At 44.1% G+C, this 56,911-nt stretch carries 48 protein-coding genes, 1 pseudogene and 1 riboswitch; of the genes and pseudogenes, 15 read left to right on the top strand and 34 right to left on the bottom strand.

Features of this window, described 5'->3' with window-relative positions:
• Positions 1-67 precede the first annotated feature (67 nt).
• On the bottom strand, positions 68-391 hold the full coding sequence (locus tag EPX21_RS08540; protein ID WP_134089242.1) for a hypothetical protein: 324 nt from the start codon (positions 389-391) through the stop codon (positions 68-70).
• Positions 392-838: 447 nt separating this feature from the next.
• Here EPX21_RS08540 and EPX21_RS22655 point away from each other — a divergent pair, with 447 nt between their 5' ends.
• The 5 genes from EPX21_RS22655 (at position 839) to EPX21_RS08525 (ending at position 4,449) form a co-directional block, all read left to right on the top strand.
• A complete protein-coding gene (locus tag EPX21_RS22655) occupies positions 839-1,012 on the top strand; it encodes a hypothetical protein (RefSeq protein WP_166670714.1) in 174 nt (57 codons plus the stop codon).
• Between the two features lie 37 nt (positions 1,013-1,049).
• Positions 1,050-1,142: riboswitch (TPP riboswitch) on the top strand.
• Between the two features lie 73 nt (positions 1,143-1,215).
• Positions 1,216-1,365, top strand: a complete 150-nt coding sequence (locus tag EPX21_RS22650) for a hypothetical protein (RefSeq protein ID WP_166670713.1) — start codon at positions 1,216-1,218, stop codon at positions 1,363-1,365.
• Positions 1,362-2,201 carry a bifunctional hydroxymethylpyrimidine kinase/phosphomethylpyrimidine kinase gene (gene thiD, locus EPX21_RS08535; protein WP_134089241.1) on the top strand — a complete coding sequence of 280 codons (840 nt, stop codon included), beginning with the start codon at positions 1,362-1,364 and terminating at the stop codon, positions 2,199-2,201. Before EPX21_RS22650 ends, thiD begins: the two co-directional genes overlap by 4 nt.
• Positions 2,202-2,364: 163 nt before the next feature.
• Complete coding sequence (locus EPX21_RS08530; RefSeq protein ID WP_134089240.1) at positions 2,365-2,787, top strand: VOC family protein; 423 nt, start codon at positions 2,365-2,367, stop codon at positions 2,785-2,787.
• 54 nt (positions 2,788-2,841) lie between these two features.
• Positions 2,842-4,449 carry a response regulator gene (locus tag EPX21_RS08525; protein ID WP_134089239.1) on the top strand — a complete coding sequence of 536 codons (1,608 nt, stop codon included), beginning with the start codon at positions 2,842-2,844 and terminating at the stop codon, positions 4,447-4,449.
• A 17-nt stretch (positions 4,450-4,466) separates the two neighbouring features.
• Here EPX21_RS08525 and EPX21_RS08520 read toward each other — a convergent pair whose 3' ends face one another.
• The 17 genes from EPX21_RS08520 to EPX21_RS08440 form a co-directional block, all read right to left on the bottom strand.
• Positions 4,467-6,614, bottom strand: a complete 2,148-nt coding sequence (locus EPX21_RS08520; RefSeq protein WP_206106033.1) for a GH92 family glycosyl hydrolase — start codon at positions 6,612-6,614, stop codon at positions 4,467-4,469.
• A 488-nt stretch (positions 6,615-7,102) separates the two neighbouring features.
• Positions 7,103-7,483 carry a helix-turn-helix domain containing protein gene (locus tag EPX21_RS08515; RefSeq protein WP_134089237.1) on the bottom strand — a complete coding sequence of 127 codons (381 nt, stop codon included), beginning with the start codon at positions 7,481-7,483 and terminating at the stop codon, positions 7,103-7,105.
• Between the two features lie 218 nt (positions 7,484-7,701).
• Complete coding sequence (locus EPX21_RS08510) at positions 7,702-9,288, bottom strand: PepSY domain-containing protein (protein WP_134089236.1); 1,587 nt, start codon at positions 9,286-9,288, stop codon at positions 7,702-7,704.
• Positions 9,289-9,295: 7 nt separating this feature from the next.
• A complete protein-coding gene (locus tag EPX21_RS08505) occupies positions 9,296-9,574 on the bottom strand; it encodes a hypothetical protein (protein WP_134089235.1) in 279 nt (92 codons plus the stop codon).
• Between the two features lie 454 nt (positions 9,575-10,028).
• A complete protein-coding gene (locus EPX21_RS08500) occupies positions 10,029-10,493 on the bottom strand; it encodes a 3-oxoacyl-ACP synthase (RefSeq protein WP_134089234.1) in 465 nt (154 codons plus the stop codon).
• Positions 10,494-11,027: 534 nt separating this feature from the next.
• The gene (locus EPX21_RS08495) at positions 11,028-11,414 is read right to left on the bottom strand and encodes a helix-turn-helix domain-containing protein (protein WP_134089233.1); all 387 of its coding nucleotides are present in this window, start codon (positions 11,412-11,414) and stop codon (positions 11,028-11,030) included.
• A gap of 235 nt (positions 11,415-11,649) precedes the next feature.
• A complete protein-coding gene (locus EPX21_RS08490; RefSeq protein WP_134089232.1) occupies positions 11,650-12,513 on the bottom strand; it encodes an AraC family transcriptional regulator in 864 nt (287 codons plus the stop codon).
• 36 nt (positions 12,514-12,549) lie between these two features.
• Complete coding sequence (locus EPX21_RS08485) at positions 12,550-12,978, bottom strand: DUF983 domain-containing protein (protein ID WP_206106032.1); 429 nt, start codon at positions 12,976-12,978, stop codon at positions 12,550-12,552.
• Between the two features lie 522 nt (positions 12,979-13,500).
• Complete coding sequence (gene xth / locus EPX21_RS08480; RefSeq protein WP_134089231.1) at positions 13,501-14,277, bottom strand: exodeoxyribonuclease III; 777 nt, start codon at positions 14,275-14,277, stop codon at positions 13,501-13,503.
• A gap of 127 nt (positions 14,278-14,404) precedes the next feature.
• Entirely contained in the window at positions 14,405-14,902 is a 498-nt protein-coding gene (gene tpx / locus EPX21_RS08475) for a thiol peroxidase (RefSeq protein ID WP_134089230.1), read from the bottom strand.
• A gap of 272 nt (positions 14,903-15,174) precedes the next feature.
• The gene (locus EPX21_RS08470) at positions 15,175-15,807 is read right to left on the bottom strand and encodes a gluconate 2-dehydrogenase subunit 3 family protein (RefSeq protein WP_134089229.1); all 633 of its coding nucleotides are present in this window, start codon (positions 15,805-15,807) and stop codon (positions 15,175-15,177) included.
• A gap of 6 nt (positions 15,808-15,813) precedes the next feature.
• Positions 15,814-17,550 (bottom strand): GMC oxidoreductase, encoded by a 1,737-nt coding sequence (locus EPX21_RS08465; protein ID WP_134089228.1) that lies wholly within the window; start codon positions 17,548-17,550, stop codon positions 15,814-15,816.
• A 161-nt stretch (positions 17,551-17,711) separates the two neighbouring features.
• Positions 17,712-18,473, bottom strand: coding sequence for a phosphate ABC transporter ATP-binding protein (locus EPX21_RS08460; protein ID WP_134089227.1), 762 nt, complete (start codon positions 18,471-18,473; stop codon positions 17,712-17,714).
• Positions 18,470-19,312, bottom strand: coding sequence for a PstA family ABC transporter permease (locus EPX21_RS08455; RefSeq protein WP_134089226.1), 843 nt, complete (start codon positions 19,310-19,312; stop codon positions 18,470-18,472). Before EPX21_RS08455 ends, EPX21_RS08460 begins: the two co-directional genes overlap by 4 nt.
• On the bottom strand, positions 19,305-20,195 hold the full coding sequence (gene pstC / locus EPX21_RS08450; protein ID WP_134089225.1) for a phosphate ABC transporter permease subunit PstC: 891 nt from the start codon (positions 20,193-20,195) through the stop codon (positions 19,305-19,307). The genes EPX21_RS08455 and pstC overlap by 8 nt, the downstream gene beginning before the upstream one ends.
• Positions 20,192-21,142: a PstS family phosphate ABC transporter substrate-binding protein gene (locus tag EPX21_RS08445; RefSeq protein WP_134089224.1), complete on the bottom strand. Its 951-nt coding sequence runs from the start codon at positions 21,140-21,142 to the stop codon at positions 20,192-20,194. Before EPX21_RS08445 ends, pstC begins: the two co-directional genes overlap by 4 nt.
• Positions 21,139-21,513, bottom strand: a complete 375-nt coding sequence (locus EPX21_RS08440) for a helix-turn-helix domain-containing protein (RefSeq protein ID WP_134089223.1) — start codon at positions 21,511-21,513, stop codon at positions 21,139-21,141. The genes EPX21_RS08445 and EPX21_RS08440 overlap by 4 nt, the downstream gene beginning before the upstream one ends.
• 225 nt (positions 21,514-21,738) lie before the next feature.
• Here EPX21_RS08440 and EPX21_RS08435 point away from each other — a divergent pair, with 225 nt between their 5' ends.
• Entirely contained in the window at positions 21,739-22,125 is a 387-nt protein-coding gene (locus EPX21_RS08435) for a helix-turn-helix domain-containing protein (RefSeq protein ID WP_134089222.1), read from the top strand.
• Positions 22,126-22,143: 18 nt separating this feature from the next.
• Here the strand turns inward: EPX21_RS08435 and metQ are convergent, their stop codons facing one another.
• The 7 genes from metQ to EPX21_RS08400 all read right to left on the bottom strand — a co-directional run bounded on the left by metQ (position 22,144) and on the right by EPX21_RS08400 (position 33,949).
• A complete protein-coding gene (gene metQ / locus EPX21_RS08430) occupies positions 22,144-22,953 on the bottom strand; it encodes a methionine ABC transporter substrate-binding lipoprotein MetQ (RefSeq protein ID WP_305037090.1) in 810 nt (269 codons plus the stop codon).
• An 8-nt stretch (positions 22,954-22,961) separates the two neighbouring features.
• Positions 22,962-23,618: a methionine ABC transporter permease MetI gene (gene metI, locus EPX21_RS08425; protein WP_134089220.1), complete on the bottom strand. Its 657-nt coding sequence runs from the start codon at positions 23,616-23,618 to the stop codon at positions 22,962-22,964.
• The gene (locus EPX21_RS08420; protein ID WP_134089219.1) at positions 23,611-24,645 is read right to left on the bottom strand and encodes a methionine ABC transporter ATP-binding protein; all 1,035 of its coding nucleotides are present in this window, start codon (positions 24,643-24,645) and stop codon (positions 23,611-23,613) included. Before EPX21_RS08420 ends, metI begins: the two co-directional genes overlap by 8 nt.
• 136 nt (positions 24,646-24,781) lie before the next feature.
• Complete coding sequence (locus tag EPX21_RS08415; RefSeq protein WP_240768610.1) at positions 24,782-27,223, bottom strand: serine hydrolase; 2,442 nt, start codon at positions 27,221-27,223, stop codon at positions 24,782-24,784.
• Positions 27,220-29,325 carry a prolyl oligopeptidase family serine peptidase gene (locus EPX21_RS08410; protein ID WP_134089218.1) on the bottom strand — a complete coding sequence of 702 codons (2,106 nt, stop codon included), beginning with the start codon at positions 29,323-29,325 and terminating at the stop codon, positions 27,220-27,222. Before EPX21_RS08410 ends, EPX21_RS08415 begins: the two co-directional genes overlap by 4 nt.
• 39 nt (positions 29,326-29,364) lie before the next feature.
• A complete protein-coding gene (locus EPX21_RS08405) occupies positions 29,365-30,786 on the bottom strand; it encodes a SusD/RagB family nutrient-binding outer membrane lipoprotein (RefSeq protein WP_240768609.1) in 1,422 nt (473 codons plus the stop codon).
• Between the two features lie 10 nt (positions 30,787-30,796).
• The gene (locus tag EPX21_RS08400; protein WP_134089217.1) at positions 30,797-33,949 is read right to left on the bottom strand and encodes a SusC/RagA family TonB-linked outer membrane protein; all 3,153 of its coding nucleotides are present in this window, start codon (positions 33,947-33,949) and stop codon (positions 30,797-30,799) included.
• 289 nt (positions 33,950-34,238) lie between these two features.
• Between EPX21_RS08400 and EPX21_RS08395 the strand changes: the two genes are divergently transcribed.
• From EPX21_RS08395 to EPX21_RS08380, 4 genes are all read left to right on the top strand, one after another.
• Complete coding sequence (locus tag EPX21_RS08395; RefSeq protein ID WP_134089216.1) at positions 34,239-34,481, top strand: hypothetical protein; 243 nt, start codon at positions 34,239-34,241, stop codon at positions 34,479-34,481.
• Positions 34,482-34,717: 236 nt separating this feature from the next.
• Positions 34,718-35,980, top strand: coding sequence for an NAD(P)/FAD-dependent oxidoreductase (locus EPX21_RS08390; RefSeq protein ID WP_134089215.1), 1,263 nt, complete (start codon positions 34,718-34,720; stop codon positions 35,978-35,980).
• A 100-nt stretch (positions 35,981-36,080) separates the two neighbouring features.
• The gene (locus EPX21_RS08385) at positions 36,081-38,036 is read left to right on the top strand and encodes a M1 family metallopeptidase (protein WP_134089214.1); all 1,956 of its coding nucleotides are present in this window, start codon (positions 36,081-36,083) and stop codon (positions 38,034-38,036) included.
• A 339-nt stretch (positions 38,037-38,375) separates the two neighbouring features.
• Positions 38,376-39,650: a BamA/TamA family outer membrane protein gene (locus EPX21_RS08380; RefSeq protein WP_240768608.1), complete on the top strand. Its 1,275-nt coding sequence runs from the start codon at positions 38,376-38,378 to the stop codon at positions 39,648-39,650.
• A 41-nt stretch (positions 39,651-39,691) separates the two neighbouring features.
• Here the strand turns inward: EPX21_RS08380 and EPX21_RS08375 are convergent, their stop codons facing one another.
• The 3 genes from EPX21_RS08375 to EPX21_RS08365 all read right to left on the bottom strand — a co-directional run bounded on the left by EPX21_RS08375 (position 39,692) and on the right by EPX21_RS08365 (position 43,950).
• A complete protein-coding gene (locus EPX21_RS08375) occupies positions 39,692-39,907 on the bottom strand; it encodes a DUF2905 domain-containing protein (RefSeq protein ID WP_134089213.1) in 216 nt (71 codons plus the stop codon).
• Between the two features lie 80 nt (positions 39,908-39,987).
• A complete protein-coding gene (locus tag EPX21_RS08370) occupies positions 39,988-41,481 on the bottom strand; it encodes a gluconokinase (protein WP_134089212.1) in 1,494 nt (497 codons plus the stop codon).
• A 174-nt stretch (positions 41,482-41,655) separates the two neighbouring features.
• Positions 41,656-43,950: a S9 family peptidase gene (locus tag EPX21_RS08365; protein ID WP_240768606.1), complete on the bottom strand. Its 2,295-nt coding sequence runs from the start codon at positions 43,948-43,950 to the stop codon at positions 41,656-41,658.
• Positions 43,951-44,188: 238 nt separating this feature from the next.
• On the opposite strand from EPX21_RS08365, the gene EPX21_RS08360 reads away from it, so the two are divergent.
• A complete protein-coding gene (locus EPX21_RS08360; protein ID WP_134089210.1) occupies positions 44,189-44,386 on the top strand; it encodes a hypothetical protein in 198 nt (65 codons plus the stop codon).
• Between the two features lie 35 nt (positions 44,387-44,421).
• On the opposite strand, the gene EPX21_RS08355 is transcribed toward EPX21_RS08360, so the two are convergent.
• From EPX21_RS08355 to EPX21_RS08340, 4 genes are all read right to left on the bottom strand, one after another.
• Positions 44,422-44,643, bottom strand: coding sequence for a hypothetical protein (locus tag EPX21_RS08355; protein WP_134089209.1), 222 nt, complete (start codon positions 44,641-44,643; stop codon positions 44,422-44,424).
• Between the two features lie 63 nt (positions 44,644-44,706).
• A complete protein-coding gene (locus tag EPX21_RS08350) occupies positions 44,707-45,708 on the bottom strand; it encodes a hypothetical protein (RefSeq protein WP_134089208.1) in 1,002 nt (333 codons plus the stop codon).
• Between the two features lie 100 nt (positions 45,709-45,808).
• Entirely contained in the window at positions 45,809-46,585 is a 777-nt protein-coding gene (locus EPX21_RS08345) for a LytTR family DNA-binding domain-containing protein (protein WP_134089207.1), read from the bottom strand.
• Positions 46,560-47,618: a sensor histidine kinase gene (locus EPX21_RS08340; protein WP_134089206.1), complete on the bottom strand. Its 1,059-nt coding sequence runs from the start codon at positions 47,616-47,618 to the stop codon at positions 46,560-46,562. Before EPX21_RS08340 ends, EPX21_RS08345 begins: the two co-directional genes overlap by 26 nt.
• 284 nt (positions 47,619-47,902) lie before the next feature.
• Here EPX21_RS08340 and EPX21_RS08335 point away from each other — a divergent pair, with 284 nt between their 5' ends.
• On the top strand, positions 47,903-50,275 hold the full coding sequence (locus EPX21_RS08335; RefSeq protein ID WP_134089205.1) for an FtsX-like permease family protein: 2,373 nt from the start codon (positions 47,903-47,905) through the stop codon (positions 50,273-50,275).
• A 9-nt stretch (positions 50,276-50,284) separates the two neighbouring features.
• On the opposite strand, the gene EPX21_RS08330 is transcribed toward EPX21_RS08335, so the two are convergent.
• The gene (locus EPX21_RS08330; RefSeq protein ID WP_134089204.1) at positions 50,285-51,649 is read right to left on the bottom strand and encodes a sulfatase-like hydrolase/transferase; all 1,365 of its coding nucleotides are present in this window, start codon (positions 51,647-51,649) and stop codon (positions 50,285-50,287) included.
• A gap of 254 nt (positions 51,650-51,903) precedes the next feature.
• Here EPX21_RS08330 and EPX21_RS08325 point away from each other — a divergent pair, with 254 nt between their 5' ends.
• The 3 genes and pseudogenes from EPX21_RS08325 (at position 51,904) to EPX21_RS08315 (ending at position 56,394) form a co-directional block, all read left to right on the top strand.
• Complete coding sequence (locus EPX21_RS08325; protein WP_134089203.1) at positions 51,904-52,938, top strand: LLM class flavin-dependent oxidoreductase; 1,035 nt, start codon at positions 51,904-51,906, stop codon at positions 52,936-52,938.
• Between the two features lie 166 nt (positions 52,939-53,104).
• Positions 53,105-54,040 (top strand): endonuclease/exonuclease/phosphatase family protein, encoded by a 936-nt coding sequence (locus EPX21_RS08320; RefSeq protein WP_370450945.1) that lies wholly within the window; start codon positions 53,105-53,107, stop codon positions 54,038-54,040.
• 45 nt (positions 54,041-54,085) lie between these two features.
• Positions 54,086-56,394, top strand: a pseudogene (locus EPX21_RS08315) (GH92 family glycosyl hydrolase).
• Positions 56,395-56,455: 61 nt separating this feature from the next.
• On the opposite strand, the gene EPX21_RS08310 reads toward EPX21_RS08315, so the two are convergent.
• A complete protein-coding gene (locus tag EPX21_RS08310; RefSeq protein WP_134089202.1) occupies positions 56,456-56,815 on the bottom strand; it encodes a hypothetical protein in 360 nt (119 codons plus the stop codon).
• Positions 56,816-56,911 lie beyond the last annotated feature (96 nt).

The following is a 56,911-nucleotide window of genomic DNA, read 5'->3' as shown; positions in this document are numbered from 1 at the left end:
CTATTTATGCCAAAGTAACACTTCTTAACATGATGCTTTTCCTTGTATTCATTTTTAAAGTTTCAAACTAACGATCTGTTTGCGTACGGATGGTCGTACCTTTAACAGCAATAGAAACACCCGGAAGAGGAATATTCTGCCCGTCGACTACCCTGCCGACAATCCGATCTTGAACGGCGTCTGACACGTGGACAGCTAAGGTTTGGCGGTTGCCGCTGTTCTCAATAGCCGAGCCCGTAAAAAAGCTACACATTAAAAGAGCAGCCAAGGCTGGACAACGAGCGTTTCTAACGATAAGCGGAGCCTTCCTAGACTTCCGCCCGAGCGAAGCTCCTCCTGTTGAAGCGTAAGGATTCCTCACATACGCTGTTAGTTTGGATAAATGCATCATGTTCTTGTTTAGGGTTTGGCAAAATCAGCGATCGATTGATTGAAAAAAGTAAGGTAAGCCGCAAAAAAGCAACAAAACTCAAATAACAAGCATTAAAAATCGCTAACCGCGCCGTTGTTTTGTTATATTTTTAATAAGGCTGGCAAATATATACCAAAAATGAACAAATCAAAATAAGTTTTTAATAAAAAGTGAAACGAAACCCTATTTTTGTTAAAAAATGTAGATTACAACGGACGAAACGGCCCGCTGACAGGTGAGAGAAACAACCCACTATACCTCATCATTCCTTATTACTTTTCCCCTCATGCACAGCATAGCGGTATTTGTTTCCACTTCAACGAACGCTATGATAACATTGCCTTAAAGATTTGCTAAAAGAAACTTTGAACTTTTGTAACGACTACTTAGCCTATTTATTGAATTTACAAGTGTAGGTATATCAACATGCAAACAACCACAAAAGATTTATCGGAACTATTGAAGGCGCGCGATCAAATGATGGCCGCGATTGCTTTAAACAAAAACAAAACGCTTCAGACCCCGCTATTGCAAAACACAAAACGGCCGGAGCAGTTTATTTCCGTAACTGCGAAAGAGCATCCAACGCATTATCCGTAAAACGGCTTGGGACTTTCGCCGAATAGTTGTACATTCGTAGTGGCTTTAGGGGTATTCTGAAAAGAATTGAGAGAGTCCCTTTGAACCTGACCCGGTTAATACCGGCGTAGGGAAAAGTATTCATCTACAGGTAGCTTATATTGTACCTTTTCAAATCCCAAAGGAACCTGCTTTAGCCATATGTATATCTTCAGCAAAACAACATGGAAAAGATTCTTTGGAAACAAGCTATCCAAACCGTTAACCAGCAGTCACTGCTGGTTCATACCCTTGCCGAGTTTCTGGTACTGAATAATACACCCGGTGTCTTCGGAGCTGTTTCGGCCTCGAACTTAAATGCAATCGTAAAATGAGGAAGGCCTATAAATATCCGACTGTATTGACCATTGCAGGGTTCGACGGAAGTGGCGGGGCGGGTATACAAGGGGATATAAAAACGATCTCCGCCTTGGGTTGTTTTGCCACATCCGTACTAACGGCACTTCCGGTCCAAAACACGCAAGGTGTAAAATCGATTTATCCGATTCCATGTCAGGCAGTAGACGACCAGCTGACCACTATATTGGAAGATATATTTCCTGATGCAATAAAAATAGGTATGGTACATACCGGAGCGCTTGTAGAAACGATTGTAGAAGCATTCGCACAACATCCAAAGGTACCGCTTGTTTTTGATCCGGTGATGGTGGCCACTAGCGGACATCGCTTGATAGAGAGTGAAACGATAACGACCATCGTTGACAACTTATTCCCGATCGCAGATCTTATTACCCCAAATATCGATGAAGCCGCTGTATTGGCAGAGATGCCAATCCGGACGCCAGACGACATGTATGTTGCCGGCGAAAAAATACGAAGACTGGGATGCAAAGCCGTATTGCTGAAAGGCGGACATTTGGATTCGGACACGATCACTTCCTTATACTTCGACCACAATGGTCATGTGCACGCTTATGACTCTTCAAAACTTCAAACCAACAACACACACGGTACCGGGTGCACGCTGTCGTCCGCAATCGCCAGCTATTTGGCACAAGGGCTTTCGATGCACGAATCGGTCACAGCCGGACTCGCTTATACCCACCAGGCCATTATGAACGGAATGGATGTGCTGACCGGAAGAGGAAACGGCCCATTAAATCATTTTTTTGATCCGCAGCAATCAATAAAAACGCGCTTGTATCAATAAGCCCGAAGACACCACGCATATTGTCTTAAACGCCCCCTATAAATGGCATAAAGCACCTCTCTTTGCTATCAAAAAGAGTGGTACTTTTGTCATACAGCTGCAGGACAGGAAGGGAGCGGCTAACCGACAATTACAGATTGTAACACATAAAATCATCCAGGTTATGAAATTAAATCCTTATTTAAACTTCGACGGACAAGCGGAAGAAGCGTTCAAATTTTATCAGTCGGTATTCGGCGGAGAACTGTTTATCCAAAAGATGAAAGAGGCGCCGGGCACCGAAAGCCTACCAGAAAACGAACAAAACCTCGTGATGCACGTTTCTCTTCCCCTAGGTGACGGCCAATTTATAATGGCATCCGATTGCGTAGCCTCGAGGGGGCAGCGGTTAGCTGTAGGGAATAACAATTATATATCTATTTCGCCGGATAGTCGTGCAGAAGCGGAAAGACTATTTAACGGCTTATCTGCCGGTGGAGAAGTGGAGATGCCTTTAGCCGATATGTTCTGGGGCGATTATTTCGGTTCTTTTGCAGATAAATTCGGTGTGTGTTGGATGATCAATTATAATGAAGCCGGAAAATAGACTTTCCGGCAAGATATCTGGCCGCGATAGAAACCTTCGAAAGCCAGCATTGTTATGGTTAAAACAGATCGGTTCACCATGGCGAAAAAATGGCTTCCTACCATCGGGCAAAAGCGACTAAATAAGATCAGCGAGGATTTAACAGAACAACTAGAAACACCTGATAAAACGGATACCTCAAGTAATGATGGAAAACGCCCTTTTGTTCTGTTTGCCGACGACGATGTAAACATGCGGGATTATGTTCGTTTTCTACTAAAAGCAGATTATGAAATCCTCACCGTGGAAGATGGAGTCGCGGCCTTAGAGGTAGCACGCACAAGGCCTCCGGATCTGATTTTAACCGACGTGATGATGCCCCGAATGAATGGGATGCAGTTATTGGAGGCACTTCGCGGCGATCCACAGACACAAGATATACCCGTTATCTTACTTTCGGTGCGCGCGAACGAATCGACGAAAATAGACAGCTTTGATGCCGGGGCTGACGATTACCTGGTGAAACCCTTCACGGCGCCGGAGCTGTTGGCGCGAATTAAAGCGCACATTAAGCTGCGAAAAATACGAAATCAGGCATACCATGCGGTCAAAGAGAGCAAAGAGCTCTTTCAATCGGTTTTTAATGGTGTTCCCAACTCCATTTCGGTTTACAAAACGCTTTATCATGCGGATGGCACGATTGATAATTTCGAAATGTTTTTAGTCAATGATTTGATGTTAAAGTCATTAAATCTGCCCAAAGAGGAGATTGTCGGCAAACGCTACAGTGATTTGTTCCCCAATACATCCAAGCTTGACATATTGGATCTATTTAAGGAAGTCATATATACCGGCCAACCAATCGATTTCGAACGTTGGTATGTGCAAAACGGAGCGAATAGGTGCTTTCGGTTTAAGGCAAGCAAACTCCACGATCTGCTGATCGTAATAGCCGACGACGTCACTTTGCGCAGAAAGGCGAAGATAAAAAGTGAACAGATAAGGGCCAAGCAATTAGAGATGGAGGAGCGGCAGCAAAGAGAAATTTTTCGGGTGACGCTCCGCACACAGGAAGAAGAGAGGCGACGCATTTCCGAAAATTTACACAATGGCCTTGGCCAGATGCTTTTTAGTATTAAGCTCAACCTTGACGCGATAGACTTGAAAAATGCCAAAAGGCCGATGGAGGAAAACATCGAAAAACTAAAAAATGCCGAATCGCTTCTAGCGGATTGTATTCGCGAAAGCAGACGCATTTCGCATGAGTTGATGCCCACCGTTCTGGAAGATTTCGGACTAAAAACAGCCATTGAAAATATCTGCAGCCAGCTCTCCGGGCCGTGTATTTTCAAGCCTGAGGTCGAAAAAATCCCGCCATCGGTAGATAAAGAAATTGAGTTGGCGATTTTTAGAATTGTGCAAGAACTAGCCTTGAATATTGTGAAACATGCGCAGGCAACAGAAGCTTCCATTAAGATTTTCATCCGAAACGATCACCTCAATATAATCGTTTCGGATAATGGTATCGGCTTCGATATTCACAAACAGAGCAGTAATACCACGGGTCTTTCTACGATAAACAATCGCATCAACCTGCTCAAAGGGAGTCTCTATGCCGCGTATACCACGGGCAAAGGCACCGAAATAAGAATTGTGCTTCCGATCAAAGTCGATCCAGTGTAAAGACTACTGTACACCGACTATCTTTTCGTTTCAATTTCTATTTCACCGCCATTAATAAACAAGTCATGCGATACGAAATATCCCTCATTCAGCTGATTATTCACTTTGATCGTCTGTAAGGCTCTCCCCTCACCAACCTTCTTTATCATGAGTACTTTTCCGTCGTTTCTATGCCATTTCACCTCATCAAAAAGCGGCACCGTAACCAAGTAGTTGGGATCTGTTGCCGAATAGGTGTATAATCCTAAAGCGCTTAAGGCATACCATGACGACATCTCTCCGGCATCATCCATCCCGCAGAGCGCTAAACCCTCGTCGCCGATCCCGTAAAGGTTATTAAGAATATAATCAACGATTCGCTGCGATTTTTCGGGTTTGCCGACAAAATAATAAGCAAAAGGCGCTTCGTGGTCGGGCTGATTACCGTGACAGTACTGCCCAATCATTGTTTCTACATTTCTAGCAATATAGGATGGATTCCATGGAACTGAAAATAAGGAATCCAATTTAGCTTCGAAAGCTTTCTCTCCACCATACAGCGAAATCAGTCCCTCCATATCGTGTGGGGCGAAGAAAGACACCTGCCAAGCATTGGCTTCCCTATACATATATTCGTAATAAGGATATTGCGGATTGAAGGGGTCGATCCAGTCGCCGTTTTCCAATCTGCCCCGCATAAACTTGGTAGTAGGATCAAACACGTTTTTATAGTTTTTCGACCGGGCCATCAAGCGCTTATAATTCACATCGTCGCCCAACCTTTTCGCCAGTTGCGCGAGGGAGTAGTCGTCGTATGCATACTCAAGGGTCTTGGAAACCCCTGCTCTTCCTTTTGTTTCTACATGCGGGTTCTTTATGTCAGGATCGGATATATAGCCTTTCTGTATATATTCGTCAATATATGGACGTGCGCCGCCAGAAACATCGGCATTTCGCAGCAACAGCTTATAGGTTGCTTCGACGTCGAAATTGTCGATTCCGCGTAAATAAGCGCCGACAATAGAGGAAGCACCGTGGTCTCCATGGAAGAATGTCGGTATGAAGCCTGTTTTATCTCCCACATCTTTCATGGATTTAATGACATCGAGGGCCACCTGCGGAGAGAGCAGGCCTAAAAGTACATCTTTATTTCGATAGGTGTCCCACAGAGACGGCTCGGTGTAATAATTGAAGTCTGCACGAACTACCGCTCCTTTTGCATCCCTAAACTCTTTATTCACATCACTGCGTAAGGCAGGCCATAACAATGATCGGTATAAACATGAGTAGAACATTTCCTTCTGCTTTTCAGAGCCGCCTGTTACCTCTATTGCCGACAGCTTTGTTTCCCATTGCTCTGTAGCCTCCTTTCGAACTTGGTCAAACGATTTGTCGGCAATTTCCGCCAAAAGGTTTTGCTTCGCGTTTTCGACACTCACGAACGACAAGCCCAACTTGAGCGCTACGGGAGCGCTGCTACCGTTTGCAAGGTGGACGATGGCAAAGCCCTTTCCTTTTTCAGGCTGGTTCTTCTCGAGCTTTTCAACGTCCGTATTGAGTAAAGCATAAAAGTAAATGCGTTCCCCTGTTTGCTGAAAGCCTTGCAAGGTGCGCTTATCAATTTGTTCGATTTGCCAGTCGGACACCCTATTATTCGCTTTAGCGAGATCAAAAAGTATCTGCCTATTGGTGTTGTTTTTATATTCGTACTGATGGTAGCCGCACCGAAGTGTAGTACTCAATTTAACGTCCACCTCATAGTCGTCTAGATATACCTGGTAATAGCCCGGGGCAGCTTGTTCCCGTGCATGCGAAAAGCTCGAACCAAAAGAACCGTTTGCGTTTGACAGAGGAAGTACCGGTACGTTACATAGGTTCCAATGCCCCTTGTTCGTATGGGTAAAACCATAAATAACAGAATCCTCGTATTCGTAACCCGCTCCGGAACCATATTCCGTTATAGGACTTAATTGGACCATTGCATTTGGCAATGACGCTCCCGGAAAAGTAAGTCCGGCCCACGACCTCCATCCATCGGGGAGTTCATAACCCAGAATCTTCGGATCTGTAAGCGGGGCTGTCCCTATAAAAGGATTCACGTAGCGGGTATAGGCTTGTTTTGTTTGACTTTTACCTAAAAGGGCATTTGAGAATATAATCAGTGTAAGAATTACTAGGTTTTTCATTTGGCGTTTCATTAGCATAAATTGTTTTTAAATGGCTGGCAGACCCCGCCTACCGTAAGCAATTTGGAGGGTTTGTTCATTTTCTTTCGTGATTGGCAGTCCATATAGGTCTCATTTTTTATACTTGGCTCTCCAAATATATAGATTCCGTTTGGGAACTGCACTATCCATTTAGAATTACTTAATCGATTTAGCACGGGTTATATGATTTACAATCACAGTTCTACAAATTGGAAAACTTCCATCCCTCATCATCGGTATAAGTGACGCTTACTGATGCAGAGAAAGGCCAATGGCAGAAAAAAGAAAAGCCTTCAACCGGGGAGATTGAAGGCTTTATTAACCAATTATAAACCTAAATTATGATAGCACAAATCTACGCCATCGTTGGCATCTGTGCAAGGCTGTTAACATATTTTAACATTTAACCGTTCAACTCGCAAACGGGGGCTGTATACATAGCGCTGTGACAGCTCCGTTATCGCTATTTAGTAGGTAGCATAGGACCTAGAGCTTAAGCTCGCAGACTGGTCGGCAAGGATTTGGTTATATTCTTCTAACAAACTGATATACTTATCTTTCCAGTAGTTGATCTTTTCGATTTCTTCTATCTGCGGCGTAGCTGTAAACTTACCGCTGTTAAATGCCTGCTGAAACTCTTCGGAGGAAAAAAGCTCAGGAAACTCATTTGAAAAGTCGTGTTTTAACACACAGCCAATTTTAAAGATGATATCTGCTTTCAGTTTCGCTTGACTGAACCAATTATAGATCGACCGTCTATTCACCTCCATCATTCGGGCAAGTTCACTGATACTATAACCGTTTCGTCTGATCGTTCTTTCAATTATTTCACCGTAATGCTTATTCATCGTTTTCTCTTTTATTTGGTAGCTAAATTTCGATCCAAAGAAACGAGAGAAAAATGATACAAGCTAGAGGCTTTTTCACAAAAAGGCACAGGGTTTTTCCTGTTTTTCAATCAAAAGAGAGAATAACTGTATGGAAAACATCTTGCTCAACATATTTTCGCAACAGACGCGAAATATGTAACGGACTATTTTTAAGACAGTCGGCAGAACACGCTGTCTTATGCAACTTGATTAACGGAATTACGCTTTTTAATTTTTACAAAAGCGAAAAGAGCTGCTAATCCTAACGCCAACCAAAGTAAATCAACCAAAAAGATATCGGTAGCACGTCTACTCCATGTACTCCAAATCCAGTTTCCCGCAAAAAAGCCATTAGCAACCGGCACCAACAGCGCTAATACACCACCCAGCAATAGGGTTTCGCCGTTAGTGCGTCTGAGATTCTTCCGCACGATATAATAAAGCGCAAGGACCAACCAGCTGTAGAAATAAATCTGGTAGATCACTGTTTGGTTTACGTTATCAAGGGCTTTGATCAAGATAAACGAAAAGGCCGTCACGGGCAACATGGTTAAGCATACCGCTAAAAAGATGTTGGACAGCCAAAAATTAAATTTCCGTTTATGGTTTGCTACGCTATTCTTGTCGCGTGCCACCAGCCAGATTAAAATGCCGGAGATGATCACTATACAACCTGCAACGCCTAAGATAAAATTCACAATTTTCACAAAATAGCCCCCATAGTCTCCCAGATGCAACCGATATATAAAGCTCTTAACCGCTCCTATATAAGTGGCATCGTCGTAAGGCGAGCGATGCTTCAATATATTGCCGGTCTTCATTTCGTAGATAATTAGGCCGGTTCCAGCGAAACTTCGCTTGTGATCAGCTTCCGATTCGATCGCTAAACGCATCCCCTCATCGCCGTAGCTTTTTATAGTTATTCGGTTAAGGGCAGCGCCGGGCCACATTTCCTGCGTACGCTGGATGTATGCCGGAATGTCGGGAACTTCGGTTAAAGGTTTTCCTGTAAAAGGCGCTTCCACCGCGGCGGCATATTCCAAATCCTCAAAAACCTTTTCCATATTGCCTTTATAAAGCAGCCGGCTGAAGGGGCTAAGAAAAACCGTATTCACTATTAAAATAATACCGGTGAGCGCGAAAACGAATTGAAAAGGGAAACCGATTACGCCTAAAACCGTATGAAGATCCGTCCATATTGTTTTCCATTTGGACCACGGTCTGAATAGAAAGAAATTCGAAACCAATTTATCCCAATGCAACAATAGGCCGGTAATTAACGCGAATAAAAAAAGGAAGGCTACAAGTCCCGCGATCAAATACCCGACCGGATAGCCTATATTTACGGGTATGGCTTGATTGAGCTGCGCTAAAAAGTGTAGGCGATACAGAAACTCCCCCATATCATACGATTCGGCATAACTTGTTTCCTTTTTTTTACTAAAATCGTACCCGAAATAGGCACGCTCATTTGCTTTCGGATTATGAACAGTATCTTTTGAAGTCGCCATATTGACATAACAAAGATGGCTACCCGGATAAAAGTAAAAATTAATGTCGCGCCCCGCCAGGTTGTATTTTGAATCCAGCGAATCTAATAGTGAGTCGTAGACCGGCTTTTGCATCCCATTTTCCACAGCCGATTTATTACTTTGCCAAGCACTGATTTCATCCTTAAAAAAAGAAAAGGAACCGGCAAAGAAAATAACATAAAGTACAGACGCGATGATAATCCCGCTGATCGTGTGTGTATGGAAGTAAATATTATAATTCCTGTTCTTCATAACCAAGTTACTTTAGCAGATAGGGTAATAAGAAAGATAGCGTTAACAATAGATAAATTACCCAGGGCTTCCACCACGATTTAGCGAGGAAAGCAAACAGCAACAATAGCGCCCATACGACATAACCTATCACCGCTCCGGTTATAATCACGTTCTTTTTCTCAAAAAAACAGGTCAACATCAGGAAAAAAGAGATCATTACAGCGTATCCGCCAAAAAAACCGGCGGTAATTTTCATCCAGCGTTGCCATGGGGATGACGTTAAGTATTTCTTATTGGCAGGCATGTTAAAAAACAAAGATTTCGAAAGCAATTAAACAACAATAAAATACGAGAAGATGGCGCAAACGGACATAACGCAGTGGAGATAATACTACGATGAGGCTGCCACAGGCCATCAATACCAATACGATGCTAAAAATGCCCGATCCCACTCCTAATTGCCAAATGAGCAAAAACGAAGCTATCAGGGTTAAAAGCAAACTGATTGCACGAGTTAACCAGATTCGTTGACTGAAATAAGCCAACAAGCGCGGTTTATCTTTGAGCACCACACGTTCAGAAAGATTATATAGAAGGTAAAAAGCTATAAAAAGCAAAAGAAACACCGTACTGTACATAATCGTTTACCATTATTATTAATTAGATTGATTATAAACAATGCAAAGGTAAACAAAAATGTCTCTTTGGCAAGAGCACGCAGCTAGTTTCATTTACAAAAATAAATCTTCTTGATTCGCTTATACTATCGCTAGGACACGATAGCTTCTTTTATTAAAGCTGAGGTCACTTCCCACCGTTTTTCCCAGTAGAAGTTGTCCAACCGGGGAAGCTGGAGAAATAACAAAAAAACTAGCCGCTGCTGTTTCTACCGTAGCGAGCGCGATCGCTACAAAAAACAAGCCAGCACTTGTTTCTACTATACTTCCTAATTGGATAGTTTCGTTTGTCGACGGTACAGGCACCGCGTCTAACTGATATTTCAATTTGTTTGCCTCGGCTAATTGCCGCTCGTTTCTTGCAATCTCCTGCTGCATCATTTCGCGGGTCGTCTCGTATTTATCCCCCGCACTGCTCTTTGTATCATCCTTTGCGGCGTCTTTTGCATTTTGAATGGCCTGTTCTGCATGCCGGATCCGTTCTTCCACCACTTCCCGGCAGCGCGCATACAATGCTGCTCTTTCTTCTTTTAAATTTTTCTCCATTAGCAATCTTGGAATCTCAACTTTTTGAACTTGGGGAATGCGATCGACCCCGACTAGCTGTTGACTAAGACGCTACCCGTTTACGAGTTCATGGATGCTTGCGTTGCAGATCGCATTTCTCCGCTAATATAAGGCTTTGGGATCAAATTTTTCTTTCTTGGGAAGATCAGGATCAATAGGACGGGGTAAAGACGCCACCCTAAGAGCGCATAATAAAAAAGGCATACCGGCTGGAGGCAAGCCAAAAATCCCGTTTTTGACACTGAGAGCTACAGTAAACCTACTGAAACTGTACTAAACGGTACTGCTTTGACACTGCTTTCACACAGGAATGGTACTAGGTTGACACTGCTTTCACACAGGAACGACACAGGTTTGGTACTACCTTTGCTATACCTTAGTACTTCTATGACACTGGGATAGTACCTCTCCTAACCGGTTGGATGAACGAACCAGCACCCTAAATATTAAAGTTGAATGCCATTAGTATGCCCCGAAATAAAGGCACCACATTGCTGCCGATGAAGTTGCCAGCTAAAGTCCAGACATAGACGCTGTTCTTGTGTTGCCGCTCTTTACTGACAGAATCTGATTATATTCTTCCAATAGATTGATGTACTTATCTTTCCAATAGCTTACTTTTTCGTGCTCTTCGTTTAGAAATCGTACCTGTAGCGTTTTCTTCGTATCGTTGAACACCTTCTGAAACTCATCTGAGGAGAATAGCTCAGGAAACTCATTGGAAAAGTCGTGCTTTAAGGCACAACCGATTTTGAAAATGATATCCGGCTTAAACTTCGGCTGGTTAAACCAATTGTAGATCGATCTTCTGTTAACTTTCATTAGTCTGGACAGTTCACTGATGCTATACCCGTTACGACGGATAGTCCTTTCGATGATTTCACCATAATGCTTTTCCATATTTTTTCATATTAAGGTGGTAAAACAAATACTACACAAAGGACGGTGAGAAATAATTGATTAACTAGAGGAAAACCCACCAAAAGGTACAGGGTATATCCTATATTTCGCCTAAAAAAATAAAAGAAACACAACAAACCGTCATAAACAGTAAAAATATATTAACAATATCTTAATTTCAATAAACAAAACATAAACAAACCGGGCCGAATAGCCGATTCAAAGCGGTTCTCTTCTATTTCAAAAACTGTTTTCTGAATTCCTCGGGAGTAATTCCCGCATTTTTTTTAAAGAATTTGGTAAAATAGGAATTATCATTAAAGTTCAATTCATAAGCAATCGTCGAAATAGGAAGCTCTAAATTTACAAGCAATCGTTTTGCTTCCAATACCACACGTTTTCTAATCAGTTCGCCGGCGGATATCCCTAACATATCTGAACACAAAGCGTTCAGATAATTAGGCGTGACGTATAGCAGCGCAGCATAGTCTTTGGGCATCCGCAGGGTTTGGAAGTTTTGTTCAACCAATAGCTGAAAGTTCCTGAGCACGGTTTGGTTAACTAGCGAATGTTCGTGACTATTACCAAAAGACAAGCTTGCTATAGAAAGGAATATCTCTAAGGCCTTTACCCGCAAGATATCCAAGTTCATCGGATTAATGGTCAGTCGAAGGCCGACCATTTCTTCAAAAATGGCTTGAATTTTTGCTTGATGGGACGGTGGAATTTCTAAAACGGACTCCCGTGCGATTCCCCGGAAAAACGGAAAATTATCCAGATAATTGGGTCGCATTAAAAACGACTGAAAAAAGGAGTCGGAGAAGTTCAGCACATATCCGTCTACATCACCCTGGAAATCCCAATGATGTACCTGTCCGGGCACCATAAAGTAAATCTGAAAGGGTTTTACCTCAAACTGCTCAAAATCAATTGTATGTATCCCTTCCCCTTTAGTAAAATAACCGATATGAAAAAACGAATGCCGATGAGGTACCAACAACTTTTGATGCTCTTGGATATAAGGTGCAAAAGGCCTTACTAAAATATCTTTTTGCGTTACACTCAGGCCGACTATATCATATACAGGAAAAGCTTTCATATTGCAAAGGTATTGCTTATTACAAAGCAAAAGGCATTAAGCTCTATTATTGAGCGCCTGCTCTTTGTGCCGTCCGTTAATAGTTGGCGTGTACCGCAGTCCGGGAGTCAGCCAAAAAAGAAGAATAACGCGTGAATAACGATAGTTCAGTGGTGATAACAGAAACGCAGTTACCAGCGTCGCTCCCAAATAAAGCCAAGGCGACTCCAAGTTGCCCGTTAGTAAATAAGTTCCTACACAGGCTGCAATCAGTTCAGCTACGTTCATTGCATAGCTTATAAACATGGCCACGTAAAAGTATCCTGGCTCTCTTTCAAACTTCAGTTTGCAATGCGGACAGCTTTCATTCATTTTCTGAATTTTAAATCCGTATGCGCTACCGGTAAACATGGCTCCTGTACGGCAACGCGGACATAGAGCATGTATTGCTGCACTCCATTCACTAGTTTCTTTTATGCTTTCCATGTGATCAGCTAATATTTATAATGAAGCCGCTTTAGCCTTCTGCTACGGCTTTCCTGTATTGTCAGACAAAGATACGGTCGCCGCTTATTGGCGCATGGTACTGTTTACACAGGTAATGGTACAATTTACTGATTCTCGCTCTTTGTGCTATATCGATGGCATCGAGCTATTCGAAACTAAAAGCAGAAAAATATTATTCCGTGTATATCTGTGGTTTATAATAATTATTAGAACTTTTACTTTATGTCTGCTATTAAAAGAAAGAGGCTTTACGGAAAAACGAGTAAAGCTTGCTGCTTTTTCCATAGGAAAGCAAGTCGGATAACGCTTTAAGCAGCAAAACTATGCCCCTTGTGAAAATAGTACGTTACAAATAATTGAGTCTTTAACCTGTATCGTTACTTAATAAAAACAATGAAAACTTCTGAGTGACAGACAAAAATGGTTGTAGCAATACAGTAAAGGAAGCTATAGACAAAGCCCCCACTTTAGAAGGAAAAAGCATGGCGGATCTCGGTAGCTTTACAAAGCTGCAAGCTCGATCCAGACCGGCGCATGGTCGCTCGTTTTCTGCCATCCACGGACATGGCGATCTACCCCCGCGGAAATGAGCTTACCTCGCAGTTGGGGGCTCAGTAGAAAATGATCTATACGCAATCCCGCATTGCGTCCGTAAGCGTTTCGAAAGTAATCCCAAAACGTATAAATCCGCTCGTTTGGGTATAGGTGCCGAATCGCATCCGTCCAGCCTTGCGCGACGAGTTCGCTAAAGGCGGCGCGTGTTTCCGGACGAAAGAGGGCATCATCTAGCCATCGTTCAGGCTTATACACGTCCAGTTCCGTTGGCATTACATTGTAATCACCTGTCAATACCACCGGCACCTTCTTATCGAGCAATTCCTGCGCATGCTTTTTAAGGCGTTCAAACCAACGCAATTTGTAGTCGAACTTTGGCCCCGGAGCCGGGTTACCGTTCGGCAAATAGAGGCAGCCAATATGAATTCCTTCAATGTTTGCCTCGATATACCGACTGTGGCTGTCGTCAGGATCACCGGGAAGTACCCGTCCGGCTTCCACAATCTCGAGATTACGTGCTAAAATAGCAACCCCATTCCAGCTCTTCTGTCCGTGCCAAACCGCGTTGTACCCGGCTTCACGAATTGCTTGTTCAGGAAATTTCTCTTGAGGGGCTTTTAATTCTTGCAGGCATGCCACATCAGGTTTAGTTTCTTCCAACCAGCGCAGTAATACCGGTAGGCGCCCATTCACTCCATTCACATTATAAGTAGCTATCTTCATAAAGCTGATTAGATTATTCGTTAAGTAAACCCTCCTCCTTATAATGCAATAAGCCGGTTGAACGTTAACCGGCTTATTGCAATAGTAATAGTAGATGCGCTCATATCGAAGCGCTCATAAAAATACGCTATTTGACCGCCGCTAAGGCTGCTTCATAATTCGGTTCTTGTGCAATTTCGGGCACCTGCTCTTCATACACAATTTTCCCTTCCGGATCGACTACCACTACAGCGCGACTTAACAGGCCCTTCATCGGGCTATCGGCGATCTCTACTCCATACACTTCTCCAAAATTGGAGCGAAAATCAGATAACATAACGACATTTTCGATGCCCTCTGCGCCGCAGAACTGAGCTTGTGCAAAAGGAAGATCCTTTGATATACACAATACGGTGGTATTTGGCAAACTGGTAGCATCTTCATTAAATTTACGGACCGATGCTGCGCAAACACCCGTATTAATACTCGGAAAAATATTCAATATTACATATTTCCCTTTAAAGTCGCTCAATTTTTTCTCTGACAAGTCAACCGCTGTCAGCGTAACGTCTTGTGCTTCGGTTCCTACTGTTGGCAATGTGCCAACGGTATGTACCTGATTACCTTTTAATGTTATAGATGTCATCTTCGTTATTTTATTTAATTGTTGCTTTATTGTCGACGGCGTTTGTGCATAATTCTCCCCAAACGATGTAAAAACAAGGCAAAAGAGCAGTAAATATTTCATCTGTACCGATTCATTGTTATTAGCCGCATGAGTGAAGCGGGCGTATACAGGCCACTTCTTTCAATATACAAACAAATTACAGCAATTGTTCGATTTATAACTTCTTTGTACACCATCGGCCTGTTATATGACAAAAAAATGTTTTAATTCGAACAATCACCGCTGTCAACTTATTCATTTCCTGTAAACCCGTATTGGCTCAGCACATCCTCCGGCACACCATCCCAAGGTCCCGGGCGATTCCCCACATACCCAATGTCCTTCACCCCTATTTCACTGGTAAAAAAACCGGAGGCTGTCAGACTCCGCATCAGATTAAAAAAGGCCACTCCTTGTTGCATTTCAGGTCTTGCTTTTAGCGGGTAGGCAATTTCGTCTACCATGTTCAGCTGTTCTTTTTCGTCGCAATCAACAAAGACCTTATTATACCGTTTTAAACATTGCACATCCAGCCATTTTAAGCCACCTCTCATCGGCAATTTATAGTCCGGAATATCCTTTACCATAAACTCGATAAAAGCCGGCACACCCGCTGCTGACGCGCTCTCGGAAAAATCGTCTTTTGGGATGATGATATCGGAAAGCACCGTGATTGTTGCCATTTCGTGATCAGTAAAAAACTGTTCGCTGCTTAACCGCGTATTACGGACATGCTCAAAGTCCTGTACACCGGGCAGCTTCTTCGACGTCGGCTCGGTCGCTTTACCGGCTTTATTGGAATCTTCCTGTGTGCAAGACTCTAATAAGATGCCCGTACCTACCGTAGTAAGTCCAATTGCCTTGATCGACTCTCTTCTATTCATCTATTATTAAATATTAAGTTTACTCCTCTGTTCTAAAATATGCTCCGCGGTTCGCATAGACAATGCTAGAATCGTCCAGGTAAGGTTTTTGTCGCCCTGCTGAACGAAAGGTGCCGCGTCCACAACGAACAGATTTTTGCAATCATGCGATTGGCACCATTTATTCAACACGGATGTCTTCGGATCATTACCCATGCGGGCAGTTCCGCCTTCATGAATGATTTTACCTGGTGCTTCTAAGCCATAAGACGTTTCGGGCCCGTAAGTTGGAGATGTAATAATGGCGCCCATTTCGTGCATAATGGACTGAAAAGTTTCCTGCATATGTTTAGCTTGCGCGACCTCCTCTTTTCCCCATTTATAATGAAACCTCAACACCGGAATGCCAAATTTATCCACCTTACCAGGGTCAATTTCGCAATAATTATGCTTGTGCGCTAAAGCGGTACCACGGCCCGCCATCCCTACGTTAGCGCCATAAAAACGACGGTAATCATTTTTTAACGAAACACCATAACCGCCTTGTTCCTTCTTATTTCCATTTTTATCGGGCACCTGCCCGTTCACCGACGGCACCCAATCGAGAAAGCCGTATGAAGGCATATGTAAACCGCCTCCGTATTCGATATGATATCCGCGTGGAAAACTAAGCTTCTTGTTGTCGAGCCACCATGGAGAATATATATGTACGCTACCTGTACCGTCCTCGTTATAACGCTTTCTTTCCATCAGATCGGGAATAAAACCAGACATGCTGGATCCGGTCGAATCGTGGAGATATTTTCCCACCAGCCCACTGCTGTTTCCGAGTCCTCCCGGATGTGCCTTTGACTTTGAATTCAGCAAAAGACGAGCAGATTCGCAAGCGCTTGCACCGAGTATGACCAATTTACCCCGCACACTATACTCCTTCAAGTCTACTGTATTCACGTAGGACACCCCAGTTGCCAATCCTTCTTCGTTGGTCAACACTTCACGTACCATTGCATTATCAATAACCTTCAGATTATTTGTCTTAATTGCCGGAATCACCAAGCAAGAAGAAGATGAAAAATCGCCGTATACCTTACAGCTACGGCCACACTGTCCGCAGTAAAAACAGGTTCCACGCCCTTTCATCCCCGGGAGCGCTTCTGTCAGTACCGAGCCCCTGCCGGGAATAACCGTGACGCCTGCTTTTTTGGCTCCCCGTTTAATGAACAGTTCATTTAGGCGTGGCTTTGGTGGTTTCAGGAAGATGCCATCCGGCTCATTAGGTAGGCCTTCCACTGTACCGTATATACCGATCAAGCGGTCGACTTTATCATAAAAAGGCTTCACCTCCTCATAAGTAATAGGCCATTCATCCGTGACACCATCAGTAGGCTTGAAATCGTCTTGCCCCATTCGCAGTGAAATTCGCCCCCAGTGGTTTGTTCTTCCCCCGAGCATGCGGGCCCTAAACCATTGGAAGTCGGTACCATCCACTGTCGAATAGGGCTCTCCTTCTAACTGCCAGCCTCCGTAAGCGGCATCAAAGTCGCCAAAGGGACGGACGGTCGATGCGCCACGCCGGGGAGATTCCCATGGCCACCTGAGCTGAAGAGCGTCTTTGGCAGGATCAAAAAACGGCCCGGCTTCTAACATCAAAACCTTCAGTCCGGCATTAGCGAGCACATAGCCGGCCATGCCTCCACCGGCTCCTGAACCAACTATGATGGCATCATATACTTGGTCCTGCTCTTGAATTTCAAAATGTTTCATCAGAATAGTTTATCATTAACGGCCTAATGTGACATGCATACGCATATTAGGCGTGTTGGTTGTTCGCCCTAAAGATAGATGAATATTTTGAATATCTCGCCTGTTTTTTGAGAAAAATGCACGTTTATGCTTATGCTAATATGTTTTAGGAAAAATTTGAACTAGCTGATAAATCCTTTAACATAATCTTTCGTGAGCTCTTCTTTTGGGTTCAACAAGACCTCCTCCGTAGGCCCGAACTCAATAATTTGCCCCATGTATACGAAGATGATATAATCCGATACCCGTCTGGCCTGGCGCAGAATATGGGTAACGAGTACAATAGTGTAATTTTCTTTAAGCTTTATCAACAAATCTTCAATGGTTTTCGTAGAGATTGGATCCAGCGCCGAGGTCGACTCATCACCTAAAATAATCTCCGGTTCAACTGCTAATCCCCTGGCTAGGCAGAGGCGCTGCTGCTGTCCGATCGATAAGGCGCTCGCTGGCCCATGCAGTCGGTGCTTCACCTCTTCCCACAAGCCTACTGCTTTCAGATAGTGCTCAACAAGTCTGTTCAGTTCTGTCTTACCCCTGATTCCGTGTATGCGCGGGCCATAAGCAATGTTATCATATATCGACATAGGCAAAGGAAAGGGTCGCTGTGCAAGAAGCCCCATCTTTTTTCTTATGTGCGTCACCTCCGTTTTCGGTCCGTAAATATCTTCTCCGTCGACCAATACGCTTCCGCTAATCTGCACATCCGGTATATCGTCCAATAGGCGATTAAGACTTTTCAGCAAGGTTGTTTTTCCGCAACCTGAGGGCCCGATAATAGACGTTATACATTTATCCGGAATATTTATATTGATATTCTTAAGTAAGTGGTTATCACCGATCTGGACGTTCAAATCCTTTACGCTGATATGAGGAGTCTGGGTCATGAGTTTTTACGTCTTTTATTAGTAAGTAGCGTGCTTAAAGTCACAATGATCAATATGAAGATCGACAAAATCAGTGCAGAAGCATAGGCCCTTCCTTGCACTTCCGGAATCGGGCTGCTCAATTGAAAGAAAATAGCCAAGGGCAGCGTAGCGGCGGGCTCGTTCAGCGAGGTCGGGATATTGTCGCTAAAACCGGCAGTAAACATAACGGCGGCAACATCCCCTACGCCCCTTCCAAAAGCCAACAAAACGGCGGTTAACAGACCCGCTCTTATTTGCCGAAAGTAAATTTTTGCCATCTCCCAGCGGGTCGTTCCTAAGGAAAGAACCGCTTCTTTCAATTCCTTTGGCACTTGGATAATTACTTCATCCAAGGTCCGCACCATAATGGGTATTACCAATAAAGTAACAGCTATAACACCTCCCAATAGAGACGCACGGACACCGAGATAAACCATCAAGCTAAAGGCAAAGGCACCATAAACGATGGAAGGAATTCCAAACAATACATCGAAGGACAGTTTCGCCAAACGCGCAAAGCGATTTTCTTTTTTTAAGTAGATATTTAGATAAATAGACACCGGCAAACTAATTATCATTCCAAGTACCGTAGCGCCTCCGGCTATATAAACAGACCCGATGATCGCGTTTAAGACACCTCCAGAACGACCGAAATAATAGCCACCATCAGGCGTTTTTGTAAGCATGTCCCAATTGAGGTAAGGCAATCCCTTTACGACCACGGTGCCAATAATTAAGAATAAAGAGAGGCCGACTACGACCGTCGAAGCGATCATAAGCCCTTTAAATATGAATTCTTCAATCTTTCTTCTACGCATTTCGGATACTTATTTTTTGTAAAATCATTCGGGATATCACGTTGAAAATCAAAATAATCACGAATAACAGCAAGGCTGAAAACATCAAAGCCGCATCGTACAACGGCACCGACATCATCTCGCCAAAATTATTCGCTAGCAGAGCCGGCAAAGGATAAGCCGGATCAAATATCGATTTAGGGGAAATAGGCACATTGCCGCATACCATCAATACAGCAATGGTTTCACCGAAAGCCCTCGACACCGCTAAGACCACCGCGGCTATAATACCGGGCATCGCTTTACGAAGGATGACTTTCTTAATGGTCTCCCATTTAGTGGCGCCAAGCGAAAGCGAGGCTTCCCGCAATTCCTTCGGAATAGTTTGCAATACTTCTACGACAATGCTGACAATAAGCGGAAATATCATAACCGCGAGTACAACACTTCCGGCTAAAACCGTAAAACCTGTCGAGAAATCAACAAAAAAAGGAGCTATATAGCGTTGAACGATCGGCACAACGAAAAAAACGCCCCACACGCCATAAATCACCGGCGGTATACCTGCCAACATATTAATCATTGGTAAGAATATACTTTTAAAACGCGTCGGTGCATATTCCGAAAGATAAATGGCGGTAAGTAAACACAAAGGGATTGCGATGACGATAGACATACCCGTAACCCATAAGGTGCCCATTATGAAAGGAAAGAAGCCAAAGGATCCTTTCAAGGGCCGCCAAGTATCCGCGCTAATAAGTTCCCAAACCGAATAATTTTGTAAAATGGGTAAAGACCTCCAGTATAGTCCGATTCCAATCAATAATACCATGGAAACGGACAAAATGGAAAAAGTCAACATGCCCGTTCCAATCACTTTGTCCTTTAGTAAGCGTATCTTCATTTTATTTTTGCTAATTCTTGGGAAACTGCCTTTTTACTCAGACTTACATAACCGTTTTCGGGCAAACGCGACTGCCCTTCCTCGGACAATATATATTCCAGAAAGGCAACCAGAACCCTGTTTTTGGGTTTGCCATGAAACAATAGACCTAACGTGCGGGCCGGCGGTGCCGGATATCTTCCATCGCCTATCGCCTGGTTTAAGCTGTCTAAACTCTGGTAATAATATTCGTTTGCATCTATTTTTCCATTATTATTCCAATCGATAGGAATAATTTGCACATTGGGTTGAGGTTTCCGGTCTCTCAGGCTATAAACATAATTGAGATTACTAAACCCGATCGATAAGGGGTCGCGCATAATCGCCTGGGCCTGTCCAGGGTCGCCAAAAACGCCGATTCCCACTAAGTCTTCCTGGGAAGCGTCTAGAAATTTGGCCCATGTCTCTGCCGCGCCAGCGGCGTCGGAACGAACGTATACATGCATATCGAAGTCGCCATTAATGCCGCTTAACTGATTCCAACGCGTAGTCTGTGCTTTTAAAAAAATATTGATGAATTCCTCTTTTGTGAGCCCTCGCTCTACAATTTGCTTGGCTGCGGGATTATTGGCATTGAAAGTAGCCACTACCGCATCGTTTGCAACATTGACCAAGAAGGCACCTTTCTCGTACTCCTCGGGGTGAATATCGCGCGATACCATGCCCATATCCACCATGCCGGACAATACATCAGCGATCCCTTTTCCGGCACCGCCTGCCGATATATTAAAACGTACGTTGGGATGTTTTTCTTTAAAATCCTCGCTCCACTGTATGAGCATTGGATAAAGCGCAAAGGCACCCGATACCGATATCGTTTCCTCCGTTTTCTTTTGTTCCTCTTCCCTGCCGGCACAGGCCCATCCCATCGTCGCGGCTATTAACCCTACAAATAAAAATCTTATCATTTGTTAAGTTGATTCAATTTCTTTTCTTGAAAATACCTGCCCCAATTGCTTATCTCTTCAATTACACCCTTTAATCGGTAAGCCAAGGGAGTTAATTGATATTCGGTGTAAATTGGTTTATCGCGACAGGCCCTCTTCTTTATCAAGCCATGCTGTTCCAGTCCCTTCAGTTCTTTTGACAACGCTCTGGGAGAAATCGTGCCGACGTAATCCTTTATTTCGTTAAACCTGCTATTCCCATGCGCTAAGGCAACAATCAACTTTAAACTCCATTTACCTCCTATCGCGTTTTGTGCCTCGTGAATAGACGGGAGATCGACGATAAAATCGTTGTAAATCCCATCCAGTTGGTATTCGTTTGTTACTTCCATTGTAGATCACTCATTGCTAAATAAGATGCTCGGTAAAGTTAATAGAAAAAATTAAAAATCTACAAGAACTATAGACTTTCTGCTACAAACCAAGACAGTATAAAAAGATTGTGGACGGTGATGATTGCAGTTATAACGAACCACGCCCGAGTCGAGCCATGTGAAGTGAAGACGATAAAAAAAACAAATAAAGTCTATTGATTCACTAGACTTTATTGTTTACTTTTGGAAAGTAACAAAGACGGAGAATTCCGCTTATTGAAGATCAATCCGAACGTTATGACAAACACCGAATTACTCTACACGATAAAGAGTCATCGTAAAGCGAAGGGATTATCGCAAAGCGATATGGCGAACAAACTAAACATCGTCTTGAAAACGTATCAAAACATTGAAAGCGGTTTAACGCGTTTAGACATCGAGCGATTAAAACAGATAGCCGCCCTGATCGATCTAAATTTAAGTTCGCTCTTCAATCCAACCGGCGGGTCAGCAATCGAGAAAGATACTGAAAAAGAGCTCTACCATAAATTATTAATGGAAAAAGAAACTTATATTTCCAAGCTGGAGAATGATATCAAATTTTATCAAGAAATCCTAAGGGAGAAATAAAACCTTTGGATAGCCCTGTTACCAACCTTTTATGGCGCCACCTTTAAACACGTTATCAGCGACGGCCTCTACTTCTGCCGACTGATACGCTTTCACGAATTTCTTTACCTTTTCGTCATTTTGATTATCGATGCGCGAAACAATGATATTCACATAAGGAGATTCCTCATCCTCAACGAAGATTCCGTCGCGTTTAGCGACCAATCCGATAGAAGCGGCAAAGGTATTGTTAATAATAGCAACCGTCACCTGGGCATCGTCCAGGGACCGCGGCAGCTGAGGCGCTTCCAATTCGAGAATGCGCAATTTTTTAGGGTTGCCGACGATATCGTTTACCGTAGGTAGGAGGCCTACGCCTTCTTTCAATTTAATTAGACCTACTTTCTCCATGAGCAGTAATGCCCTACCTCCGTTTGTAGGATCATTAGGAATGATAATGGTATTGCCTTCTTGCAGTTCCTCAATACGCTTTATTTTTTTTGAATAGCCCGCTAAAGGAAAAACAAAAGTATTGCCGACAATCGCAAAATTGTAATCTCTCTGTTTGGATTGAACATCCAGGTAAGGCTTGTTCTGAAATACATTTACATCAATATCTTTTTGACGAAGGGCCTCATTGGGCATCACATAATCATTAAATTGAACGAGTTCAACGTCTAAGCCGTATTGCTCTTTTGCAACCTTTTGAGCTGCCTCGGCTAAGCTATATTCAGGCCCGGCCTCGACCCCTACTTTAATCTGATTCGGATCATTTTTGGAGGCGTTTCCGCAGGATGCAAAAGCCATAGCCACCACTGCTCCAAGCAATTTAAATTTTCTTATGTTCATGCTCATTTTTATTTTCGATGGTCGACGCGCTTGGACATTAAATCACCCAGAAACTGGATGATAAAAACCAAGGCGACCAATAATACTAATACGACATTCATAACCAAGGCGTCATAGCCTACATATCCATACTGGTAACCAATATGTCCTAAGCCCCCGGCGCCTACAGCACCGCCCATAGCGGAATAGCCGACCAAGGTGATTAACGTGATGCTTGCACTGTTGATAATTGCCGGCAAGGCCTCTGGCAGCAGTACTTTACGGACAACCTGAAGCGGTTTTGCCCCCATAGCCCTCGCTGCTTCAACCAGCCCATGTGGCACTTCCAACAAACAGTTTTCGATCATTCTGGCAATAAACGGCGCGGCGCCTATACTTAAGGGAACCAAGGCAGCTCCCACTCCAATGGAGGTACCTACAATTAACCGGGTAAACGGGATCATCCAAACGATAAGAATAATAAACGGAATGGATCGAAAAGCGTTTACGATAATTGCAAGCGCTCTATTCACCTTACGGTTTTCCAGCATTTGCCCATCACGTGTCATAAACAACAACACGCCCGTTGGTAAACCCAAACAAAAACCAAAAAATCCAGAGACAAAGGTCATAACAATTGTTTCCCACGTCCCTTTCAGAAGCATCCACAACATTGCATCAGACATAACCTATTATTTCCACCTCCAATTTTTTATCTTTAAAATAATCAACAAGCTGCGTTGTGCTAGCTGCAGTTCCGCTGATTTTGAGCAACATCACCCCTACCTGCATGCTTCCCATGGTGTCCATTTTCGCGTTTAGCACCTCGTAATCTACATCATATAGCTTCACCATGGAAGAAAGTACAGGTTCATTAGCCGTTGCGCCATTAAATCGCAACTTGAGCAATAAGTCCCTTGTCTCGCCCCCGGGCATCTGTGTTAAGCGATTTAAATATTCATGTGCAATATCCACGTGGAGCGATGAGTTGATAAACTGTTGTGTTAAATCCGTTTTGGCATCGGAAAAAATTTCGCGTACACTTCCCCGCTCAACGATTTTCCCTTCCGATAAAATAGCTACATCATCGCAGATTGCTTTTACGACATCCATTTCATGCGTAATTAATACAATGGTGATATTCAAGCGCCTATTGATATCCTTTAACAAGCTCAAGATCGAACGCGTGGTAGCTGGGTCGAGTGCGCTGGTGGCTTCATCGCATAATAAAACTGCGGGATCGCTGGCTAAAGCTCTCGCAATTGCCACCCGTTGCTTTTGTCCGCCCGATAAACTGGCGGGATAGTCGTCTCTCTTCTTTTCCAGTCCTACCAATTCCAGTAATTCTTCCACTTTCGCTCGAATCCGATCCTGAGGGGCATGAATCAATTCGAGTGGAAACGCTATATTTTCGAAAACCGTACGGGAAGACAACAGGTTAAAATGCTGAAAAATCATACCGATTTTTCTTCTGACATTGACCAACTTATTGGGAGACAGGGTCGTCAGATCAACGCCATCGATTAACACCTGCCCTTGAGTGGGTCTTTCCAGCAAATTAATACACCTTATCAGCGTACTCTTACCTGCGCCCGACGAACCAATTATCCCATATATGTGGCCTTCCGAAATGGTCAGATCGACCTGAGTGAGCGCCCTAACGTCAACGTTTTTCTTTCGGAAGACTTTGCTGATATTTTTTAGTTCAATCATATATTTACCGCCCCGTAAAGCTGCCGATGTTCTGATGTGTTTTACCGACTATCAAAAACAGGTTACCGCTCTATAAATAGAGACGCAAAGGTAGAATAAAAGTTAAAAATCTACAACTCTAATAGACTTTAACACCTCATTCTGTTCTAATTTTATTCGTCATATAGTGATAAAAAACACTGGAGACCTCGGCCAAACTTTCTTGTGCACGTTTTTCTTCCAAACCCTTAGAAAGAAGTATCAACACATATCGTCTGCCGTCGGGCAAAAAAACAATACCTGAGTCATGAAATACCTTATCGATCGACCCGGTTTTATTGGCAACTTTAACCGTGCCGGGTAGTTTTGCGGGAATGGTGCCGCGAAAATGCTGTTGCATCAGGATGGCTACCATTTCTTCACTGGCCTGCTTGCTAACCATGCTATCCTTTGCAAGCTGTTCGAACAAAAGCAAGAGATCATGAGCCGACACCGTGTTGTTCATCCCGTGGGCAAAAGCCTTGCTGTCTTCAACGCCCCGAAGGATTTTCATTTCTTTTGCTCCTAGCTGACGCATGGTTTTCATCACATTCTTTGCACCCACTAAATCGATCACTATGTTGGTTGCCAAATTACTACTCTGTGTAATCATTCGATGCAGGAGATCCGCAATAGTGACCTTCGTGCCTAATAAGGCGTAGAGCCCTTGTTCGCTATCATCACTTGCGTGAATGCTATAGGGGCTTCCATCATAAATGCTTTTGAATTTGTTATACACTTCAACCGAATCGGTTAAGCTGAATTTACCTTGTTCCATTTGTCTAAACGCTTCAGCCAACACAGGCGTCTTCATCGTGCTGGCCGCATGGAACACTTCGTGTTCATTATAAAAATAAGTATCGTTGTCAGACAGATCTTTAAAGGCAATGGCAAAAGTCCCCTGCGCTCCGGTTTGCAAGATTTCGTTTATTTTTTTCGTCAACATAAGGGTATCGGTTACCGCCTCTTTCGCTGGTTTAAGTACAACAGATTCCCAATCGGAATCCGCATCGGTAAAAGAAGAAATAAAATTTGCTTCGCGTATTGATTTATCCGGATTAAGGGAAAAGGACAACATCGGGGCTGTACTTCGATCCCGATTATCGAAAGTGAGTTTAAAAATATCACCATGGAAATGCGTTAAAGATGCATTTAATTGGGGTGCATTTATAAATTTCAATGATAAAAGGCCCTGTTCCTCCAGAATTCGGACATTCCCTAATAATTTACTGACGTAGGCACCGCAATAAGCGTTCAACGGCAGGCTCCGTCTTAATGTTGAATCAGGCGTCAGCGTTTTTTCTGTTGAGTCCCTCCTGGACTGTAGGCGATCCGCCTCCTTTTTATAACCGCCGATCCAATCAAAAGCGGGCGCTTGCAGATAATAGTCGAGCAAATAGTTAATGATAGACCAGTAGGCACCTGACGACAGCTGGTTAGTTAACACCACAATACCGAGCCGCTTTTGAGGTACCATAGCAATCTGAGATACAAAACCGGTTAACAGCCCGCCATGGCCAATTACCTGATAACCTCTATAGTCGTATTTTCTAAATCCCAGCGCATATCCGTAAAAATTCTTTTGTGCCGGGCGCAGCCAAGCCGGTTCTTTCGGTATCGGCATAGGTCTTATAATTTTCCAAAGCTCTTCGGTTGCATTGGCTTTGAATAAACGGCCACCATTAGTGGTTCGCCCCGAGTCGAGGTGCATGGCGACCCACTTCGTCATATCCAAGGCGCTGGAAGCGATTCCGCCCGCAGGATCCCCTGCATCACCAATGTTCTGATCGAAAAAGCTGGCGATCACTTTCAACTGGCCTTCCCGCTTCGCATGTGCATACGCCACGTTGTCTTGTTTCTTAAGAGACGAAAAGCGGCTAATACTATGTTTCATGCCGAGCACATCAAAGATTCTTTTCTTAATAAACTCCTCCCAAGGCAAACCGGAAACTTTTTCTATGATCTCACCTGCTGCTAGATAGAGAATATTGTCGTAAGCATATACAGAACGAAAGTCGTACTGAAGAGGCACATCCCTCAGTTTTTGTAATAATTCCTGCCGACTAAAAGTAGATGGTGGAAATAACAATAAGTCATTGGCATAGGCCGGCAGACCACTATGGTGTACCAGTAAATCGCGTACCGTGAGGTGACTCGTAACGTAATCATCACTTAGCTGAAACCAGGGCAAGTATTGCGTTACTCGATCCTCCCACTTCAATTTCCCTTCCTCTATCAGCATAGCCAGAGCCGTTGCGGTAAAAGCTTTACTATTAGAGGCGATACTGAAAAGCGTTTCTTCATTTACCGGATCGGGTTCGCCTAATTTTTTTACGCCGTATCCCTTGGTTAATATAATTTCGCCGTCTTTTACAATGCCTACACTTAAACCAGGCACATCGAAAGTTTTTAGCACTTGATCTACATAAGAATCAAAACCTTCGGGCAATAGACGTTGCTGTGCGTTTATCAGCAGCGGACAGCATAAAAGACAAAATGCAATAAGTTGAATGCTACTTGTTAAGAGGACACAGCTGATTTTTCGGATAAATATTCTCACTTTTTTGTGTTCATTAAAGTTTTTAGAAAGAAATCTGCAACCGCTTGGTCGACGCGCAACTGGTTTTCGTAGCGCATCCAATGGTGTGTTTCATCAGGGATCATCATCGTTTCGAGCGGCACCGATTTCTGCTTTAGCCGCAAGATCAGGTCGACACTTTGATGGAAATCGACATTGCCATCGTCGTCGCCATGTATCATTAAGGTAGGTGATTTCCAGTTGTCTGTCCACGAGATGGGGGACGACTCTTTGGCGAGCTTTATGGCCAATTCGGCGTCTGGCGCCGGCTCAGCAGCATGAAGGTCGACCCTTCCGAGGTAATTGTGCACGCCATGTATATCAACCCCGGCCGCAAATAAATCGGAATTTTTACCGAGTGCTAAAGCAGTCAAATAACCGCCGTACGAGCCTCCGTAAATCCCGATACGTTCTGCGTCGACACGAGGGTGTTCCGCAAGCCATGTACCGGCTGATTGAACATCCTGGTATTCCGAAGCGCCGAATCGGCCTGCATTCGCCGGTTTATGAAAATCAAAACCATAACCGATGCCAAGTCTGTAGTTAACAGCCAGTACGATAAAGCCTTTACTCGCCAGGTATTGATTCAGGGCATAAGTATTTGCGTAATAATCACCATAGTGCCATCCCGAAAGCATCTGTCGTTGTGGGCCGCCATGGACAAACACAATTGCCGCCCGTTTTTCCGATCCGCCCACCGGTTCAAACAACTGTCCATATACCGTTTTTCCGTCTGTGGACTTCCAGCTAACCGATTTGGGTACTACCAAAGAGGCATTAAGAAGCGATTGAGGAATCAGTTTTTCTCCAATAACCCGCGCTGTTGCATGGGGTTTAAAAGGCATGATTGACGGCGTAGGCGGCTTTTGGGCAGTGGATTGAAAAAAAGCAAGGTGTTGGCCATCGCCTATGAACGTGGGAAACGTTTCGATGCCTTTCCCTTTTGTCAAAGCTTCTAATTGCGCTTGATCAACCGGCACCCGATATACATGCCGACGGTCAATGTCATCTTTATTTTCGCCCGTATTTGCACTAAAGAGCAGCCATTGGCCATCGCGGCTCAGTTGCACATGCTCTACCATAAAGTCGCCTACTGTGAGCGGCAACAGTTCCCCCCCATGCGATGGGATACTATATAAGTGTGGCCAACCATCATGATAAGATAAAAAAACAATACGGTCTTTAGCAGCCCAGTGCAAATTAAATCCGCCCTGCGTAGTTGGGATCGAGCCTTCAAGCGTATTTGGCGAGGACCAAATCTCAGTGCCCTTTCCATTAGCCAGGTCGCTACGCCATATTGCCCAGGGTTGTGGTTTCTGTACTGTCAAAGAATCCGGAGCCCCACCCCGTGCCGCTGTACGGACAAAAACCACCGCAGCGCCGTCGGGCGACCAACGGGGCGAGACATCTCTGCAAAAATCCGGTGCAAGCCACTGAATGGGTGTCTTTCTATCGCGGAACACGCCAATGAGCGAGTGGTCGCCGCGGTCGGATACAAAAACAATTTTGGAACCGTCCGGCGAAAACTGTGCACTGCTATTTTTGCCTCTTGCAAAAAATAGCGGAGCGGCTTTCTTTGTACCGTCAATAGGCGCCGTCCACAGCTGTCCGTTTTGCTCAAATAAGACCTCTCTACTATCTGGCGAAATAAGCGGGTAGTCGCCCTCCCCCAGGCAGATCGGCGTTCCCCCGTCAAAGGGCACACTCCAGACCGCTACTTTCGGCTTTATCGGCAACGAGGCCGGGTTTCTTGGTTCACTCTCGTCAAAAGCGCCATGATCACCACCTTTTACATAAACTACCCATTGACCATCGGCCGATAGCGTAACGCCACTCAATTCTTCTCCGTAATCCTCTTTAAAATCCGTCACCTTCCGTAGTTCAAAATGACTTCCCTCCGCAACCCAAATATTTCGTTTTCCCTGTTCATTAATAGTCAGCGCTATTTTATCCCCTGCACCCGCACTTACCAAGGAAGAAGGAAAAGGATAGGATGTCAATGTTTCTAAGGTCAACTCCTGCGATTTACCGAAAAGGTGACAAGTAACAAAAAGAAAAATGCTTACGGCTTTTTTTAAATACATATACTGTTTTTTCTACTCTTGCGTATTCTGTGTTTTTTATTAAGGTTGATCCCACCAAAGCGGCGTATCCAAAGGTTGGTCTGCCGGCACATTGCTGCTATTTCGCCCGCGCTCATCAGCCGGGTAGGCCACTCTTCTGATAAAGTTATTTAAATAGGCATTCAACGGCATCCGAAAATCTTTATATTGATAATCATTTCTTCGCATATCATTCCATGCTTCCGGATTCAAATAAGTCACCACATACTTCTCCTTAAAGATAAGCGCTAAACTAAGGTTCGCCGCCCCCACCGACACCGCGCTATGCTGTATATATGCATCTCGATCAGCAGCTGCAACGCCCAGTTTATCCATATGAGCCCGGATACCGGTTAGGTAGGCGTCATAGGCGCGGCTATTATCCCCTGCCCTTAGGGCCGCCTCTGCCTCAATAAACTTGAGCTCGGCATAGGTCATAATGACGAGCGGAGCAGTCTCCGCTGTAAGGGGTGAGTTGACGCTGATGTAAGACTCGTCATGTACGGTGTTCGGCCCCCCCACATTGCCTTGGCCATTACGGGTCCCGACGTAATTGCCGTTAACCGTTTTATCCGTAATTTTAGCGATGCGCGGATCTTCGAAACCGTAGGTTACACCGTTCAAGTGATTAACAAAATTATCGGACAGCCAACCACCTAATAGATTGCTGGCGTTACTTATAGCGATCTGTGCCCAAGGGTTCACGCCCAGGAATACGTTCATCGATGATTCATCTTCGTTCGAAGTATAGGCTTGGTCTAAAGCCGCCAGCACGGCATTCGGATCATAATCAGCCTTTTTAGTGATCTTATTAAGCAGCCTTGCTCTTAATCCGTAGGCTGTTTTAATCCAGTCGTCCACATTTCCGTGGTGCATCAAATCCGAAGCCGCGTCGAGTTCCGAAGCATAATCGGAGCGACCTAGATCATTCAACCCTTCCTCAATTAACGCAAGCGATTGGTTATACAAACTTTCTTCATTATCGTACGTCGGCGTCAGCGTATTCGTTCCATAAAAGGCGTCGGTATAAGGTACTGGTCCCCATACATCGGCAACCAAACCCAATTGATAAGCCATTAGCACTTTGGCAACGCCGGCGTGCAAATACGCCGCTGTTCCTTCCGCTTTTTGGATCATATCGTATAAATCAGCCATTGCATAATAAACGGTATTCCACTGATAGGAGTCGTCCGTCACCTGATAGGTGTCGGCAGCTCCACTAGCCGATGGGCTGGCTAAATACTGCGTATAATAGCTGGTTATCAGTCCGAATTGCTGCATATTAACTGCAGCTTTATGCGTCGCTGTAGATAGCAGTGCGTTAACAGGCGGATCTTGCACTAAATTGGGATTCTCATCGAGATCGAAATAATCACTGCATCCAGCGCATAAGTTGATAGCGAAAAAAGCTATCCACATCAAGGGTATCTTTATTTTCTTCATGGTTGTACGCTTAAAAACCAACATTTAAAGTAAACAGAAAGCTTCTAACGGAAGGATACGTCATCCCTGCAAAAGCGTCTACATTCGAACCGCTATTAGTAGTGGTACTTTCGGGGTCGAAACCGGAATAATTGGTCCATAAGGCCAGATTATTTCCAGTAACAGCCAGTTGAACATTTTTTACAAAACTGTTCCGCAGCCACTTTTCTGGAAGTCGATATCCAATTGAAACGGAGCGCAGGCGTACCCACGATGCATCCTCCACGAAGTTCTCTGAATCGCCGCGATGGATCAATCGATAATAACCATCACCGTAATCAACGCCGGTAGCGGGATCAACACCCTGGCCTAGCCATACCTCCCGGGTGTTAGGCGTACCATCCGCCAGCATGCCATCAAATACTACATGATCGTTTCGATTCTCTGTGTATTTAGCCATGCCAAAAGCAGAGTAAAAATTTCCCAGCTGATTATACCGCTCCTGCCCCACCCTCGCGTCTATAAGAAAAGACAAAGACAGATCCTTATAGTTAAAGGTATTACTCCAACCGCCTAACCAGTCGGGCTGCACATTCCCCAACTTCTTTTTATTAGCTACGGCATCCAACAGCGGAAAACCATTGTCATCTATAAGCAAAGGCCGGTTGGGGTCGATATCGCTTGATTGGTCCAGACCTTGGGCTATTTCTTCCGGCGTATAGTAACGTCTCAAGGCTCTACCGTATAGATCGCCATAAGCCTCGCCCGGAATGAGCCACATATATACATTGGAGCTTAAGTATCCAAATTCATTGCCGGCCTCTATCTGTGTGAGGTCTTCCCGCAGCGACAGCACTTTATTTCGGTTCATCGAAAAATTGAAGCGCGTATCCCAACTGAAATTAGTTGCCTGAACAGGTGTAGCATTAATCGAAAGCTCAATACCTTGATTACGCATACTGCCTGCATTAATGGCCGCATTGACATAGCCGATACTGGCGGATACCGGAATCTTAATGATCTGATCCTTGCTAACAGAACGATAGTAATTAAAATCGAAACTAAGCCTGTTCTGTAAAAAACCCATACTTAAACCAGTCTCCCAGGTGTCGGTAAACTCCGGTTTTAAGCTTGCATCGCCGAGCAGAACAGGTCTGGTAAATCCGATATAACCGCTTGGAAGCTGTTGATAAGAATCAAAACCCCTGCTGGTTGAATAAGGCTCTGCGTCCTTACCGATACGGGCGTAAGAAAACCGGAATTTAGCATCGCTTATAGTTTCCGGCAAAGCCAAATGGTCTGAGAAAATATAACTTAATGTTGCTGAAGGATAAAAGAAAGAATTTCGGGGTGAAAGCAGCGACGAGGTTTTGTCGTTTCTTCCAGTAACCGTTAAATACAAATAATTTTTATAGTTCAATGAAAGCTCTCCAAATATGCCCATTAAACGATATTTTTCTTCGTAGCTACGGCCCTGAATGGTTTTCGCATTCTGCACTGCGAACCAATCGAAAATAGTAAGGTTGGATCCTTCGGTATTTTCCCTTCTGATATAGCGATCGTACAGATCATGTCCAACACGTAATGTTGCACTGAAGTCGTCCGAAAACTGGTGATCCGCGCTCGCCACGAAAGTGCTATTGATCGAGCGGAAATTCTGGTTGTATACGCGTACAAAGCCCATTCCGGGATTGGCACTTGTCCCATTCTCTTCTACCAGTCGCTCGCCCACCAAATCTCTAAAGCCCAAAGCTGTTCCTAGCCGATTGTCACGATACGTGTCAATCCCCGCGCGATAAGAAAAACTCAGCCAACTAAGCGGATTATAGGAAAAGTTAGCACTCCCGATGAACCGCAACACATCGTCTTTGAAGCGGTTGGTTTCCGCCACATAGCGGGGATTTGTGGTGGTGCCATAGGAACGCATGGTACCATTTTCTTCCAAATAGTCATTTACGTCGTGACGTGGCGACCAGTAAATCAATTGCTCAATATACCTACCGGCGTTGCCCCGATAGCCGCCCGAATTATTCACATTCATGTTCACCCCACCGCTGAATTTCTCGCTTAGTTTAAATGTAGTGTTCAATCTGGCCTGATAGTTTTTAAAATCCGTTGCCGGCAACACTCCCTCTTGGTTGAGTTGAGACAAGGACGACAAGAAGGTGATCTTTTCCGATCCTCCTGATAAGGTGACCGTATTTTTGAACTGGCTTCCCGTTGTAAAAGCATCCTTCACGTGATCATATATCTGGTCAGGATGAGTTGGGTCTATAGCTCTTGCATCTGCCACCGTTGGGCCCCAGGAAGGCCAAAACGATTCCGGATCATACTCCCCTTGCCATCCTTGCGTGTAGGTGTGCTGCAACTCAGGAAAACGCGCAACATTTTCAAATCCGGCAGTTCCCTGATAATCAACTTTCAAGCTACCGGCCTTTCCCGACTTTGTTGTGATCACCACTACGCCGTTTGCACCTCGTAAACCGTACAGCGCTGTAGCGGCTCCTCCTCGAAGAATATTAATGGTTTCTATATCGTCGGGATTCACATCAACGGCCCTGTTGCTCATGCCCCGGCCGTCTGCTCCTTCGCCCTGTGTCGACGTACTATTATCCATCAATACACCATCAATAACAAAGAGAGGTTGGTTATCCCGCGCTGGGTCCAGGGAATTGATGCCCCTTATTTGAATACGAGCGCCCTGCCCCGGTGCTCCGCCGGTGCTGCTGATGGTTACGCCCGCCACCTTGCCCTGTAGGGCGTTGACCATATTCGGCTGCTTATTGTAATTCAGCTCGGCAGAGGTCACCTTTTGCGCTGTATAACCGAGCGACCGTTCTTCTCGCCTGATGCCTAAAGCGGTTACCACCACTTCGTCGAGCCCTGAAGCAGCCGGATTCAACTGCACGTCAATTTGTGTTTCCTCGCCTACTTTTCGCTCTAAAGTTTCCATCCCGATGTAGGAAAAGACCAGGACGTTTCCGACATGAGCGTTAATTTCATAAGCACCCGCTGCGTTGGTTTGCGTTCGTTGGTCGGTTTCTTTCACAGCCACTGTCACACCCGGCAAGCTCTCTCCTGTGCTTACATCGGTCACCTTGCCGTGAATCGTTCTTTCCTGCGCATAAGCAGTGAACACACCGAGCACGAGAAAAGTCAATAAAAGGTCTCTCAATTTTTGCATATTAATTTAATGATAGTTAGAATGTCTAATCGCCGTATAAAATCTATACACATTCAATCAAACCACGTTAAAATATGATTGAACAACACAAAAAAGCGCCCTTGATTTAAGATCTGTTTATAATGGTGGAGCCAATTTAGAAAGAAATCGCCAAATTTTGCGGGTTTTATAACATTTTTTTTCAAAAACGTAAAATAACGCACGGCGCGGCGCGTAAAAGCGAGTAGGGACTATTATCGCTTTATCTAAGGCTTTGCTGTAATCCAGTATAAATCATTATGTTTGTATAATGGAACAAACTTTAACACACCACCTGTTGAAGCAGCTACACGAAAGTGATTTTACTATTCTCTTTGCTGCAGGACAAAATCTGCAACAGCCCTGTATATTTGTACCGATTAATGTAGATATTGAGGATTTCCGAGAAATTGTGGCACTTCCGGAATATCAGGGGGATGCTTTCCTTATTATTGAAGAAGCATTGCAGCTGAATAAACAGAAGCTGACGAAACACAGTGTTATTACGGAATGATCCGGAGTATGACTGCCGCTATTTCAGGTCGAAGTCGATTTTTTCCACTTTTTCTATCGATTAGTCATCGTAACTTAATAAATTCATCTCTGGAAATAGTGCTTTCTTTTTCAAAATAAAACAATACGTAACTTGTAAAAGTTAGTATAACGCCCTTGTATGGCAGACCGTTGTTCGTTACAGTGGCTCCCTGCAACTTATTGGGTCTTGTTTGTTAAATTAAAAATTTCGCGTACATGAAAGTAGTTGTTGTTGGCGGCGGCTTTGCCGGCATTAATTTTATAAAAGCAATACAGTCTGATAAAAGGTTTGAAATCACCCTCGTCGATAAAAACAACTATCATTTTTTCCCACCTCTTCTCTATCAAGTTGCCTCTGCCTTTATTGAACCGTCCAACATAAGTTATCCATTTCGAAGAATGTTCCAGAAAAAAGAGAACCTACGTTTCCACATGGGCAGCTTGGTTCGCGTATACGCTGAAGAAAACTACATAGAAACGGATACAGGCACGCTAAGCTATGATTGCCTTGTTCTTGCCCTTGGCACCGAAACGAATTACTTCGGCATGGAATCGGTACAAAAAGATTCGCTTCCGATGAAGAGCATAGACGAAGCACTGTATCTGCGTAACCATATTCTGCTGAATATGGAGAAAGTTGTTCGGATGCAAAACACCAGCCTCAGAGATAAGCCATTAAACATTGTCGTGGCCGGCGGTGGACCGACAGGTGTTGAATTCGCCGGCATGTTGGCCGAGCTGGGCCGTTATATAGCCGTAAAGGAATATCCGGAAATAAAAGACCTTCGATCGCATATCTACTTGGTCAATTCAGGCCCGGTATTGTTGGGTCCCATGAGTAAAACCGCGCAACAAGAGGCAGAAAAGGTTTTGACCAAATTAGGTGTAAATGTCATTCTGAATGCTGCGGTAAAAGATTATGTGGATGGGCATGTTATTCTTTCCAATGGGCAGACAATAGAAACTGAATCACTGATATGGGCAACCGGAGTTATTGCCCGGGAGGTACCTGGGCTACCCGCCGATGCAATTACAAGGGGGCGTCGCATTATGGTGGACGCCTTTAATAAAGTAATGCATACCACGAATATTTATGCCATCGGCGATCTGTGCTACCAAACAAGCGATCCAAATTTCCCGGAAGGCCATCCACAGCTCGCTCAAGTGGCCATGCAACAAGGAAAATCGCTGGCAAAGAATCTATCACGCATCGCAAGCAACAAAGAACCCAAAGCATTCCGCTATAAAGATAAAGGTAGTATGGCTATCATTTCCAAGTATAACGCCGTTGCCGATCTACCTAAGTTTTCTTTTAAAGGCTTTTTTGCTTGGCTACTATGGCTGTTTATCCATATTATACCGCTAATCGGCTTCCGCAATAAAGTGAAGTTAATATCCAGTTGGATGTGGGCCTTCATTACAAATGATCCGACACTTCGTTTAATTTTCCGTCCATCTGCAAGCAAAAGAAAAAAATAATCTTTATGCTTTTTTCTGCATAGTCTGTTTATCTTTACCAAAAAACGGTAACATAAGACTGTTTAAACACAAAAAGCGGTCTATTATAATTTTTTTTTCGATGAAATCCTCCATAACCTTTGTCATTACCTGCCTTTTATTGATCAGCACCAGTGCCTTCGCACAATTTCGTCCAGAAAAGATTTTCGGACCCGACTTCTATACTTATAAGGGCGATAACTATAGAAGTGCAAGTGGTAAACCTGGTCCCGGCTATTGGCAAAACCGAGCCGACTACCGCATTAAAGCTTCGTTTGACACCTTGAATTACCGCTTACAGGGAGAAGTAGAAATCGATTACTATAATAACAGTCCGGACGAGTTGGATGCACTTTGGCTGCAACTGGACCAGAACAATAGCTTACCGACTGCCAGAGGGAATAGACTAAACGCTCCGACAAAGCCCGCAGATGAAGATAAAGGATATCGAATCAGCGAAGTCAAAATCGAACGAAACGGAGCCTGGATAAATGCCGACTACCTAATAGACGACACGCGAATGCAGGTCCGTCTGGCTGATCTGCCACTAAAAGCAGGCGAACAGCTTAAATTGGCTATCAAGTATGCCTACGTATTGCAAAAGCGCAGCGGAGGCGGTCGCTCCGGCTATCTCGACACTAAAAATGGAAAGATTTTTGAGTTTTCTTACTGGTATCCCCGACTCTGCGTGTACGACGACTATTCCGGTTGGAATACGCTCCCTTTTATGGGCAGCGGAGAAATGTATCTCGATTATGGCGACATCGATTTTTCGGTCACCGTTCCATCCGGCGCGCTGGTTGTTGGTACAGGTGATCTTATCAACAAAGAAGAAGTGTTCACTGAAAAAGTACTTAGTCGACTCGCCCAGGCCCAGGATTCGAACGTTACCGTTATGATTCGACCGGCATCCGAACTTCAGGAACGGCCAACAAAAACCAAGCAAGGTACAACGACTTGGCATTTTAACATGAAGAATACCCGCGATGCAGCATGGGCAATGTCTACCGCCTTTATTTGGGATGCCGCACGGATTAACTTACCTGAAGGCAAAACCGCCTTGGCACAGTCGGTATACCCCATCGAGTCGACGGCCGACTCGATCGCCTGGCCGCGGTCTACAGAAATGATCAAGGCGTCAGTAGAACATTACTCCAAAAAATGGTTTCCTTTTCCATACCTCGTAGCTACCAGTGTGGCAGGGCCTGTTGGAGGGATGGAGTTCCCCGGCATGGCGTTTAACGGCTATAAAGCCAAGCCCTATACCATGTATCTTTTGGCGTCGCATGAAATCGGACACACCTGGTTCCCTATGATTGTCGGATCGAATGAGCGCCGTTACCCCTTTATGGATGAAGGATTCAACACCTTTCTAAATATTTTGGCGCAAGAGGAATTCAATAATGGAGAATTTGCGCCTAAACGAGACGGCGAATACGCCCCAGGCGGTGGCCATCCCGCAGACGAAATTATTCAGGTAATTGCAGAAAGTGGGGAAGCTAATACCTTAATGACGCCTCCCGATGCGATGGAGCGCAAGTATGTACATCCCCTAGCGTATTTTAAATCTGCTTTCGGCCTGGTCTTATTGAGAGATGTAATCCTTGGGCCCGAAAAATTCGATTACGCCTTTCGGCAATATATTCATCATTGGGCTTTTAAACATCCACAACCTGCTGATTTTTTCCGCTCCATGGAGAACGGCACCGGTGAGGATTTATCCTGGTTTTGGCGGGGCTGGTATTACCATAACTGGCAGTTGGACCAAGCCATTAAAGAGGTTAGTTATGTAGACAACGAGCCCCAAAAGGGGGCCCTCATTACGGTCGAAAATAAACAGCAAATGGCTATGCCCATCTTAGTGCGTGTTAAAGAAAGTAACGGGGCTGTTCATAATTTCAGTGTTCCTGTGGAAGTTTGGCAACGAGGTGCTGAAGCGAAATTTAGCGTCGATACCGAATCTAAAATAGTTTCCGTTGAGCTGGATCCGGAGCACAAAATTCCAGATATCGATCGGTCAAACAATGTTTGGCAATAACGTTGTCAAGTTCTGCCTTGCACTGTTATGACCGCATAGCCTTTAGCTTTTAAACCGCTGCGATATACACAAAAGCCTGATTCGCCAAGTGAGTTGGCGACTAGAATGAAAGCGTACGGCTATGATTTCTCTTCGTGCCGCTTGTTTTATCGATGGAAATATTACACAGTTCATCTAAACATAAATAATCAATTCAATGTTATGGATATTGCTCGAACTAAGGCCATTTTGGAATTTTGGTTTGAAAATTGATTAGGTTCATCCGGAACATGTTTAAAAACAAATAGCATCATTTTGAAATTCAACAGCTCGTTTAATTCTTGGAAGCCGGTCCTTTATATGCTAAAGATTTGCCTGGGCATTTTTGCGTTGCTCCAAATATACCTAAATAGCTATGCGCAGGACACCACAGCAGTAAGAATAGGCGAACCTAAGCCAAAAGTTGATTCGACCTTCTATCAATACGATGTAGGTGATTTAATACGAAACATCATTCATCCCAAAAGGAAGCCCGATTCGCTCAAGAAAAAATCCGGCATTACGCCCATGCCCAATATAGCTTACAATCCGAGCATTGGAGCACAGATTGGGGTCAAAGCCGTGGCAGGAAAGGTTTTAGGCAACGATCCGAACACGCTCATGTCGGTTGCGGCTACTTCCGCCTCGATCACCACTAAAGGAATCATCTATTTTTACTTGAGCCATAATGTGTATACGCCGGGTAATAAATGGAACTTGCAAGGCAGTTTGGTAGCAGCGAGAACGGTATCGCCCGACTTCGGTATCGGAATTGGTCGAGCCGCAGGCGAAACAGATGAAGATCGCATATTAACCAATCCTGAACGGAGAGGATACACCCAACACGCACAATACTATAATTTTAGGGAAAAAATCTATAAGCAGATTCAGGAGAATCTGTTTCTGGGAGCTGGTGTCTCCTTTGATATTCGCAGAAAGATTGTAGACAGGCAAATAGATCAAGGACTGACTCCTTATCATATTTACAATGAGCGATATGGCTTTAAACAAGAAGACTATATGGCGAATGGCTTCCTGTTCAATGTGCAATATACAACGCGCGACAACCAGAATCGGGCTTACAATGGCATTTACTCGGACGTTGGTATCCGCGTTAATCAAAAGTGGATAGGTAGTAGCCAAAGCGCCGTGCTGCTGACCACCGATTTCCGTAAGTATTGGAGCCTCTCCGATCGCAATCCGGAACACGTTATTGCATTTTGGAACTGGGGATCTTATTTATTAAGTGGTGCACTCCCCTACTTGGAGCTTCCCGGAACCGGAAAAGACCCCAGTTTCCGAAGTGGCCGAGGCTATACCGTTTCTTATTTTAAGGGTCCCTTGTATTTTTATTCGGAAGTTGAATACCGTTTTCCCATTACCCGCAATAAGTTTCTCAGTGGCGTCACTTTTTTTCATGTACAAACAGCAAATGACGATTTAGGCACCAAATTATTTCAACGCTGGCAACCCGGTGGTGGCGCGGGCTTACGGGTACTTTTCAATAAAGCAACGCGTACCAACCTCTGTCTTGACTACGCTTTTGGTCGGTATGGTGCGCGCGGTTTTTTCCTTGGCTTAAACGAAGCTTTTTAATGACCTTATTTATTGCCAGAAAAACACGAAGCGGCCTAATTTCATCCTAGAAATTTCCGGTATAGCCAAATCAATAGGCTAACCACCACAGAAAGAATAATCATACTGGTGACAGGCATAAAAAAGGTAAAGCCCGGCTTCTCTATGCGAATATCGCCCGGGAGCCTGCCAAACCAGTTCCAGTTAAAGTCGACAAAGTGCATAACCAATCCAACAATAATCAGAAGGCTTCCTACATAAATCAACACCTTACTCATAACTCGTATTCGCTTAATATATGGGTCCAAACCCTTCTTAGGTTCTACATTCCTGTGCAATACGGCGAGCTTAAATCGCCTCAAAATTCGTCTTTCAACTTGGTATACAATCGCTCAAAAAGTTTAAAGTTCTCTATGTATACGGCATGGTTCGCCGGTTTTGGTACAAAGGACGAGATTGTCACATCTTGATCATTATAAAGTTCAAAGCCTTCGATTATTTGCAAGGCGTTCATGCCAACAATAGCCGCTCCCATCGCCGAGCTTTCTACCGTCTTCCTAACAAGCACATGTTTATTAAACACATCGGCGAGCATCTGTATCCAGTCTTCAGATTTAGCAAAACCACCGCTCACGAAAATGCGATCAATGGGGCCGGAAGTGTCTTCCAAGGCCTTGCCTACACTATATAGCCCAAAAAGAATTCCTTCCATCATCGCGCGTATAAAGTGTGCTTGCGTATGCTGCATTTGTACACCAAAAAACACGCCTTTCGCTTTTGCGTCCCAATGCGGAGCGCGCTCGCCCGATAAATAAGGTAAAAAAACCAAGCCATTGGCCCCCGGAGCTACCGAAGCCGCTTTTTTTGTCAGTAACGGAATAGCTTCTTCCAATGCTTGTCCATCGGATGAAATAAAGCCTTCCTGAAACCATTGCAAAATATTTCCGCCGTTATTAACCGCACCGCCCAAAACGAACATATCAGCGGATATTACATAGCTAAAAATCCGTTCTTTGGCATCTCTGGCGGGCTTTGCCGATACGACACGTATTGCACCGCTCGTTCCAATTGTAACCGATGCAACTCCAGGCCTGGTGGCCTGCGCGCCAATATTCGCTAAACAACCGTCACTTCCTCCGATTATGAAAGGCAAATCTGCCGGTAATTGCATTAAATTGGCGTAATATACATCTAACCCCCTGAGAGTATATGTTATGGGTACCAGCGCTGAAAGTTGGTCGCTGGAAATGCCTACCAAAGACAAAGCGGGGCCATACCATTGTTGTTTGTCCGTTTCGAGCAAGCCTGTAGCGGAGGCAATTGATACATCGATAAGATATCGTCCGAATAATTTGAAAAACACATATTCTTTGATGGAAATGAATTTATGTGCACTATCAAAAATATCGGTCCTGTTTTCTTTCATCCAACCCAATTTGCAAAGCGGCGACATTGGGTGAATCGGGGTCCCCGTTTTCAAATATATATCATGACCTAAAGCTGTACCTTTTAACTGCGTAGCGAACCGTTCACTTCTGGTATCTGCCCAGATGATGCAATTGGATAACGGCTTTCCTTCCTTATCCACAGCTAACAAGCCATGCATAGCGCTACTAAAACTGACACCAAGTACGCTGCCCTTAATGGAACTTTTGTCCATCATTTGGCTCACCTCCCTAATAGCGTTAACCACCGCATCGAACAAGACTTCAGGATCTTGCTCACTATAGGCTGGCAGCGGTGAAATGATTGAATAAGATATACGATGTTCGGCCAATACTTGTCCGCGTAAGCCGAAGGCCAAAGCCTTTGTACTAGTGGTTCCGATATCTACAGCAATAACATAGTCCATATAAGCAAAGTCGCAGCTTTATAGCAACAATTTCGTTCGTTCAACAGAGACGAAATTTGCAAAGCATAAATATAACGGTTGCTTCTCTACTTAAAGAGTTTTAACGTATAAAAATATGATGCAAGTGCTATAGCGCCATTGACTCATCTACTAAAGACCGATTTATTTGCATTGTTATTGAAATGACCAACGCTCTCGCCCCATCTCGTTTTTAAAAGACAGCTCACCCGCATTCCAGCGGGGTGGTTCTACATTTAACAGATGCTTCACAAAGAAATCCCGTTTTTTCATACGTCCATAGGCGCCGCCGTCGCTATGCCCCATACCTGGCACCGCGAGAAAATCAAAGTCTTTCCCTGCCTTAATTAAAGCATCGGCTACCCTGTATGACGATTCAGGTGGCACATTGGTATCGTTTTCTCCAACAATTAGCAGCAAATCTCCCTGTAATTTGTGCGCGTTAGTTACATTAGATTGTGCTGCATAATGCTTACCGATCGGATAGCCCATCCACTGCTCGTTCCACCATTGCTTGTCCACGCGGTTATCATGGCAGCCGCAAGCGGCAACGCCGGCCTTGTAAAATGTGGAATGGAATAACAGGGCTGAAACCGTATTTTGACCGCCGGCCGAAGTTCCATAAATGCCAACGCGGGAGGTATCGGCCTGCGGATATTTTTCCGCCAAAGCCTTCATCCATAAAATCCGATCTTCCAGTCCGGCATCCGCAATATTTTGCCAGCACACGTCATGAAAAGCCTTCGATCGGTTGGCCGTTCCCATACCGTCAATCATAACAACGATAAAGCCCAATTCGGCCAAACTTTGCATCTCGCTATAGGGTACAAACGACTTGGGTACAAAGGAATCGTGCGGTCCTGCATAAATGTTTTCCAATATGGGATACTTCTTAGTCGAATCCAAGTCGGAAGGCCTGCTTACCATGCCCCAGATGTCGGTTTTACCGTCTCGACCCTTTGCAACGAAAACTTCCGGCTGACGCAGTCCGATTTTTTCGTATTGTAAAACATCCGCTTCTTCTAAAACGGCAAGCTCTTTGCCATCGCTACTTCGTCTCAGTTTCGTAACGGGCGCCGTATTTAAAGTAGAATAGGTGTCTATATAGAACCTTTTGTCCGGAGAAAATGTCACCTCATGATTAGCGCGTTCAGGACTGAGTTTGCGCAGGTTCTCCCCGTCGAAGCTCATCCGATAATGATGAACGAAATAGGGGTCCTCGCCTGCTTCCATACCACTGGCGGAAAACCATACTTCTTTTTTATTCACATCCACACTATCAACTCCCCGAACTACCCAATTGCCTTTAGTGATCTGCTTTTCGGCGCCCGAAACAAGGTCGACAAGGTAGAGATGCCGCCATCCATCCTTTTCCGATGAGCGAATTAACCAGTTTGTCCCTTCGGGATAATAGGTGTATTGCCTATCCAAATAGATGAATGTATCACTCTTTTCATCGACAATTGGTTTTGCTTGTCCGGTACGAGCGTCTACCTCCATAACGCGGAACCGCTGATGGCCACGATCAAACTTTTCGTAGAAAAAAAAGTTCGGATCGTCATGTCGCCAATGTAGCTCTGGTGGCCTATTAGGAAAATCAATACGCTCCGTTTTCACCTGACTTGCTTTCTTTTGATCGATCGAAAAAACAAACAAGTCGTAGCTCGTAAAGGGATCGCCCGGCTGTTTATACGGTTGGGCGCTCAATACGCCGCGGGTGGTTCCCGGCACTGACGTCAAAATAACATATACGGACGAATCTTTGACGGGATGGATGTGATAGCCCGCCAGATACTTGCTGTCGGGACTCCATTGAATAGCACCGTAAGGCACTGAATCGGAACCATTATAGGTGAATTGTATCGGCTGACCTCCGTCGAGGGGCTTTGCAAACAAATTTCCGTGTTCGATATAGGCTTCCCACTTTTTATCAGGCGATTGCTTACTATACCGAAAACCATGCGATCTCCTGTTAGCTCGCCTTCCGGGCGCAGTTTGATCGGTTGTTTTCACTTTTGCATTAATCGGAAAACATCTATTTTCTCTAGGTAAGAATGCGAACCACTTACCTTCTATCTCCAGGTGAATTTCATTTTTTTCGGGCAGCATTATATCGGATACCCATAAGCGTTGTTCGTCTGCCTTGACATCGATTTTTCTCAAAGCAGCAGCGACTCGCTTTTTATCTAAGAGCGGGCGCTTTCGCCCCGTTATGGCGTCTACATAGACGTATTCAGTCGTACTGTCTTGAAGAACATTCCGATACCAGAAAGATGTTCCCTTGTTCAACCAGTGCGCCTCCACTGTCGATTTAAAAACAATGTTCTTCGTCAAACTGTCTAACTTCATTGCCCGCTTATAGCGGTCTACTATTTCCGCATGTGAGGGGTTAAACGGGAGGGGTGCCTGCGCTTTTACTAGCACACTGGAGAAAAAGGTTATGAATAGCATAACCATGCCGACGTTTATATGCATAAGGATACGAAAAACAGCAAATTTATAACACCATTAATCGTAAAACTTCTTAATATTTAACCAATCACACCCTATCTTTAACAAAAAAGACCTATAAGAACGCTGAACAAGCGAAAAGACAAGCGTTAGGGCGCGGTATATTCATAAATTTTTCAGTTGGCTCAATAAAATTTTTATCTTTATCGCTTTCGCTACCGTCTCAGATTTTAAACGTATGACAAAGTTTCTCAAAATAGTACATCCCACCGGATTGATTGAATGGATACATGTTGATCAAATCTTTTCCTTCTATGCATTAGAAAATCCCTCTCCTACCCAACAGACCATCCTAAACCTTGTTAACGGAAACAAAGTGACTATATCACAGACAACTGACGAAATACTGAGGCAATTGCAAATCGGTATTAAATAGGCAGTAAGCCCCGCTCCCCTCCAGCACAGGCAAAATCACCAAGTCAGCACTTCGCAAAATACGCCCTTTTCCGTTAATGCGTCGATGATTTTCGCTGAAATATCCCTTTCCGCACAAACGCGAAGGACTTTATCGCAATCTTCCAAATCCACCGTCCAACTAGCGGTTTCCGGAAACTTATTCATGATCGCGGCGATACGCCTTTTCTCTTCGACGGAAGAGATGGATGTTTTAAATATTAAAATCTCTTTCTTCATCTCTTTATCATTTTAAGACCAGACAGCCGGGTTATCGCTGCACAGCTTGGTCAATAAACAAACTTATTTTCCACTACCATCTTTCGGTTTAAAAAGATACGGCATAGCCCATGACATATGGAAATTAATATAAGGCACTGTGTTATTTTTAGTATCAAAAAGATAATCACTATTTCTATTGTATACTTTCAACATCCTTGCCTGGATCGTACTACGAAAGCCCGTACGTACACCTAGCATAAGTTTCCCGAACATCCGCTCGTAGCCAACGCCGCTAAATAAATCAGTATAACGATACTCGTAATTACCGATCAACTGCGTCGATTCAGGAGCAAAGAAACCGTTTCCATACAATTCCGTCCCAATCGAAAGCCAACCATTCAAAAAGCCGGCTTTTCTAAGTATAATCTTCTGTGGCAAAAGGACATCGGCTTCCCATAAAGGATTATTGAATCGATGCCAATAGGTAAACATCGGTATAATAGGCAAAGCCATAGAAGGGTCGAGCAGATACAAAAGACCGAGTGAATAACGGGTTTGCAGACCCTTCACAAATATGACCGAAGAGGAGCCAATTACTGATACTCTTTTAATATGAATAAGATTGGGACTTGACAGTATTATACTAGCCGTGTGGATGACCGGTTTCCTCCATAAAACACCCTGGTAAATACCGCTCAATGTTAAGTCAACGTCATTCACCTGCATCGTGTTTTTAACAAGCGGATTAGAAGGGGCTTCTCGTGTATAATTCGAGATATCTTCATGTGTATATAATATACTGGTAGAAAAGGTCAGTTTTTTCTGTTGATACACCGGCGTTGACGCAAAAGCCCTAAAGCGAGTGACCTGAGCCTGTCCTTCTCCAAGGATTTCTTTGTTCCTGTCTCTTTGTGTGTAATCGGCATTATTTACACGCTCATACTGCAATATGAGCGGCCTTATTAAAGGATAGCTCGGTAACCTCGGGATCGCTACGCTATCTTTTATTTGCGCCGGCGAAAACAGCGGAAAGAGGGTCGATATACTAAACAGCAGGCTTTGAATGCTAACTAAGTGTCTCATTACTTCAAAGATGCCGGAAAGAACTTCGAAAGGAAAGTTAAAAAGGGCCGAAGCGGACAAATTTGTCTTGGAAAGAAATAAAAAGCTGATTGGATTGTTTTTAAAGCGCTCTACCGAAATCCCCAGTTAGCCACGACAAGAATAGCGGTGATTTCTCTTTACTCACTGTAATGGTGCGCTGGTGTGAAATCGTCAAATAAACGATGAGCTTGCGCGACAAAGAGTAAGAAGCATGTTTAATCGCCTCTCTATTAAGCAGGTATTGCCTATTAACGCGAAAAAAATCGGTTCCCATCACACGCTCTAACTCTTCCAGTGACTTTCCTACCGTATACGTTTGCCCACTAAAAGTAGAAATAAAGGTACCTTCGTGTTCAATATAGAAGAGCGCTATCTGTTGTAGAGGCAAGGGAATAATTTTATCTTTTTGATTAACCAATAAGGATATCGGTTTCTGGTTTATCTTTTCTAATAGATCGCGGTAGAAACCTTGTGGCAAGGTCAAATTTGCCGTAAAGTTTCGCTTCAGCGCATAATATTTCGCTAAAGCGTCTGATACCGCGTTTTTTGTGACTGGTTTTAACAAGTAATCGATGCCATTAGTGCGAAAAGCATCTAACATGTATTCGTCATAGGCCGTACAGAAAATCACGGGGGTCTCGATACGAGCCGCATCAAATATTTCAAAACTCAGCCCGTCCCCCAATTGAATATCCGAAAAAATTAAGTCAGGCAAAATGTGTTGCTTTAGGTACGAAATCCCTTCCTTTACCGAAACGAGTACTTTTACAATATTTGCCTCGCCGTCTGATTGTTTAATAGCTGTCAGCAAATCATCAGCGGCAAGCTCTTCATCTTCTATCAACAAGATATTCATTTGCGAGTATTTTTATTTTTACGAAAAAAGCATCCGGGTACTGTTCAATTTTAATTTCATCTTCCGAAATCATTCGATAGCGCTCTGCTAAATTAGAAAGACCACTGCCGGTCGATTCTACCACATAGTTTCTTTCAATTCTGTTATTTTTCACTACGATAAAATCGTCTTCTTGAAAAATGTGAATAAGTAAAGGCATTTCCTTCGTAAACCCATTATGTTTAATCGCGTTCTCCGCCAAGGGCTGTAAGGAAAAAAGGGGCAACACCCCTCTTTCAAGTAATTCGGAAGATAAATCGATTTGATAGCTTAAAGCGCCTTTAAAGCGAATCTTTTGCATTTCCAAGTAATCCTCACACAACTTCACTTCATGCTTTAAGGTCGACAAGCCCTGTTGATGTGCGGTGACGGAGACGCGCAAAAAATCTGACAACCGAAGCAAATACACCTCTGCCGTTGCACTATCCTTTCGGATCAGCGCTTTCAAAGTGCTTAAGGCGTTAAAAAGAAAATGTGGGTGAATCTGTTGTCTTAAGAGTTGATTTGCGGCGTCGGTTCTTGCTTTTGCCAATCGTGAGCTCTCCAACTCATGCTGGACCTTGGCATGCTGGGCCATTGCAAAGTACAACCAAAGTAAAACCACCAGGTTTAACATACAGGCCTGCAAGGCAAGATAGACGTATCGCAAGCCTCCATGAAGCCCGGCTAACTGAATCTTATCGAACAAGTCGTCGTTTAAAAGGCTATCATGAATCGCCTTAACTATATAAACAACCAGTATACTGAGCACAAAGCTAAGGACTTTTATCCACAGAGGTGATTTCAAGGGATCTTCCGGCTTGGCACCTAAATGAAGAAAGATGTTAAGTAAACAAACGAGAAAGATCGCAAAAAAGGAAGAGATCGACTTGTCTAACACCTGCCACGTCGGCACACCTTCCATTATCGCAGACAGCATTACCAAGGTGGATACCATGCCAGTAAACAACAAACTTTGTTTAATAACGTTACGAACAGGGAGATCTATCTTCATTGTAGACAAAGATAATTTTACCTCGAACAACTTATCCTTTAAAAATCGCTGAAACGGACAAATTCATCCTTCATCCGTCTTTTTATGGCAATAGCATTACATAATTATGCAGTTCATTGTGTGGGCTTTCACTCGGGGCTATGCCACATTATTGTTCGTATCCGTATAGCAAGTGTCCGTTATCGAACACTTACATGGAAAGGATCACTCCCATACAGCAACTCAACTCCCATTTTTCATTTTGGCAGTTAACTTGAGGAACAGACAAGAAATACCTGCTCTATATGATACTTAACTATTTTAAAGCGGCTTGGCGTAATATGCTATCCAACAGACTTTATAGTTTGGTCAACATATGCGGACTCTCCATCGGCTTGGCAACAGCGGTCCTACTCTTGTTATGGGTACAAGACGAAAAAAGTTACGACCAACAACACAAAGATTATGAGCGTATCTACAAAATCAACGCGCACTTTGACAATGGCGAAGGCGCCGTTTGGGAGGGAGTGCCCGGCCCCTTATTCGTCTATGGTAAAACGATCCCCGGTATTGAGTCGATGGTCCGCATCTATGACGAGTACAATCAAATTATTGCCTCCTCAAATCGAGAAAAAATTCTAGACGGATTCCATATTGCCTGTGTAGATAGCACCTTTTTTAATGTATTCGATTTTCCGATCATAGCAGGCAATCCGGCCCATTTCTTTTCAGACAATAAGGCAATAGCGTTGACCGAATCAATGAGCAAAAAATTCTTTGGCAATACACCTGCCCTCGGCAAAGTACTTCAATATTACGGTAGCAATTTTACGGTTAAAGCGGTTCTCGCCGACTTTCCCACTAGTTCATCCCTCCGCTACGATGCGCTTGTTCCAATGGGATTTTACGAAGAGGTCTTTACCGCTAATGGAGGGAATGGCGATTGGAAGACGATTGATCAGGATTTAGGCAATTACGCTTTTTCAACGTTTGTAAAGCTTCAAAAGGATGCAAGGCCGACAGTCGTTAGTGAATCTTTGTCTGCTGCTTACAAAAAAGCTCGAAACGGTGATAGCAGCACCTTATATGTGCTACAAAATCTATCCACGCTGCATCTTATTGCAGCAGACGGTAATGATGCAGCTGCCAAGATGGTGCAGATCTTTTTTTTGGTGGCCATATTAGTCTTAGCCATAGCAGCTATTAATTATATCAACCTCTCGACCGCCCGTGCGCTCACGCGCGCGCATGAAGTCAGTATTCGAAAGATTGTCGGCGCGCCCAAATTCCAACTGTTCTTACAATTTATCCTTGAAACCTGCCTCCTCTTTGTTATTGCACTGTCACTTGCCTTGGCTATGATTGTTATGTTGATGCCCCTCTATAACCAAATATCCGGCAAAGATCTGTCTTTTAGTATACACAACGAACACTTATGGAAAGTAATTGGTTTTGCTGCCTTGGGCACATTAGTAGCATCTTCCATTTATCCGGCAATCCTCTTATCTTCATTTCATCCTATCAAAACGTTAAGAGGCAAATACGGTCAAGCTTTTGGCACTGCGTTTTTTCGGAAGGCTTTGGTGATATTCCAATTCTGCATCGCTATTATGCTCATTGTGGCGACTATTACGATTGGAAAACAGCTGGACTTTATCCGACAAAAGGATGTCGGATTTGATAAGACGGCCGTGTTTACTGTGGGCCTCAGCGATGAAGTCTCGCAGCATGCCGATGCAATTGTAAACGAATTAATTCGACGTACGGATATTATTAATGTATCGCAATCAGAGATTTCGGACATCCATAATTTACAATCCTCTACAAGCGATCTGGAGTGGCAAGGCAAGCCCCAAAACAGCAATTTTCTGATTTCACAGGCAACCATTGATAAGAACTTCATTCCAACAATGAACATACAACTATTGGAAGGAGCCAATTTGACAGGGACAGCTGCCGACAGTAACCGTTACATTGTCAATGAAAGGGCTGTAGAAGAAATGGGACTTGAAGCCCCTTATATCGGACAAGAACTTACCTTTCACGGTAGAAAAGGCGTATTGCATGGTATAGTAAAAGATTTCAATTTCAGGCCTCTTAGAGAAAAAATAACTCCGCTGCTTTTCTTTTCGTGGTGGAGGGGAAATACACTATACGTCCGCAGCACTGCTACCAATATATCCTCTGCGCTGAAAGCAACAGCAAGTATTTACAAAAAATATGCAGGGAACATTCCCTTTAACTACAAATTTGTTGACGAGCAATTCGAAGAAAAATATCGTACAGACCAGCGCACGGCGACACTCTTTACAATGTTCGCCGGTATAGCAATTGCCATATCTTGCCTTGGTTTGTTTGGATTAGCCACCTATACCGCGCGGGTAAGAACGAAAGAAGTCGGCGTCAGGAAAGTGCTGGGTGCAAGTGTAGTGGACATTATGCAGCTGTTCACCAAAGAATCGGTTCGCCTGATTCTGCTCTCTGTTATTATTGCTTCTCCATTAGCATGGCTGATTATGTACAAATGGCTGGAAAATTACGCTTATCGTACCCCCTTACCTTGGTGGAGTATCCTCTTAGCGGGCTTTGCGGCGCTATTGATCACAATCATGACCGTTGGCATTCAAGCGTTTCGGGCAGCCAGTGCCAATCCGGTCGATAGCCTTAAAGAAGAGTAGAAATAAGAGCTACTTTGATGTCGCGTTGAATGCATCGAACAATATTTTCAGCTCCTTTGTTTTGTCAGGAAACTCATCGATCACATTGGTTCGTTCACTCGGATCATAGGACACATTGAACAGTTCCTTGGCAGCGGGATAAGGCTTTCCGGAATTATTATTCACCCCTGCCGGTAACTCACGATATTTCCAGCTGCCTACTCTTACTGCTTCTGCCTTACCGTGATTAACCAAATAGATAGGCCGATGTTCAAAAAACCGTTCTTTCACTTCACCTGTTAACAGGGGCGCTATTGACTGCCCGTCCAATTCTCGCTGTTCCGGAAGCCGGGCGCCGGTCCAATCGGCTATAGTTGGCAGTACATCCAAATTACTGATAGCATGGCGCAACATCGAACCCCTTGGCGTATGATCTTTCCAATAAACAATAAACGGCACGCGTACACCCCCTTCATACGTTTGCGCCTTGGAACCCCTAAACATGCCCGCCGTACCAGCATGCCAATTTTTTGTAACGCCATCTCCGCCCATTCTAACGGGATATTCTATCCAAGGGCCATTGTCACTCGAAAAAATAAAGATGGTATTATCAGCCAGCCCTTGCGCTTCTAAAGCCTTCCACATCAACGCCAACTGCTTATCCAAGTCCTCTACCACTGCGCCCAGTGCACCTCCAAATTGTAACTGCTTCATACGGTCGGCCTCCGCCGCTAAAGCTACCGGTAAATGCGGCATATTGTGGGCATAGTATAGAAAAAAAGGTTGATCCTGTTGTTGCTGTTTGATAAAGCGGATGACTTCTTCACTGTAAATTCGGCTTAAATTGGAATCATCAGGCCGTTGAATTTCGGACTTACGGTTTCGAAAAATCTTGATAGCTGTGTCTGTTTTCACATAAGGATCGCGGTAATCATGACTATACAACATACCGAAAAAAGAATCGAAGCCTTGCGCAGTTGGGTGATGAAAGTCGTGCTCATCGCCTAAATGCCATTTTCCGATTAAGGCCGTACGATAGCCTACTTCCTTTAGCATTTCTGCTATAGTGACTTCCTCGTCAGGTAGGCCAAGCGGTGAACCCGGACCTATCGGATCCGGAAGATTATAGCGTGAGGCATAACGCCCGGTCAGCAACGATGCACGAGACGGTGTACAAGAAGGGCTGGTTACCATATAGTCGGTAGCCCGTATACCGTTGGCAGCCATCGAGTCAAGAAAAGGAGTCGCTATACTTGGGTTCCCATAACAGCTTAAGTCTGAATATCCTAAATCGTCAGCCAGAACAAAAATAATATTAGGTCGTTCCTGGGCCTTTCCCCAGGAGATAAGAACGAAGCAGCACAAGACCGCAAGCGCAAATTTTTTAGCTACCATAGACCGTAAATTTATACATTCGTTGCGGAACTACCAACCGACGCTTTGCGCGATTCATATAATTTCTTATCATACATCAATAACGGATCTCTAGATAAGTAGTTACCTTTGATTCCTTGAGATTGAGAATTTAAGAAAGCTATCCGTTTTCTGTTCCTTACAGGAACACATCTTAAGTTAGTGTGTTAAGTGTGTAAGTGCAGGGTTGCGCATCATAAAAGCTCATAGTCGTTTAATTTTTTAAAATACTAATAATGGAAATAGGTTTAAGCATGTTTGGCGATTTGGCTTACAATCCGGAAACAAAAACTTTCCAGTCGGCCAAAGAACGAATAAAAGAAATATTGGAAGAAATTCAATTGGCAGATGAGGTAGGGTTAGACGTTTTCGGTCTGGGCGAGCATCATCGTCCCGATTTTGCCATATCAAGTCCGGAAATCGTCTTAGCGGCCGCGGCAAGTGTAACCAAACAGATCAAGCTCACCAGTTCAGTTACCGTGTTGAGTTCGACCGACCCAGTCCGAACTTACCAGAATTTCGCCAGTGTCGACCTGATATCAAACGGTCGAGCTGAAATCACTGTCGGTCGGGGAAGTTTTACGGAATCCTTCCCGCTATTTGGATATAATTTAAACGACTATAACGGACTTTTTGCGGAAAAATTAGAGCTGCTGCTCGCCATTAACAAGCATGAAGTAATTACTTGGAAAGGTAGATTTCGCGCACCTTTACAAGAGCAGCAAGTGCTTCCCAGGGCGACAAACGGTGGTTTGGACATTTGGATCGCCGTTGGCGGTACGCCACAATCGGTTATGCGTGCCGGACGCCTAGGTTTGCCACTGATTATCGCCATTATTGGTGGTATGCCCGTGCAGTTCAAACCCTTTTTCGACTTGTATAAACAAGAGTATCTACAAGCGGGGCACGACCCAGCTCAAATGCGAGTGGCTACCCATTCGCATGGATTGATAGGTGAGCACGGACAAGCACTGGCTGATCGATATTTTCCGCTGTATGCTCAACAGATGGACCGTATCGGGAAAGACCGCGGATGGGCACCATACTCCAAGGAACAGTTTGAGGGAGGCAGAAGCCGAGACGGCGCACTCTTTATTGGCGACGTAAACCAAGTCGTCGACAAAATTCTTTATCACCAAGAGCTATTCGGTTTGACACGCTTTCTGTTACATGCGGATGTTGGCGCACCTCCCCATAAAGAGCTGATGAAGACTATTGAGCTACTGGGCACAAAAGTAGCGCCGGCGGTTCGCAAAGCTTTAGGCAAATAACAAAAACATGCCGCCCGGCTTTGTTTTCACTTCAAAATGCATAGTTTTGTGTAGAGCCCTGAGGCAGCGTAACCAAATAATCGTTCCCGTTTTACTATTGTTTCAATAAAAGAGCAATAGTTTGGCGTTTACGCTAAATCAATTTAGCTACAAAAAACAAAAATATATGATGTATTTACTCAAGAAAAGGTGTCAATTGCTGTTTATCAGCCTCTGCTTTGTTTCAACCAGTTTATTTGCACAACGCATACAAGTTGCGAGTTATAACATACGCAATGATAACAACAAAGAAGATGCGGCACGTGGTGATGGATGGCAACAGCGGTACCCTATCATCAGTGACATGATTCGCTTTCATGGATTCGACGTTTTCGGTACGCAGGAAGGATTGCATCACCAGTTAGAAGACCTAAAGAAAAGCTTACCAAACTATGCCTACACCGGAATTGGACGTGACGACGGAAAGCAGGCAGGCGAATACTCCGCAATATTTTACGATAAAGAAAAGTTCAATTTATTAGATCATGGTGATTTTTGGCTGTCTACGCAAACCGATCAACCTAACAAAGGATGGGATGCCGTTTTACCACGAATTTGCAGCTGGGCTAAATTACAATTAAAAGAAAACGGAAAGACACTCTATTTTTTTAATGTGCACTTCGATCACGTCGGTACGACTGCCAGAAAAGAAAGCGCTAAACTTATTTTAAGTAAGGTTAAAGAATTAGCGGGAAATCACACCGCCATTCTCACGGGAGATTTTAACGTCGATCAGCATAGCGACAGTTATCAAGTCCTACAAGAATCAAGCATTTTACAGGACGCTTTTGAGGCTGCTCCTTTTAAGTACGCCACGAATGGTACTTTTAATAATTTTAATCCGAACAGTAAAACGGACAGCCGTATCGATCATATTTTTTTAACGGCAGATTTTAGGGTGCTGAAATATGGCATTTTAACAGACAGCTATCGTTCTCCTTTACAGCATCCAGAGGAAGCTTATCAGTCAGGCAATTTCCCTAAAGAAGTACGCTTACAAGACCACCGTGCCCGCGTACCTTCCGATCATTTTCCGGTTATGGTAAGTCTTGAAATGCCTTAACCCTACTCCTTGTTAATCTCTATATCAGATACCAAATAAGCTACAATGAAACTGAAAATACGTCTTAAAACGACCCTTATTCTGACAATGCAACTCTTTGCGGGTACACTTGCAGTGGGACAAGAGAAATTCGACCCGGTGTCTTATGTGAACCCATTGATGGGCACACAATCCAAGTTTGAACTTTCTACAGGTAATACCTATCCGGCAATTGCCATGCCGTGGGGTATGAATTTTTGGGTACCACAAACCGGAAAAATGGGTGATGGATGGGTTTATACTTACACGGCCGACAAAATCAGGGGTTTTAAACAAACGCACCAGCCCAGTCCGTGGATGAACGACTATGGACAATTCTCGATCATGCCAATGACGGGTAAACCGATATTTGACGAGGAACAACGTGCCAGCTGGTTCTCCCACAAAGCAGAGATAGCCGCGCCTTATTATTATAAAGTATATTTGGCCGATCATGATGTGGTCACGGAAATTACGCCTACGGAAAGGGCCGCCATGTTCAGGTTCACCTTTCCCGAAACTGAACATTCTTATGTAACCATCGATGCTTTTGACAAAGGTTCTTATGTAAAAATAATACCGGAAGAGCGTAAGATAATTGGTTACACCACCAAAAACAGCGGCGGCGTTCCAGCGAACTTTAAAAATTATTTCGTAATCGTGTTTGATAAGGATTTCAGTTACCAAGCAACCATCGGCAAAAAGCAACTCCAGAAAAGCGTTTAGAAATAGAGGACGACCATAGCGGGGCTATTATTGGATTTTCAACCGCAAAAGGAGAACACGTACATGCCCGCGTAGCTTCTTCTTTCATCAGCTTTGAACAAGCAGCCATTAACCTGAAAGAACTGGGCAATAGCGACTTCGATCAACTTGTATCTGACGGAAAGCGCACATGGAATGACACGCTAGGAAAAATTGAAGTTGCTGATCAGGATATAGACAACCTCCGCACCTTTTATTCTTGCCTTTATCGATCCGTTCTTTTCCCGAGAAGCTTTTATGAGATAGATGCTCAGGGAAAAGCCATCCATTATAGTCCCTATAATGGTGAGGTGTTGCCAGGCTATATGTTTACAGACACCGGCTTTTGGGACACCTTCCGCTCTTTATTTCCTTTCCTAAACCTTTTGTATCCATCCATGAATACAAAAATGCAGGAAGGATTGGTTAATGCATACAAGGAAAGCGGCTTCTTACCTGAATGGGCCAGCCCAGGGCATCGAGACATTATGGTGGGCAACAACTCCGCTTCGGTGGTGGCGGACGCCTATATTAAAGGCTTAAAGGGTTATGATATAGAAACCTTATGGGAGGCATTAAAACATGGAGCCAACAACGTACACCCTACAGTTTCCGCATCCGGACGTAAAGGTTATCAAGAATATAATCAATATGGTTATATTCCGAATGATGTTAATATTACTCAAAATGTTGCACGGACGTTGGAATATGCTTATGATGATTGGGCAATTTATACATTGGGAAAAAAGTTAAATAAACCCGAAAAAGAGATAGGCATTTACGCAAAAAGGGCCATGAATTATAAAAATGTCTTCGATGCTCATTATAAATTGATGCGAGGTCGAAAAGCCGATGGCAGTTTCCCTGCGAAATTTGAGGGCACCGATTGGAGCCGTGATTTCACCGAAGGCAACAGTTGGCACTACAGTTGGTCGGTTTTTCACGACCCGCAGGGATTGATTGACCTAATGGGCGGCAAGCCGGCTTTTATAAACATGCTCGACTCCGTTTTCATCATTCCCGGTGCCAAAGGCATGAAAAGCCGATCCATGATCCATGAAATGCGTGAAATGCAAGTAATGAATATGGGGCAGTATGCCCACGGCAATCAACCGATTCAACATATGGTCTATTTATATAACTATGCCGGTGAGCCGTGGAAAGCCCAATACTGGGCACGGGAAGTGATGGACAAGCTGTATGCCGCAGGGCCCGATGGCTATTGCGGCGATGAAGATAATGGTCAGACCTCGGCCTGGTATGTCTTCTCTGCCCTCGGTTTTTATCCGGTATGTCCCGGAACAGATCAATATGTTATCGGGTCACCCTTATTTAACTCGGTCAAACTTCATTTAGAAAACGGAAAAGAAGTGCTGATCGAAGCGCCTGATAACAATAAAAATCGCCGCTACATCAACCGCATCGAATTGAACGGGCAATCTTACAATAAGAATTATTTCCTACATCCGGATTTACAAGCCGGCGCGAAGATTGTTTATCACTTAGACGCACAACCCAACAAAGAAAGAGGAATCGCAGCGGACGATGCTCCCTACTCCTTCAGCAAGGAAATGCTCAAATCAAAGAAATAAAAAAACCATCAGGGAAGCCCTGCGGAATGCGGCTTCCCTGATGGTTCATTCCACAAGCCCATCAATCAATCGATTCCAGTTTATCGGGATCTATTTGTCCTTTGTGCGGTACAACTTCTTTGTGTAGATGATATTTTAACTGTCCATTCACATGCATCGCATTTACCTTTGCCAGCTCGTGAAGCTTTTCTAAAACCTCTTTACTGTATTTCTTGGCTTCCTCCAGCGATATGGAGGGATTTAATGTTATCAGTTTTCCGGCAATATCTTCTACTGTTCCTTCCATCACATAGCCTAATGCGAATATGACTTGGTCGACAATAGACGACTTTACATCGAAGTTTGCCGGGACTTTCAGTGGCTCAGCCATGTCCTGATAATCATCAAAGGCAGAGGGCGGAATGTTTAGCGGTTTTTCCATAGCTTTTCACTTTATCTGGATATAACGGCTAAAAACGATTACTGTTTGAACGAATTAATTGCTAAAACATATTAGTAGTTGAAATAAAAAATACTA

It is taken from the genome of Olivibacter sp. XZL3, assembly GCF_004368405.1.
Taxonomy (GTDB): domain Bacteria; phylum Bacteroidota; class Bacteroidia; order Sphingobacteriales; family Sphingobacteriaceae; genus Olivibacter.
This window is presented reverse-complemented; position numbering and strand designations above follow the sequence as displayed.

Bases quoted from the DNA above. Each gene is read 5' to 3' on its own strand.
- EPX21_RS08540 (WP_134089242.1), bottom strand. From the start codon at position 391: ATGATGCATTTATCCAAACTAACAGCGTATGTGAGGAATCCTTACGCT.
- EPX21_RS22655 (WP_166670714.1), top strand. From the start codon at position 839: ATGCAAACAACCACAAAAGATTTATCGGAACTATTGAAGGCGCGCGAT.
- EPX21_RS22650 (WP_166670713.1), top strand. From the start codon at position 1,216: ATGGAAAAGATTCTTTGGAAACAAGCTATCCAAACCGTTAACCAGCAG.
- thiD (WP_134089241.1), top strand. From the start codon at position 1,362: ATGAGGAAGGCCTATAAATATCCGACTGTATTGACCATTGCAGGGTTC.
- EPX21_RS08530 (WP_134089240.1), top strand. From the start codon at position 2,365: ATGAAATTAAATCCTTATTTAAACTTCGACGGACAAGCGGAAGAAGCG.
- EPX21_RS08525 (WP_134089239.1), top strand. From the start codon at position 2,842: ATGGTTAAAACAGATCGGTTCACCATGGCGAAAAAATGGCTTCCTACC.
- EPX21_RS08520 (WP_206106033.1), bottom strand. From the start codon at position 6,614: ATGAAAAACCTAGTAATTCTTACACTGATTATATTCTCAAATGCCCTT.
- EPX21_RS08515 (WP_134089237.1), bottom strand. From the start codon at position 7,483: ATGAATAAGCATTACGGTGAAATAATTGAAAGAACGATCAGACGAAAC.
- EPX21_RS08510 (WP_134089236.1), bottom strand. From the start codon at position 9,288: ATGAAGAACAGGAATTATAATATTTACTTCCATACACACACGATCAGC.
- EPX21_RS08505 (WP_134089235.1), bottom strand. From the start codon at position 9,574: ATGCCTGCCAATAAGAAATACTTAACGTCATCCCCATGGCAACGCTGG.
- EPX21_RS08500 (WP_134089234.1), bottom strand. From the start codon at position 10,493: ATGGAGAAAAATTTAAAAGAAGAAAGAGCAGCATTGTATGCGCGCTGC.
- EPX21_RS08495 (WP_134089233.1), bottom strand. From the start codon at position 11,414: ATGGAAAAGCATTATGGTGAAATCATCGAAAGGACTATCCGTCGTAAC.
- EPX21_RS08490 (WP_134089232.1), bottom strand. From the start codon at position 12,513: ATGAAAGCTTTTCCTGTATATGATATAGTCGGCCTGAGTGTAACGCAA.
- EPX21_RS08485 (WP_206106032.1), bottom strand. From the start codon at position 12,978: ATGGAAAGCATAAAAGAAACTAGTGAATGGAGTGCAGCAATACATGCT.
- xth (WP_134089231.1), bottom strand. From the start codon at position 14,277: ATGAAGATAGCTACTTATAATGTGAATGGAGTGAATGGGCGCCTACCG.
- tpx (WP_134089230.1), bottom strand. From the start codon at position 14,902: ATGACATCTATAACATTAAAAGGTAATCAGGTACATACCGTTGGCACA.
- EPX21_RS08470 (WP_134089229.1), bottom strand. From the start codon at position 15,807: ATGAATAGAAGAGAGTCGATCAAGGCAATTGGACTTACTACGGTAGGT.
- EPX21_RS08465 (WP_134089228.1), bottom strand. From the start codon at position 17,550: ATGAAACATTTTGAAATTCAAGAGCAGGACCAAGTATATGATGCCATC.
- EPX21_RS08460 (WP_134089227.1), bottom strand. From the start codon at position 18,473: ATGACCCAGACTCCTCATATCAGCGTAAAGGATTTGAACGTCCAGATC.
- EPX21_RS08455 (WP_134089226.1), bottom strand. From the start codon at position 19,312: ATGCGTAGAAGAAAGATTGAAGAATTCATATTTAAAGGGCTTATGATC.
- pstC (WP_134089225.1), bottom strand. From the start codon at position 20,195: ATGAAGATACGCTTACTAAAGGACAAAGTGATTGGAACGGGCATGTTG.
- EPX21_RS08445 (WP_134089224.1), bottom strand. From the start codon at position 21,142: ATGATAAGATTTTTATTTGTAGGGTTAATAGCCGCGACGATGGGATGG.
- EPX21_RS08440 (WP_134089223.1), bottom strand. From the start codon at position 21,513: ATGGAAGTAACAAACGAATACCAACTGGATGGGATTTACAACGATTTT.
- metQ (WP_305037090.1), bottom strand. From the start codon at position 22,953: ATGAACATAAGAAAATTTAAATTGCTTGGAGCAGTGGTGGCTATGGCT.
- metI (WP_134089220.1), bottom strand. From the start codon at position 23,618: ATGTCTGATGCAATGTTGTGGATGCTTCTGAAAGGGACGTGGGAAACA.
- EPX21_RS08420 (WP_134089219.1), bottom strand. From the start codon at position 24,645: ATGATTGAACTAAAAAATATCAGCAAAGTCTTCCGAAAGAAAAACGTT.
- EPX21_RS08410 (WP_134089218.1), bottom strand. From the start codon at position 29,325: ATGTATTTAAAAAAAGCCGTAAGCATTTTTCTTTTTGTTACTTGTCAC.
- EPX21_RS08405 (WP_240768609.1), bottom strand. From the start codon at position 30,786: ATGAAGAAAATAAAGATACCCTTGATGTGGATAGCTTTTTTCGCTATC.
- EPX21_RS08400 (WP_134089217.1), bottom strand. From the start codon at position 33,949: ATGCAAAAATTGAGAGACCTTTTATTGACTTTTCTCGTGCTCGGTGTG.
- EPX21_RS08395 (WP_134089216.1), top strand. From the start codon at position 34,239: ATGGAACAAACTTTAACACACCACCTGTTGAAGCAGCTACACGAAAGT.
- EPX21_RS08390 (WP_134089215.1), top strand. From the start codon at position 34,718: ATGAAAGTAGTTGTTGTTGGCGGCGGCTTTGCCGGCATTAATTTTATA.
- EPX21_RS08385 (WP_134089214.1), top strand. From the start codon at position 36,081: ATGAAATCCTCCATAACCTTTGTCATTACCTGCCTTTTATTGATCAGC.
- EPX21_RS08380 (WP_240768608.1), top strand. From the start codon at position 38,376: ATGCTAAAGATTTGCCTGGGCATTTTTGCGTTGCTCCAAATATACCTA.
- EPX21_RS08375 (WP_134089213.1), bottom strand. From the start codon at position 39,907: ATGAGTAAGGTGTTGATTTATGTAGGAAGCCTTCTGATTATTGTTGGA.
- EPX21_RS08370 (WP_134089212.1), bottom strand. From the start codon at position 41,481: ATGGACTATGTTATTGCTGTAGATATCGGAACCACTAGTACAAAGGCT.
- EPX21_RS08365 (WP_240768606.1), bottom strand. From the start codon at position 43,950: ATGCTATTCATAACCTTTTTCTCCAGTGTGCTAGTAAAAGCGCAGGCA.
- EPX21_RS08360 (WP_134089210.1), top strand. From the start codon at position 44,189: ATGACAAAGTTTCTCAAAATAGTACATCCCACCGGATTGATTGAATGG.
- EPX21_RS08355 (WP_134089209.1), bottom strand. From the start codon at position 44,643: ATGAAGAAAGAGATTTTAATATTTAAAACATCCATCTCTTCCGTCGAA.
- EPX21_RS08350 (WP_134089208.1), bottom strand. From the start codon at position 45,708: ATGAGACACTTAGTTAGCATTCAAAGCCTGCTGTTTAGTATATCGACC.
- EPX21_RS08345 (WP_134089207.1), bottom strand. From the start codon at position 46,585: ATGAATATCTTGTTGATAGAAGATGAAGAGCTTGCCGCTGATGATTTG.
- EPX21_RS08340 (WP_134089206.1), bottom strand. From the start codon at position 47,618: ATGAAGATAGATCTCCCTGTTCGTAACGTTATTAAACAAAGTTTGTTG.
- EPX21_RS08335 (WP_134089205.1), top strand. From the start codon at position 47,903: ATGATACTTAACTATTTTAAAGCGGCTTGGCGTAATATGCTATCCAAC.
- EPX21_RS08330 (WP_134089204.1), bottom strand. From the start codon at position 51,649: ATGGTAGCTAAAAAATTTGCGCTTGCGGTCTTGTGCTGCTTCGTTCTT.
- EPX21_RS08325 (WP_134089203.1), top strand. From the start codon at position 51,904: ATGGAAATAGGTTTAAGCATGTTTGGCGATTTGGCTTACAATCCGGAA.
- EPX21_RS08320 (WP_370450945.1), top strand. From the start codon at position 53,105: ATGATGTATTTACTCAAGAAAAGGTGTCAATTGCTGTTTATCAGCCTC.
- EPX21_RS08310 (WP_134089202.1), bottom strand. From the start codon at position 56,815: ATGGAAAAACCGCTAAACATTCCGCCCTCTGCCTTTGATGATTATCAG.